46 protein-coding genes, 1 tRNA gene and 1 pseudogene (1 of these 48 only partly in view) are annotated in these 50,220 nt (G+C 37.4%); 16 read left to right on the top strand and 32 right to left on the bottom strand.

The window, feature by feature from the left end:
* Positions 1–127: pseudogene (locus RFX69_RS16705) on the top strand (pyridine nucleotide-disulfide oxidoreductase); the annotation flags it as partial.
* 53 nt (positions 128–180) lie between these two features.
* On the opposite strand, the gene RFX69_RS16700 reads toward RFX69_RS16705, so the two are convergent.
* The 8 genes from RFX69_RS16700 to RFX69_RS16665 form a co-directional block, all read right to left on the bottom strand.
* Positions 181–2,187, bottom strand: a complete 2,007-nt coding sequence (locus RFX69_RS16700) for a triacylglycerol lipase (RefSeq protein ID WP_000498044.1) — start codon at positions 2,185–2,187, stop codon at positions 181–183.
* Between the two features lie 116 nt (positions 2,188–2,303).
* On the bottom strand, positions 2,304–3,245 hold the full coding sequence (locus RFX69_RS16695; RefSeq protein WP_001009742.1) for an ABUW_2363 family tetratricopeptide repeat lipoprotein: 942 nt from the start codon (positions 3,243–3,245) through the stop codon (positions 2,304–2,306).
* A 103-nt stretch (positions 3,246–3,348) separates the two neighbouring features.
* Positions 3,349–4,164, bottom strand: coding sequence for a serine O-acetyltransferase (gene cysE, locus RFX69_RS16690; RefSeq protein ID WP_000917698.1), 816 nt, complete (start codon positions 4,162–4,164; stop codon positions 3,349–3,351).
* The gene (locus RFX69_RS16685) at positions 4,157–4,996 is read right to left on the bottom strand and encodes an RNA methyltransferase (protein ID WP_000051401.1); all 840 of its coding nucleotides are present in this window, start codon (positions 4,994–4,996) and stop codon (positions 4,157–4,159) included. Before RFX69_RS16685 ends, cysE begins: the two co-directional genes overlap by 8 nt.
* 14 nt (positions 4,997–5,010) lie before the next feature.
* Positions 5,011–8,574, bottom strand: coding sequence for a DNA polymerase III subunit alpha (gene dnaE, locus RFX69_RS16680; protein WP_001160984.1), 3,564 nt, complete (start codon positions 8,572–8,574; stop codon positions 5,011–5,013).
* A gap of 215 nt (positions 8,575–8,789) precedes the next feature.
* A complete protein-coding gene (locus tag RFX69_RS16675; protein ID WP_000956445.1) occupies positions 8,790–9,857 on the bottom strand; it encodes a type II asparaginase in 1,068 nt (355 codons plus the stop codon).
* Between the two features lie 683 nt (positions 9,858–10,540).
* Positions 10,541–11,848, bottom strand: coding sequence for a dicarboxylate/amino acid:cation symporter (locus RFX69_RS16670; protein WP_045544229.1), 1,308 nt, complete (start codon positions 11,846–11,848; stop codon positions 10,541–10,543).
* Positions 11,849–12,313: 465 nt separating this feature from the next.
* Entirely contained in the window at positions 12,314–13,744 is a 1,431-nt protein-coding gene (locus RFX69_RS16665) for a pyridoxal phosphate-dependent aminotransferase (protein ID WP_000078703.1), read from the bottom strand.
* Positions 13,745–13,984: 240 nt separating this feature from the next.
* Here RFX69_RS16665 and msrB point away from each other — a divergent pair, with 240 nt between their 5' ends.
* The 4 genes from msrB to RFX69_RS16645 all read left to right on the top strand — a co-directional run bounded on the left by msrB (position 13,985) and on the right by RFX69_RS16645 (position 16,428).
* The gene (msrB, locus tag RFX69_RS16660; protein WP_000521160.1) at positions 13,985–14,404 is read left to right on the top strand and encodes a peptide-methionine (R)-S-oxide reductase MsrB; all 420 of its coding nucleotides are present in this window, start codon (positions 13,985–13,987) and stop codon (positions 14,402–14,404) included.
* Complete coding sequence (locus RFX69_RS16655) at positions 14,401–14,886, top strand: glutathione peroxidase (RefSeq protein WP_000066032.1); 486 nt, start codon at positions 14,401–14,403, stop codon at positions 14,884–14,886. The genes msrB and RFX69_RS16655 overlap by 4 nt, the downstream gene beginning before the upstream one ends.
* Positions 14,886–15,731 (top strand): AraC family transcriptional regulator, encoded by an 846-nt coding sequence (locus tag RFX69_RS16650; RefSeq protein ID WP_000535310.1) that lies wholly within the window; start codon positions 14,886–14,888, stop codon positions 15,729–15,731. Before RFX69_RS16655 ends, RFX69_RS16650 begins: the two co-directional genes overlap by 1 nt.
* A 64-nt stretch (positions 15,732–15,795) precedes the next feature.
* Positions 15,796–16,428, top strand: coding sequence for a LysE family translocator (locus RFX69_RS16645; protein ID WP_272317564.1), 633 nt, complete (start codon positions 15,796–15,798; stop codon positions 16,426–16,428).
* A 57-nt stretch (positions 16,429–16,485) separates the two neighbouring features.
* On the opposite strand, the gene dapC is transcribed toward RFX69_RS16645, so the two are convergent.
* The 6 genes from dapC to RFX69_RS16615 form a co-directional block, all read right to left on the bottom strand.
* Positions 16,486–17,655: a succinyldiaminopimelate transaminase gene (dapC, locus tag RFX69_RS16640; protein WP_289332459.1), complete on the bottom strand. Its 1,170-nt coding sequence runs from the start codon at positions 17,653–17,655 to the stop codon at positions 16,486–16,488.
* A 25-nt stretch (positions 17,656–17,680) separates the two neighbouring features.
* Positions 17,681–20,344: a [protein-PII] uridylyltransferase gene (glnD, locus tag RFX69_RS16635; protein WP_289332439.1), complete on the bottom strand. Its 2,664-nt coding sequence runs from the start codon at positions 20,342–20,344 to the stop codon at positions 17,681–17,683.
* Positions 20,345–20,371: 27 nt separating this feature from the next.
* Positions 20,372–21,589, bottom strand: a complete 1,218-nt coding sequence (gene purT, locus RFX69_RS16630) for a formate-dependent phosphoribosylglycinamide formyltransferase (RefSeq protein WP_002000338.1) — start codon at positions 21,587–21,589, stop codon at positions 20,372–20,374.
* A gap of 102 nt (positions 21,590–21,691) precedes the next feature.
* Entirely contained in the window at positions 21,692–22,081 is a 390-nt protein-coding gene (locus RFX69_RS16625; RefSeq protein WP_000084512.1) for a tautomerase family protein, read from the bottom strand.
* A 128-nt stretch (positions 22,082–22,209) separates the two neighbouring features.
* Positions 22,210–22,551 carry an L-valine transporter subunit YgaH gene (gene ygaH / locus RFX69_RS16620; protein ID WP_001047279.1) on the bottom strand — a complete coding sequence of 114 codons (342 nt, stop codon included), beginning with the start codon at positions 22,549–22,551 and terminating at the stop codon, positions 22,210–22,212.
* Between the two features lies 1 nt (position 22,552).
* A complete protein-coding gene (locus RFX69_RS16615) occupies positions 22,553–23,275 on the bottom strand; it encodes an AzlC family ABC transporter permease (RefSeq protein ID WP_085940569.1) in 723 nt (240 codons plus the stop codon).
* Between the two features lie 119 nt (positions 23,276–23,394).
* Here RFX69_RS16615 and RFX69_RS16610 point away from each other — a divergent pair, with 119 nt between their 5' ends.
* Entirely contained in the window at positions 23,395–23,865 is a 471-nt protein-coding gene (locus tag RFX69_RS16610) for a hypothetical protein (protein ID WP_000477056.1), read from the top strand.
* Between the two features lie 72 nt (positions 23,866–23,937).
* Here the strand turns inward: RFX69_RS16610 and RFX69_RS16605 are convergent, their stop codons facing one another.
* Positions 23,938–24,273, bottom strand: coding sequence for a hypothetical protein (locus RFX69_RS16605; protein ID WP_140952281.1), 336 nt, complete (start codon positions 24,271–24,273; stop codon positions 23,938–23,940).
* Positions 24,274–24,445: 172 nt separating this feature from the next.
* Positions 24,446–25,153, bottom strand: a complete 708-nt coding sequence (locus RFX69_RS16600) for a Crp/Fnr family transcriptional regulator (protein ID WP_140952284.1) — start codon at positions 25,151–25,153, stop codon at positions 24,446–24,448.
* Between the two features lie 92 nt (positions 25,154–25,245).
* Between RFX69_RS16600 and RFX69_RS16595 the strand changes: the two genes are divergently transcribed.
* The gene (locus RFX69_RS16595; protein WP_000067179.1) at positions 25,246–25,767 is read left to right on the top strand and encodes a DUF962 domain-containing protein; all 522 of its coding nucleotides are present in this window, start codon (positions 25,246–25,248) and stop codon (positions 25,765–25,767) included.
* Positions 25,768–25,813: 46 nt separating this feature from the next.
* On the opposite strand, the gene ychF is transcribed toward RFX69_RS16595, so the two are convergent.
* From ychF to RFX69_RS16555, 8 genes are all read right to left on the bottom strand, one after another.
* Positions 25,814–26,905 (bottom strand): redox-regulated ATPase YchF, encoded by a 1,092-nt coding sequence (gene ychF / locus RFX69_RS16590; protein ID WP_000506572.1) that lies wholly within the window; start codon positions 26,903–26,905, stop codon positions 25,814–25,816.
* A 93-nt stretch (positions 26,906–26,998) separates the two neighbouring features.
* Positions 26,999–27,658, bottom strand: coding sequence for a methionine ABC transporter permease (locus RFX69_RS16585; RefSeq protein WP_001153959.1), 660 nt, complete (start codon positions 27,656–27,658; stop codon positions 26,999–27,001).
* Entirely contained in the window at positions 27,639–28,715 is a 1,077-nt protein-coding gene (locus tag RFX69_RS16580; RefSeq protein WP_085941321.1) for a methionine ABC transporter ATP-binding protein, read from the bottom strand. The genes RFX69_RS16585 and RFX69_RS16580 overlap by 20 nt, the downstream gene beginning before the upstream one ends.
* A gap of 5 nt (positions 28,716–28,720) precedes the next feature.
* A complete protein-coding gene (locus RFX69_RS16575) occupies positions 28,721–29,554 on the bottom strand; it encodes a MetQ/NlpA family ABC transporter substrate-binding protein (RefSeq protein WP_031987013.1) in 834 nt (277 codons plus the stop codon).
* Between the two features lie 13 nt (positions 29,555–29,567).
* Entirely contained in the window at positions 29,568–30,398 is an 831-nt protein-coding gene (locus RFX69_RS16570; RefSeq protein ID WP_272234264.1) for a MetQ/NlpA family ABC transporter substrate-binding protein, read from the bottom strand.
* Positions 30,399–30,412: 14 nt separating this feature from the next.
* Entirely contained in the window at positions 30,413–31,825 is a 1,413-nt protein-coding gene (locus tag RFX69_RS16565; RefSeq protein ID WP_289332440.1) for an LLM class flavin-dependent oxidoreductase, read from the bottom strand.
* Entirely contained in the window at positions 31,825–33,048 is a 1,224-nt protein-coding gene (locus RFX69_RS16560) for an SfnB family sulfur acquisition oxidoreductase (protein ID WP_000205190.1), read from the bottom strand. The genes RFX69_RS16565 and RFX69_RS16560 overlap by 1 nt, the downstream gene beginning before the upstream one ends.
* Positions 33,049–33,060: 12 nt before the next feature.
* On the bottom strand, positions 33,061–34,296 hold the full coding sequence (locus RFX69_RS16555; protein WP_289332441.1) for an SfnB family sulfur acquisition oxidoreductase: 1,236 nt from the start codon (positions 34,294–34,296) through the stop codon (positions 33,061–33,063).
* A 345-nt stretch (positions 34,297–34,641) separates the two neighbouring features.
* Between RFX69_RS16555 and RFX69_RS16550 the strand changes: the two genes are divergently transcribed.
* The 5 genes from RFX69_RS16550 (at position 34,642) to RFX69_RS16530 (ending at position 39,210) form a co-directional block, all read left to right on the top strand.
* Positions 34,642–35,406, top strand: a complete 765-nt coding sequence (locus RFX69_RS16550) for a glutathione S-transferase family protein (protein WP_001265503.1) — start codon at positions 34,642–34,644, stop codon at positions 35,404–35,406.
* A gap of 536 nt (positions 35,407–35,942) precedes the next feature.
* Positions 35,943–36,836, top strand: coding sequence for an amino acid ABC transporter substrate-binding protein (locus RFX69_RS16545; RefSeq protein ID WP_000830366.1), 894 nt, complete (start codon positions 35,943–35,945; stop codon positions 36,834–36,836).
* 94 nt (positions 36,837–36,930) lie between these two features.
* Positions 36,931–37,773 (top strand): amino acid ABC transporter permease, encoded by an 843-nt coding sequence (locus RFX69_RS16540; protein ID WP_000110648.1) that lies wholly within the window; start codon positions 36,931–36,933, stop codon positions 37,771–37,773.
* A 2-nt stretch (positions 37,774–37,775) separates the two neighbouring features.
* Positions 37,776–38,453, top strand: a complete 678-nt coding sequence (locus RFX69_RS16535; protein ID WP_000347804.1) for an amino acid ABC transporter permease — start codon at positions 37,776–37,778, stop codon at positions 38,451–38,453.
* A 13-nt stretch (positions 38,454–38,466) separates the two neighbouring features.
* The gene (locus RFX69_RS16530) at positions 38,467–39,210 is read left to right on the top strand and encodes an amino acid ABC transporter ATP-binding protein (protein WP_001132006.1); all 744 of its coding nucleotides are present in this window, start codon (positions 38,467–38,469) and stop codon (positions 39,208–39,210) included.
* 49 nt (positions 39,211–39,259) lie between these two features.
* Here RFX69_RS16530 and RFX69_RS16525 read toward each other — a convergent pair whose 3' ends face one another.
* A complete protein-coding gene (locus RFX69_RS16525) occupies positions 39,260–40,576 on the bottom strand; it encodes a DcaP family trimeric outer membrane transporter (protein ID WP_289332442.1) in 1,317 nt (438 codons plus the stop codon).
* Positions 40,577–40,922: 346 nt separating this feature from the next.
* Between RFX69_RS16525 and RFX69_RS16520 the strand changes: the two genes are divergently transcribed.
* Positions 40,923–41,393 carry an Lrp/AsnC family transcriptional regulator gene (locus tag RFX69_RS16520; RefSeq protein ID WP_000418050.1) on the top strand — a complete coding sequence of 157 codons (471 nt, stop codon included), beginning with the start codon at positions 40,923–40,925 and terminating at the stop codon, positions 41,391–41,393.
* A 30-nt stretch (positions 41,394–41,423) separates the two neighbouring features.
* On the opposite strand, the gene RFX69_RS16515 is transcribed toward RFX69_RS16520, so the two are convergent.
* The 3 genes from RFX69_RS16515 to RFX69_RS16505 all read right to left on the bottom strand — a co-directional run bounded on the left by RFX69_RS16515 (position 41,424) and on the right by RFX69_RS16505 (position 43,627).
* On the bottom strand, positions 41,424–42,173 hold the full coding sequence (locus tag RFX69_RS16515; RefSeq protein WP_000907230.1) for a YebC/PmpR family DNA-binding transcriptional regulator: 750 nt from the start codon (positions 42,171–42,173) through the stop codon (positions 41,424–41,426).
* A 162-nt stretch (positions 42,174–42,335) separates the two neighbouring features.
* Positions 42,336–42,881: a 1-acyl-sn-glycerol-3-phosphate acyltransferase gene (locus RFX69_RS16510; protein ID WP_000713973.1), complete on the bottom strand. Its 546-nt coding sequence runs from the start codon at positions 42,879–42,881 to the stop codon at positions 42,336–42,338.
* A gap of 185 nt (positions 42,882–43,066) precedes the next feature.
* Positions 43,067–43,627, bottom strand: a complete 561-nt coding sequence (locus tag RFX69_RS16505; RefSeq protein ID WP_000037170.1) for a TetR/AcrR family transcriptional regulator — start codon at positions 43,625–43,627, stop codon at positions 43,067–43,069.
* A gap of 274 nt (positions 43,628–43,901) precedes the next feature.
* Here RFX69_RS16505 and RFX69_RS16500 point away from each other — a divergent pair, with 274 nt between their 5' ends.
* On the top strand, positions 43,902–44,765 hold the full coding sequence (locus RFX69_RS16500) for a hypothetical protein (RefSeq protein ID WP_038348299.1): 864 nt from the start codon (positions 43,902–43,904) through the stop codon (positions 44,763–44,765).
* Between the two features lie 197 nt (positions 44,766–44,962).
* Here the strand turns inward: RFX69_RS16500 and RFX69_RS16495 are convergent.
* A tRNA-Ile gene (locus tag RFX69_RS16495) sits at positions 44,963–45,039 on the bottom strand.
* A gap of 157 nt (positions 45,040–45,196) precedes the next feature.
* Here RFX69_RS16495 and RFX69_RS16490 point away from each other — a divergent pair.
* The gene (locus RFX69_RS16490; protein ID WP_038348297.1) at positions 45,197–46,429 is read left to right on the top strand and encodes an integrase family protein; all 1,233 of its coding nucleotides are present in this window, start codon (positions 45,197–45,199) and stop codon (positions 46,427–46,429) included.
* A 584-nt stretch (positions 46,430–47,013) separates the two neighbouring features.
* On the opposite strand, the gene RFX69_RS16485 is transcribed toward RFX69_RS16490, so the two are convergent.
* The gene (locus RFX69_RS16485) at positions 47,014–47,913 is read right to left on the bottom strand and encodes a LysR family transcriptional regulator (protein ID WP_109267735.1); all 900 of its coding nucleotides are present in this window, start codon (positions 47,911–47,913) and stop codon (positions 47,014–47,016) included.
* 89 nt (positions 47,914–48,002) lie between these two features.
* Between RFX69_RS16485 and RFX69_RS16480 the strand changes: the two genes are divergently transcribed.
* On the top strand, positions 48,003–48,440 hold the full coding sequence (locus RFX69_RS16480; protein WP_001161759.1) for a PACE efflux transporter: 438 nt from the start codon (positions 48,003–48,005) through the stop codon (positions 48,438–48,440).
* 56 nt (positions 48,441–48,496) lie between these two features.
* Here the strand turns inward: RFX69_RS16480 and RFX69_RS16475 are convergent, their stop codons facing one another.
* Together RFX69_RS16475 and RFX69_RS16470 are read right to left on the bottom strand one after the other, a co-directional pair.
* Entirely contained in the window at positions 48,497–49,912 is a 1,416-nt protein-coding gene (locus RFX69_RS16475; protein ID WP_004747423.1) for a cytosine permease, read from the bottom strand.
* A gap of 252 nt (positions 49,913–50,164) precedes the next feature.
* Positions 50,165–50,220, bottom strand: partial view of a hypothetical protein gene (locus RFX69_RS16470; protein WP_001046931.1) — the end only. The gene runs 409 nt beyond the window's last position; only the last 56 of its 465 coding nucleotides appear in the window; the start codon falls outside the window, past its right edge — the gene reads right to left on this strand; the stop codon is at positions 50,165–50,167.

Genomic DNA, 50,220 nt, shown 5'->3' with positions numbered 1-50,220 from the left:
TGTAAAAGGTGTATTTGCTGCGGGTGACTGTACGACTGTACCGTACAAGCAGATCATTATTGCTACAGGTGAAGGCGCTAAAGCATCACTCTCTGCGTTTGATTACATTATTCGTTCTGGGCAGTAAAATCTAACCTAAAACAAAAGAGCCAAAGGATATCCTTTGGCTCTTTTTATTTTTTATGGTTTATACAAACCATGTTCAACTAAATGCTCTCGTAAAATACGACGTAGTTCTAATACGGCTTGTGGTGTTAACTGAATAGAGTGTCCACCCGGTAGAACTTTCTCAGATTTAGCACCTTCTAAGTGAGCACTTTTATAAGGAACAATACCATCGGTAATTACATTTGGATCATCACTTTTGGTAATGTTGCCCATAATTGAGTGGAAGATTAACCCTTGATGTGGATTAATATTCTCAGTGAGTTCCATAAATTTAGATTGATGGCTTAAGTCGCTTGGTCCATTTTGAATCAGGCCATTATCAATATTATTCAAGAAATCTTTAATATCTAAATTTTCTGTGGTGAGTGAAGTTGCAACAGCTGATAAAAAAGCACCCGGTAAGCGGATAATTTTACGCGCAGCTAATGTGAACCAACGATCGGCATAATCTGTACCTCGGTGTGGCGATGCCAAGAAAATTGCACGATCAAAGTTACTAATTGAATGCATTTGCAACCGTTCCGTCACCATAGGGTGTTTCTTAAAACGGTTTTGCTGACGGATCGTCATCATCTCCAAGGCAGGTTTAGTAATATCAGCATCACTTACAAGTAAACGGCTAATAATTCCTCCCATACTATGACCCACAAGCACAGCATCATGCGCAGCAGGATCACTTGGGTTTAACGAACCGAACGCTTGTTTTAAGAGTGCATAAATCTGGAACCGGCTTTCCAGAATTGGCATATTGGTCGAGTAGAAAACTTGCCAAACTTGATAGTTATCTCTTAAAACAGTATCGCCCATGACATCGTTAGTGAGTGCAATCCATGCCTCAGGACTACTTGCCAAACCATGGACCAACACAATAATTTTTTTGTTTGGATTATAAGGTTCAAGCATATATAAATGCGGCATGGTTAAGTGCTGATCACGATCAATCAAGCTTAAATAAGCCGCTACACCTAGGTTGTTTTCAGCTAACCACAGACCATAAGGAGCTGAGAAGTTTGCAGCTAAAGGATATTGCTTACCAGCGACATTAATATTATCGGTTCGATAAGGATCATAAACCCGAATTACAAATTCTGGGTCATTAATAATTTCTTGAACGGTTTTGGCATGTTTAGGCTCTGCAACAATAGTTGCCGCTAAATAACGTGCATGGTGAATATTAGGATTTACACCATTTTTATAGCTGTAATTAAGTGGATCTAAAATGTATTCATTAATGTCTTCTTTGCCTGAACTTGGGAAGACAGCTACAAATTCGGAACCGAAACCATCACGACGGTTGATTGTTCTTAAACCTGAGAAATTTAAGTTATAACTTGAAATTAATTTTTCTAATTTTTGGCCAGATAATTGTCTATGAAACTCAAAATCAATTGAATATACACTCTTACCAATATGGATTTGTGGCTCTACCACATTTTTTTGTGGATACCTTAAATCATACACACTGACCATTTTGGCAATCGCTTGATTATAGAAGTCGCGTATCTGAACTTGTCTATTATCAAAAATACGATCAGTTGGCTGACGTTTTGTAGAAAACAGATAAGCATAGCTATAACGGATACTCTTATCGAGTAGACTTAACTGTTGATCTAAGCATTCATCATATTTATTTTGAATAACTTTTTGTTCTTCAGTTGGCTTATGTTTAGTGAAACGACTAATTTTACATTCAGAAGAATCTGACAAAGCCATTGCTTTCGCCAGATACATTTCACTTGCAGCCGATAACAGCTGTTCATCTAAAATTTGGGGCAGATTTTTAAGTTGATTAACACAAGTATCTGGGGAGTCTGTACAGGCCTTAGCTTCTTGCCCTGACATGGACAAAACATTAAGACTTGCTTCACTTAGTTTATCTTGGGTAAGAATACTATTACGCTCATTTGCAATAGTAACGTTGAGAGCTTGTTGCTTAACATTGACGACCTGACATCCACTCAGGATTGAACCGAGGAGTATGACCGTGAAGAGCGCTGAGTTTCTTTTTCTAACAAACATTATGGTCAAATATGTGGATCAGTAATATGCTGATCATACAAATTTTAAAGTATTTTTCAATTGATCAAACATAAAAAAAGGGCTGTCAAATCAGCCCTTTTTTAAAGTTTAAGTGCTTACTTTTTTGTAGCTGCGCTTGGGGTAGCAGAAGACATAGCAGGGTTTGTTAAAACTTGCCATACATTCCAGCGACCTTGTTTTTCAATTTCTTGAATTAAACGGTCTGCTACTTCAGCTTCATCAGGGTATTTAACCTTGTAATTTTTTAGAGTCTGGATCGCATTTTTCTTTTGTTCCATTGCAATATAGTTATTTGCAGCGGCTAAATATGCTTCCTGAACATTACCTTTAATAGCTTTATCTAAATACGGAATAGCCTCACGTTGACCACCACCTTCAGACAAACCAAAACCAAACCAGAAATTCGCTTCAGCATCATCTGGATTAATTTTTAAAAGTCTTTGTGCATATTCTAAAGACTTAGTGGTATGAGCAGTACCTAGATCAAGGTTACGGGCAAGTACACTTGCTTTAAAAGCACGAATAAGAATATCAAATGAAGCATCTGGATTAGCAGCTAAAGTATCTAAGCGCTGAGTGACTTCCTTAAGTTTGCTTTCAAAGCCTTTACGTTCTTGACGGTCAGTAAAACGAGGCGGATAGTGACGCGCTTTACCTTCAACAAGTTGTAAGAAGTCATCAATTTCAGTTACATCAATTTCATTATTGCCCGCTAAAACTGCGTACTTCATTGAACGTTGTGAGTTGTTGACTGTAGGTACAATCAGTTTATTCGTATCTAATGTAAGTGTTTTGGTTGGATCATCCTGACGAGTTACAACCATTTTGGTTACAGGCTGTGCAGCAGCTTCTTTTAAAGCAACTTCAAATGCAGGCGGAGCATCATAATTAAATGGGTTTAATGCATAAAATGGAGGTGTAAGCTCTGGTTCCTTAAAAACAAACGGCTCAATTTTTTGTTCTTTTACAGGTGCCATGGTACACGCTGTTAAACTTGAGGTCGCAAGAAGGATATATGCCAAAGGCTTAAAATTCATAGGATCTTCCGTTCATTTTATAAAGTTAAATAAGGTACAACAAGTCTAGGAAAACCTAAACCGACATGCAAGGGTAAGCGTGTTACATTATGAATCAAGAATATTACGTTTTTGATGTCTTATTCTGTGCACCGCATTCACGACGAACTTCTTCAAGAATTTTTAGCTCTTCATCACTAAAAGGCTGTTCATCTTGACTTTCTTTTTTGAAAGTTGGGTCAAGTTCGGACAAACGCTGGCACAAATTATTCATACGCGTTTCATTGTGCTGAATACGGTCAAGTAAAACTCGCATTCCTTCTAAAATTGGGTCAGATTGATCAGCAGTAGTCGCATACGGAGCAAAACCAATACTTTGTGCATAATCACGGCGACGTTCTTCATCTTTATCTTTAGTTTTGTCGGCATCTTTATAGATATAACGTGCAGGGTTACCAACAGCTGTTACACCAGCAGGAACTGCTTTTGTGACTACCGCATTTGAACCAACTTTGGCACCTTTACCTACCGTAAATGGACCTAAGATTTTCGCACCAGCACCGACAACCACGCCATCTTCTAAAGTTGGGTGACGTTTACCTTTATTCCAAGTCGTACCACCTAAGGTAACACCGTGGTATAGCGTTACATCATCACCAATTTCAGCAGTTTCACCAATTACAACGCCCATGCCATGATCGATAAAGAAGCGTTTGCCGATTTTAGCACCAGGGTGAATTTCAATACCCGTTGCAAAACGACTAAATGACGAAACAAAACGGGCGGTACCTTTGCAATCTTTTTTCCACAATTCATGTGCAAGTCTATGCAAAAGTAAAGCGTGTATACCCGGGTAAGTGGTAAGTACTTCGAGTGTATTTCGTGCAGCAGGATCTCGCGCGAATACAGCCTGTATATCTTCTTTAAGCTGTTTAAGCATTGGATTGATCCTCCTTGTCCGATGATGCTTTTTTCCATTTGCCGCTTGTGAGGGCTTGGACTCGACTAAAAATACCGCGAAGTAAATGATATTCCATACGATCTAATTGTATACGACCAAATAAACGACGCAAGCGTAAAGGTAGTAAACGTGGATTTTCTGGATCTAAAAATTCAATTTCGGTGAGCATTTTTTCCAAATGAGGGTAGAACTCTTCCATTTGCTGCTGAGTCACTAACGGCTCATCCCATTGCATGCTTTGACCTTGAGCAAGCGGCATTTGCCCAGCATCAGAAGCAACTTCTTTTTGCTCTAATACCGACATACGAAGTTCATAACAAACCACTTGAATCGCTTGAGCAACGTTAAGTACACCATAGTCCGAGTTTACAGGAATAGTAAGGTGATAGTTTGCCAAAGCCAATTCTTCATTGGTTAAACCGCGGTCTTCACGTCCAAAAACGATCGCAATTTGTTGTCCTTGTGCAGCCGCCTTGATTGCTTCTTTGGAAGCAGGGCGAACATCTAACAAAGGCCATGGAATAGTACGGCTTCTTGCACTTGTTCCGAAAACTAAATGGCAATCTTTAATTGCTTCTTCGAGTGTTTCAACAATTTCAACCTGTTCTAATAAATCTTGTGCACCAGCAGCAAGCGCCTGAATATCTGGATGTGGGTAGGTTTTTGGTGAAACCAGAACCAACTTACTCAAGCCCATCGTTTTCATTGCGCGTAAAGCACTGCCAATATTAGCCGGTAAAGTGGTATTGACCATGACAATACGCACTTGTGCTAATTGTTTTGACACGGCGGTGTCGTCAAACAAACTCATAAGATTTCCAGAAATTACGAATATTGAGAAACTTCGCTTTGGTATGAATCCAATGCATCATCAATAGTCATGTCCACAGGAGGTGAGGCAACAGGTTGTGGACGAACAGGTTCTGCTGCTTTAGCTGCCTTAGATTTTACCTGATATTCAATATGAATATTATCCTTACCAAAGTAATCTCTTAGTTTGGCAAGAAGTTCATCTAAAGGAGCGACTTTCCATTGTGGGCCAAGCTGAAGCTCAGCCTGAGCATATGGTTGGTCAATCTGTAACTGTATTGCAATATGCTGATGCATATCGACATTACAATACGGCAATAATATATTTTGTAGATCTTTTGCCAAACTTGGTTGCAATAGATCATGGGTTAATTTGATTTGAATACTATTGGCACGTTTTTGTCTGATTTCATTTAAGCTAAACGCTTTGTTCAAGCGTCCCATTGGACGATCAAAACCTTCACGCTCATAGATTTCGCCTTCAAAGACGACTACGCGCTCAACTTGAATAATATCTTTAAAGCGTTGGAAACGTTCGTGGTTACAGCTGACTTCAATACGCGCTGTTCCGTCGTCAAGTACAATAACAACACGGTTTGGGAAATTCGCTACATCAAGGACAAGTCCTGCATAAACAGTCGTTACACCGCGACGAGTTGCGGTAATTTCATTAAGTTTTGCAGGAATAAACGCTTTGAGTTCTTGACGATAAACATCAATTGGGTGACCTGTTAAATATAGTCCAAGTGTATCTTTTTCGCCTTTGAGACGAACTTCATCACTCCATGGCTTAACAGGTTTAGCTGGTTTACGTTGAACTTCTTCAACTTCACCAAATAAGTCCATAATACCGCTTTCACGGTTACTACGTGCTTGTTCGGCAGCTTGTACAGCTTCTGGCAATTGAGCCATTAGACTTGAACGTTCAATACCTAAACAATCAAGCGCACCAGCACGGATAAGTGCTTCTAAGGTTCGTTTATTGATTTTTTTCAAATCAATACGATGGCAGAAATCAAATAGGTCAGTATAAGGCCCTTGTTGGCGACGTGAGTCAATAACAGACTGCATTGCCTGTTCACCAACACCTTTAATTGCCCCTAAACCATAAACAATGGTTTTATCATCACTCGCATGGAAATGATAAGTCGACATATTGACTGATGGCGGTAAGACCTCGAGTCCGTTATTTCGGCAGTCATCAATCAAAAATACGACACTGTCAGTGTTCTGCATTTCCGATGACATTACTGCTGCCATAAATTCGGCAGGATAGTGGGCTTTTAACCATGCTGTATGGTATGCAACAAGCGCATAGGCTGCGGCATGTGATTTGTTAAAACCATAGCCTGCGAACTTTTCCATATAGTCGAAGATATGGTTAGCTGTGCTTTCATCAATACCTTTTTGTCCAGCACCCTCAAGGAAGATTTGGCGCTGTTTCACCATTTCTTCAGGTTTCTTTTTACCCATTGCACGGCGGAGCAAGTCAGCGCCACCGAGTGTGTAACCTGCACAAATCTGTGCAGTTTGCATTACCTGTTCTTGGTAAACCATAATCCCGTAGGTTGGTTCTAATACACCTTCTAGCAATGGATGAAGATACTCAAATTCTCCACCATGCATACGGTGAATAAAGTCTGGGATCAGATCCATCGGACCCGGACGATATAAAGATACGAACGCAATAATTTCTTCGAATTTACTTGGACGCGCTTCTTTAAGCATTCGTTTCATACCGACGGATTCAAACTGGAATACCGCGGTTGTATTTGCATCAGCAAAGACAGAATAAGCTTTAGGGTCGTCAAGAGGGACGTGCGAAATGTTTAAAGGGTCATTGCTATCGCGGTTTTTATTAATATTTTGGATAGCATCTTCAATAACGGTTAAGTTACGTAAACCCAAGAAGTCGAACTTTACGAGACCTGCAGCTTCTACATCATCTTTATCGTACTGTGCTACGCGGTTAGTACCGTCTGCGTCACAAAGCACAGCAGAGAAGTCGGTAATTTTACCGGGTGCAATAACAACACCACCGGCATGTTTACCTGTATTTCTGGTAATACCTTCTAACTTTAATGCCATTTCCCAAATTTCGCTGGCATCATCATTATCTGGGTTGGAAGGGTTGGTAACAATATCTTTAAGCTGAGGTTCCATTTCAATCGCAGTTGCCAAATCCACACCAAGTGGCTTAGTTGGAACCATTTTTGAAATACGGTCAGCTAGACCATAAGACTTCCCTAAAACGCGGGCAACGTCACGAATCGCACCTTTTGCAGCCATCGTACCGAACGTTGCAATCTGAGAAACCGCTTCACGGCCATAAGTACGTGATACATAATCGATCACACGGTCACGACCTGCGATACAGAAATCGACGTCAAAGTCGGGCATCGATACACGTTCCGGGTTTAAGAAACGTTCGAAGAGGAGGTCATAACGAAGTGGATCAAGATCTGTAATTTTTAAGCTATAAGCTACTAATGAACCTGCACCTGAACCACGGCCCGGTCCAACAGGGACACCATTGTTTTTCGCCCATTGAATGAAGTCCATGACAATCAGGAAGTAACCAGGGAATCCCATTTTCAGGATGATTCCGACTTCATAATCTATTCGTTCATCATATGGTTTACGAATTTCGGGCCAGTCTTCACCACGCTTTTCGACAGGGTAAAGGTAATTTAAGCGCTCTTCCAAACCTTCCTTTGATAAGTGCTCAAAATAGGTATCGATGGTAAAACCATCAGGAATTGGATACTCAGGTAAAAAGTAAGTACCGAGCTTTAAAGTGACATTACAGCGTTTAGCGATTTGATAGGTGTTTTCAATAGCACTAGGAATATCTGAGAACAGCTCAATCATTTCATCAGAAGTTTTGAAATACTGCTCTGGACTATATAAGCGCGGACGTCGATCATCTGCTAAAACATAACCATCTGCAATACATACACGAGCTTCGTGCGCTTCGAAATCTTCTTTTTCAATAAAGTGCACATCGTTGTGTGCAACAACACCAATATTATATTTGGCTGCAAGTTTGGCAGCTTCTTGAATAAAGTCTTCTTCGCCAGGACGATCAGTACGTGTTAAGGCTAGATAAACACGATTACCAAACTTTTCGATCCACTCTTCAAGTAAAGGTTCTGCTTTTTGCGGGTTAGATGAGCAAAGCATTTGCCCAACATCACTATGCTGGCCAAGTAAAACAATAATATCTTGATGCTGCTCTAGAACCCATTCTTTTTGTACACAAGGGATACTGAGTTGTTGACCTTCAATAAAGCCACGCGAAACAATTTCAGTCAGCCCTTTCCATCCAATATCGCTCATTGCAAGCAAAGTTGCACGATGTTGGGCATCATTAAGACGGATTGTACTACCCAAAATAGGCTTAATGCCTTTCTTAAGGCAAGAGTTATAAAATTTTACAGCAGCATGAAGGTTAGATAAGTCGGTAAGTGCCAGCGCAGGCATTTCATCCTTTACCGCAGTCTTGACCAAGTCGGGTATGCGAACAATCGACTCTGTAATCGAAAATTCTGTGTAAATACCGAGATGAACAAACTGCATAAACCAATCCTTAATGCGACCGCAGCATAGTTTAACACGCAAAGTTCAAACGAAATGCTTAATATTTTGGCAACTGTTATGGATTTTAGTATTTAAACAGAAGGTTGAGAACACGAAAGTGAAGGATTGATCAAAGTTGTTCTTTTATTTTTTAAAGAGAAAATTAAAGCGAGTAAAGAGAACCAGCCCAAATTGATTTGGGCTGGCTAGAAATTTTAGTACTGCCAGAACATGCGTTGAATTTCTTTTGCATCGTTGGTTTTTGTAAGTGCCAACGCTGCAAGAAGACGCGCTTTTTGAGGATTCAAATCATGAGCTGCTACCCAACCATATTTAGAGTCAGGTTGTTCTGCATCACGTAACACAAAACCTTGTGGAACGCGTGATGAGCGGATAATTTGAATACCGTTTTTGTCATGAAGGTTTTGTAATGTTGGAACGATATATTTCGCTACAGAACCATTACCTGTACCTGCATGAATAATCGCTTTAGCGCCAGCTTTTGCATATGCTTCATAAGCATCAGGAAGCATAGAGTCAGAACCATAAACGATTTGTACTGTTGGAAGAGCATCACCTTTAATATTTTCAATATTAAATTCTGAAGCATTGGTATGACGTTTAACAGATTGTCTAAACCAATATGGTTTGCCTTCAACAAGTGTACCCAAAGCACCCCATTGGCTTACAAAAGCATTTGTATGAATGTTGATGCCTTTAGTTACATCACGAGCAGCAAAAATAGAGTCGTTCATGAGAACCATAACGCCTTTATTTTTTGCATCATCAGAAGCGGCCAATGCAACAGCACTATAAAGGTTAAGTGGACCATCTGCTGAAAGAGCAGTTGATGGGCGCATTGAGCCAACAAGTACGATTGGTTTATCAGTATGAACAACAAGATTTAAGAAAAATGCTGTTTCTTCTAAAGTATCTGTACCGTGTGTAATCACAACGCCATTTACAGTTGGCTTTTTAACAAGTTCATTTACTTGACGAGCAATTTGTAATAATTCCTTGTCAGTAATACTTTCAGAAGCTACTTGTAATGCTTGGATACCAGATACATTCGCCAAATCTTGAATTTGAGGAACTGCATTGATTAAAGCATCAACTGGAACTTTTGCCGCCGTATAAGTTGCACTATTTGCTGAGCTTGCACCAGCACCAGCAATGGTACCGCCAGTAGCGACCACAACAACATTGTTTTTTGCGTAAAGTGGGAGAGAGCAGGCTAATAAGCCCATCGCTAAACCGAAAGATTTAACAGTTTTAGTCAACATCGAAAATATCCTTATGAAGTGACGAAGTATAAAGTTTGCCGAATACGCCTGCTTTTCCTAAGCAAAATACATACCATATAAAACATATCCGTAACTTGTTTGAATAAAAGCATCCTTGAATATCATTTTGTTTCGACAACAATCATTTAATCATTGCTTTTATTCAGCGCTAATAAATATCATGAAAAAAATAAAAAATCTATTAAGTTTTTCTAATTTATCTGAATTTATTTACTTTTTAATATAATTCACGCAAATGATTTTTTAGTCTTTATAAAATTAAAAAATAATAGATTGGGTTGGGTCTTTATTTAACATTTGGTGGATTTATTGAATTGATTTTTAAAACTATATTTATTAAGAATATAAAATAAAATTTTTCATGTTCAAATTAAATAATAATCTTAATTGTTTAATATAATGAATCAATCATAAATTGAATTAAAAAATAATCAGTTAGTGCATATTTCTGAGTATATAAATTTTTGAATGATTGTTTTTTATTCTGTTTTTAAGGTTTACTTTTAAGAAATTTAATAGGAATTAAAATCCGTAATTTGGCCTATTATTTAATATAGAAATACTGATAACTTTTTATTGTTTAGTTTTGAGGAAAAAAAGAGCAATTTTATAAGGTCGTATAAAATTGCTCTTAAGTTGGGAGAGTGGGAGAAAAAGGAAACTTAAGCGATTGTTTGTTCTTGAGTTGATTTAATTAATACAGGCTCTGGTAATTCTTCAGTATCAGCCACTTTATCGCCTTCAAGTTTGGCAACAACTGCAGTCGCAATACTATTACCTACTACGTTTGTTGCAGTACGGCCCATATCAAGGAACTGATCAATACCAAGCAATAATAGAATGCCGGCTTCAGGCAAATGGAACATTGTGAGTGTTGCCGAGATAACCACAATAGAAGCTCTTGAAACACCAGCAATACCTTTGCTTGTCACCATAAGCGTTAACAAAATCAAGATTTGTTGGGTGAAGCTCAGATCAATATTGTAAGCTTGAGCGATAAAGAGTACTGCAAAGGTGGTGTACATCATCGAACCATCAAGGTTAAATGAATAACCTAAAGGTAAAACGAAGCTAGTTACTTTTTTAGGCACGCCGAACTTATTTAAAGCATCCATAACTTTAGGATAGGCTGATTCACTTGAAGCTGTAGCAAAAGCAAGTGTTACAGGTTCACGAATCAATTTACCTAAACGGAAGATATCTTTTTTAAGTACGATTGCGCCAACAGAGAACAAAATGACCCAAAGTAATAGCAGACCGAAGTAGAATTCTGCGATTAAAATGCCATAATCAACAATTAAGCCTAAGCCTTGTACTGTAATTGCTGAAGCGATTGCAGCAAATACTGCAAAAGGTGCGAACATCATTACGTAGTCAGTAATGCGGAACATGATTTTACTGAGTTCATCAGTTAAGCGAATGATAACTGAGTCTTTTTCTCTGCCCTGATTTACAAAAGCAAGAGCTGAACCAAAGAAAATAGAGAAAACAAGGACTTGTAAAATATCATTGTTCGCCATTGCTTCTGCAATGCTGCGTGGGAACACGTGACTCAAGAATGATTGCAGGGTAAAACCAGTAGTTGTTGGGAGAGAAGAACTACTAAGTTGTTGAGCTGTTGGTAATGCTAGGTCTAGCGCCGCGCCAGGTTGGAAAAAGTTTGCTAAACCCATACCGATGGCAAGTGAGACAAACGAAGCGGTAATAAACCAAGTCATCGACTTGAGTGTGATGCTACCAATTGAAGTTGATTTGCCCATTGAAACAATGCCGCACACAATTGTAGCAAATACCAATGGGGCAATAATCATTTTGATGAGACGTAAAAAGATATCTGTGACGATGTTGAAATAAGAAGCGATTTGCTTCAGTTGCTCGCCTTCATTAAAGAAGTGATGACAGATCCAACCCGTCAATACTCCTAGTAAAATAGCAACCACAATATACTTGAGCAATTTCTTTTGCTTCATAGGAACCTCTATCCTTTGGGTTCAATCATCTTTTAGATGGGATAACGATGATTGAAAGCTTTCCTTGTAGTTCAGTTCGGTCCTGTAACTGATTTCATCTTCCTAAATTTGCATCAGTATTAACCGAATCGAATATGGTGATGTTGTTATGGGAAGGGATTGTTGCTCGATTTTGAAGCAGTGTGAAATGCAAAAAAATATCAACTTATGCATTTTTTGCATAATAACGAAAGGAGGAATAGGGGATAAATATAGTAATTTAAACGTTTGGTAAAAAATATGGATGAGATTTTTTGAGAAAATAAGTCTTATATATTATTTTTAAAAGTTTATATTATTCAGTATATTAATTTGGTTTATTGATCTGATTAAAATAGGTGATATTAGTTATTAAATAATTATTTAAATGATATAAAAATAAAAAAAGGCACCTAATTTAAGATACCTTTTCTATTATACATTTTTTTAACGGCGATTGGCTAAGAAACGGCCTAAACGACCAATTGCTTCACGTAATTCGTTTTCTGCTGGTAAGAAAACAACACGGAAATGGTCTGGTGTTGGCCAGTTAAAACCTGTTCCTTGAACTAATAGTACTTTTTCAGCACGAAGTAAATCTAACATTAACTTTTCATCATCTTCGATTGGGTAAATGTTAGGATCAAGACGCGGGAAACAATACATTGCGCCTTCTGGTTTAACACAGCTTACACCAGGAATTTCATTTAACATTTCCCATGCGATATTACGCTGTTCATATAAACGTCCACCTGGTCGGATCAAATCATTAATAGACTGATAGCCACCAAGCGCCGTTTGAATTGCATACTGAGCTTGTACGTTTGCACATAAACGCATTGAAGCTAACATATCCAGACCTTCGATATAGTCTGCTGCACGGCTCTTATCGCCTGTGATTGCCATCCAGCCTGAACGGAAACCAGCAATACGATATGCTTTTGATAGCCCATTGAAAGAAATACATAATTGGTCGCCTGCTAAAGAAGCAACAGCAACATGTTCAATGCCGTCGTAAACGATTTTGTCGTAAATTTCGTCAGCAAATAAAATCAGGTCATGTTTCTTTGCAAGTGCCACAATTTGCTCAAGCACATGACGTGGATATACCGAACCAGTTGGGTTGTTCGGATTGATAATGACAATACCACGTGTGTTTGAAGTAATTTTACTTTCAATATCGGCAATATCAGGATACCAACTGTTTTCTTCATCACACTTATAGTGAATGGCTGTACCACCCGACAGGTTAACGGCAGCTGTCCAAAGCGGATAGTCAGGCATCGGAATGAGCATTTCATCACCATCATCGAGTAGGCCTTGCATAGCCATGACAATGAGTTCAGATACACCATTACCGATATACACGTCATTAACGTGCATATTTAAGATGCCTTTTTGCTGGTAGTACTGGCAGATTGCTTTACGTGCCGGAAAGATACCTTTTGAATCTACATAACCAATTGCATTTGGTAGGTTTAAAGCAACGTCATTAATAATTTCTTGTGGTGCTTCAAAACCAAATGGGGCAGGGTTGCCGATATTCAGCTTAATGATTTTATGTCCTTGCTCTTCCATTTCATTGGCGGCTCGTAATACTGGTCCGCGAATGTCATAACAAACATGCTCAAGCTTCGATGATTTTTTAATTTCTCGGGAAGTTGGCATGGATTGGAGAGTAGCAGTATTTTTAGACATAGCTGGATTCACTTTTGCATATCGGTATAAATAACTTTTAAATGTTTTGACTGTTACCAAATTCAGATCATGTTGATCTTTAAGTAATTCAACAATTTTTTCATGGGTAAAGCCCGATTGCTGATACTGTTTGATAACTGGTAATAGTTGCTGGAAAAGCACACTTTTTTTCTGAGACATGTTTTGTCCTATACAACCGTGCCACACAAGAATAGCACCATCTTTGCTTCCTTAAAAGAAAATAAAATAAAAAATTGCTTTCTTTTGTTTTTGTATTTTGCTTACTTTTTGCTTTCTGTTACTTAGATGTTTAAAATCCAACAAATTTTACGTTCAGAGACTAGTGTTTTTTTGATGAATGGCGTAAATATAAAATACGATTATCAATTTATGTTTACATCAGAATAAAAGGTGCAGGTCATGGGAAAAGTTAATAAAACAGACCGAGAATGGCAAAGAGAGTTATCACCTGAAGAATATCGGATAACGCGACAAAAGGGCACTGAACCAGCATTTACGGGGCAATACTGGAATACTAAGCAACATGGCACATATGTTTGTCGTTGTTGTGGCGCGGAATTGTTTTCGTCAGATGCAAAATACGATAGCGGTTGTGGTTGGCCAAGTTTCTTTCGCCCTCTGAATGGAAGCGTTATTGATGAACATGAAGATTTAACGCATGGTATGGTCAGAACGGAAATTGTTTGTCATGATTGCGAAGCTCATCTTGGGCATGTTTTTGAAGATGGACCACAGCCGACAGGTTTGCGCTACTGTGTGAACTCGGCATCATTACAACTGAAAACACAAGAAAAAAATGATGAGGAAACCTATCCATGAGTAACATTTATCAGTTTGAAGCTGAATTGTTAGAGGGAGATATTAAACAATTCGCTGATTACAAAGGTAAAGTTTTATTAATTGTAAATACTGCAAGTAAATGTGGTTTTACTCCACAGTTTGCGGGCCTCGAAAAACTTTATGAAAAATATAAAGACCAAGGTTTAGAAGTTTTAGGTTTTCCCTGCAATCAGTTTGGTGGGCAAGATCCCGGAAGCAATAAAGAGATAGGTACATTTTGCCAGCGTAACTATGGTGTGAAATTCCCTATGTTTGCCAAAGTAGATGTAAAAGGTCCTGAAGCTCATGTGATCTTTAGATATTTAACCCGTGAAGCAAAAGGAATTTTAGGAAGCAGTACTATTAAATGGAACTTTACCAAGTTTTTAGTTGGTAAAGATGGTTCGGTTTTAAATCGTTATGCGCCAACAACCAAGCCTGAAGCATTGGAAGCTGATATTGAAAAAGCATTAGCGAGTTAATGGGTTCAATGAACGCTATTCCTCAAACTTTCGAGTTTTGGCAAGATCGGCGAATGCCTTATGTGGAAACCCGAAGGTCATGTTTTGGCAGAACATGTTATAAGTCTCATAGCCATCCAACATTTTCAATTGGTGCTATAGATGAGGGGAATAGTGTTTTTCAAAGTTCTTTTGGCACGGCACAAAAGATCTCGGCGGGTACATTAGTCATTGTGCCCGCACATGTTGAGCATTCATGTAATCCTATGCCAAATCAGGCATGGAGTTACCAGATGCTTCATTTAGATCTAGCATGGTTAAATCAACTGTATTCAGAATTTCAAGAGCAAGGTCTTGATTTACATATACCTCAGCATAAGCCGCTCATTATAAAAGACGAATCTTTATATGAAGCTTTTACTGAAATGAATGAGACATTATTTGATGCGCAAAAATTAATTTTTGAAAAAGAGCAGTCTCTTCTCCATTGCCTGATTCATTTGTTATTACCTCATTTTATTTTAGAAGAAATACAAAAGCCTCAATATTTATATAAAGACTTTTTAAACTTGATCGATGTGATTTCATCCTCAGAGGGTTTTATTTCTTTAGAAGAACTTGCTCAACGAGTAGGTTTAAGCAGATATGCAATCATACGTCTATTCAAAGCAAATGTAGGTTTAACTCCACATGCATTTCAAATTAATTTAAAAATTAATCAGGCTCGAGAGCAGCTCAAACAAGGCGTGCCACTTGCCGAATTGGCTGTAAATTTAGGTTTTAGTGATCAAAGTCATTTCCATAAAGCTTTTAAAGCACATACAGGGGTAACTCCTCGGCAGTTCCAGCTCGCAGCCGCGCAATAATTTACAAGAAATTGTTTAGCTCTATTTCTAAGATTTTCCAGACTGTTTTACAGATGAAGCTGTTATGGAAGTTTTTTTAGTTATTGCATTTACTCATTTTTTAGCACTCTTATCACCGGGTCCAGATTTCTTTCTTATTCTCACTAGTCTTCTACAAAAAGGACGCCGTTATACATATGGTATTGTTCTAGGAATCACTTTAGGAAATGCTTTAATTCTGGCTGGATGCCTGTTTGGTTTTATGTTGCTTGGAAATCTAAGTAGTATCTTACTTTTAATATTTAAATGGCTTGGCGCTTTATATTTGGCTTATTTGAGTTTTCTTTGTTTTAATGCAGCTCGATCTACAGTTCTAAATTTCTCAACCGACGTAAATAATTTAAGTGACCAAGCAGAAGATAAGCACAACAAAATTAAAAGCTTGGTATTAGGTTTGCAATCGAGTCTTCTAAATCCAAAAAATATTATGTTTTATAGTAGCTTAATGCTGCTTATACAACATAAATTTAGTTTATTTCAAAAACTGCTTATGAGTGTATGGATGGTCGGTGTGGTGTTAATCTGGAATATCTTATTGGTTAAACTGCTGGCCTATGAACGAATCTTAGTCAAAATTAAGCGCTCTGCAACAGGTTTATATTATTGTTCTGCGGTAGCTTTTATTCTTTTTGCTGTGCTTTTGATTACATATAAATAGTGTTATAGCCCAGTTGTACAACCTGAGTAAAAGGCTGTACAACTGCTAAGAAGAGGCTTAAAGAATCGCTTTTAAACGCTTAACCACTTCTTCACATTGAGCTAAATCTGCCACTAACGCCATACGTACATGGTTGGCTCCAGGGTTACCTTGTTCGGTATCACGAGATAAATAACGGCCCGGTAAGACTTTAATATGTGCTTTTTCCATCAGCATTTTGGAAAAAGTTTCATCATTATCCACTTTTAACCAATAGTAAAAACCAGCATCTGGTTTTTGTAATGGAAGTAAATGACCTAGCTCAGATTGAAATAAGTCAAATTTTGCACGATATTGCTTACGGTTTTCTTCAACATGGCTTTCATCATTCCATGCTGCAATTGAGGCAAGCTGATGTTGTACTGGCATTGCTGCGCCGTGATAGGTACGGTATTGCAAATATGGCTTTAATAAAGCAGCATCACCCGCTACAAAACCTGAACGCATACCCGGTAAGTTTGAGCGTTTTGAAAGTGAATGAAAAACGATACAGTTTTTGTAGTCATCACGGCCAAGCTCAGCACATACTTCTAATAAACCCGTAGGGGCTTGGTCAAACCAAAGTTCTGAATAGCATTCATCAGACGCAATAACGAAATTATATTGATCAGATAAGGCAATCAGCTTTTTAAATTGTTCTTTAGAAAGCACAGTACCTGTTGGATTACCCGGTGTACATACAAAAAGAAGGGCTGTCTTTTCCCAAACTTCTGCTGGCACAGCATCAAAGTCACCTAAATAGCCATTTTCTTCTGTGCAATTAATGAAGTATGGCTTTGCACCTGCAAGTAAAGCCGCACCTTCGTAAATTTGATAAAACGGATTTGGCATTACCACATAAGGTGCATCTTCACGATTAATTAATGCCTGTACAAAAGAGAAAATGCCTTCACGTGTACCAGAGACAGGCAAGATGTGGTTTTCAGCACTAATACTGTTAAGTTTAAAGCGCTTAGTTAACCAATCTGCAATGCTTTGGCGAAGCTCTGGTAAGCCTTTGCTGTTTGGATAAGTTGATAAATGGTTAAAGTTATCAATAATAGCCTGTTTAACAAACTCTGGTGCTGGATGCTTAGGTTCGCCAATTGATAGAGGAATCAAGGGAAGGTTAGCAGGAGTAGTATCCTTAAAAAGTTGGTTTAACTTTTCAAATGGATACGGATGTAATAACGACAAGCTAGAGTTCATTAAACAGTTACCAAGTAGTTGAGTTTCAGTGCTGACAAATTTGATTAGATGCTTCATCTAATGCAGCTTTCAGTTTTTCCGAGAAGAGTTTGACCTCTTCGTGATTCAGCGGTTTCCCATCTTTTTTGGTGACAAAGAAAATATCTTCGGCACGTTCACCTAAAGTTGCAATTCGGGCTGAATGGATGTCTAAGCCTTGCATCATAAATAAACCACCCACGCGTGCAAGTAGGCCAGGGTGATCGAGTGTTGAAATTTCGACCATATTTTGCTGTAAGGCTTCATTCAATGTTACATCGACTGTATTTTCGATATCGAAGTGACGTAATTGACGCGGAATACGGCGTTGCATGAGTCCCGGGTATTGGTCTGGTTGGCTAAGCGCCTTCACTAATGCATTTTTAACGGTTTCTTCACGTTCTGGGTCGGTAAGCAATGTACCGAAACGATCGAGTACAACATAAGTGTCTAAGCTAAATGCTGTACTGGCCGTGATAATTTTTGCATCCTGAACGTCTAGGTTCATGCGGTCTAAAACAGCAACAGTAGTAGCAAAAAGGTTGGGTTGGTCACGTGTATAAATAAAGATTTGCACCGCATCTTGAGCTGCTTTACGGTGAGCACGCAAGAGGACTAATGGCTCTGGATTATCACCATGTTTTAAAATTGCTTGTGTATGCCATGCAATTTCATCTGCCGACTCTTTAATGAAGTATTCATCACCAAGTTCTTGCCATACTTTTTCGACATCAGCCAATGCAAAGTTATTTACCAGTAATTCACTTGCTGCAAATTTGGTGTCTTCAATTAACATTTGGTAGTCAACAGGACGACCTAAACCTGTACGGATTACATCACGGGCATGCGTATAAAGTTGACGCATAAGCGATGCGCGCCATGTGTTCCAAAGTTTTGGATTTGTGGCGTTAATATCTGCAACTGTTAAAGTATAGAGATAATCAAGATGCTCCATGTCGCCAAGTTTTTCTGCAAAATCTTTCACGACATCTGGATCAGAAATATCTTTTTTCTGAGCTGTAAGTGACATGAGCAAATGGTTTTGAATAAGCCATGCAATTAATTTGCATTCACGCTCAGTAAAGCCATGTGCACGTCCAAACTCAATCGCGTCTTCTGCGCCAAGTTCACTATGGTCACCACCACGGCCTTTTGCAATGTCGTGGAATAAAGCAGCAATAAAGACAATATCTTGACGAGCAAGACGTTGGAAAACCGAACTTACCACAGGGAATTCTTTGGCAAATTCAGGTTCTCTAAAACGATTTAAATTACGCAGCAATAATAAGGTGTGGGCATCAACCGTATAGATATGAAATAGGTCATATTGCATAAGGCCCATAATTTGGCCAAAAGCAGGAATATAGTTTCCTAAAACCCCATAACGTTTCATCGCAACCAAGGTATCGTATAAACGATATGGTGAGCGAATAATCGACATAAACAGTGCTTGATGCTCTGGATTATCGCGATAACTTTGGTTGATTCGTTTCGCTGCAAGAATAAGTAAGCGTAAAGTCCGAGCGCGAATACCTTCAATATCTGGTCGATTGGCTAAAATATAAAATAGCTCTAAGATCGCGCTCGGATGCTCTGCAAAAATTTTATGATGCTGTACTGCAAGTTTATTGTCGACAATCTTAAAGTGATCGTTCACAACTTCAATTTTGCGTTCATAGTTGGGGAGTCGAGGAGTAATGACAGACTCACTAAAATACGCCAGCAACATTTCATTGAGTGTTGAAACCTGCTGCGCCGTACGGTAGTAGCGTTTCATGAATTGCTCAACGCCATAATTTACAGGTTGGCCTTCTTGACGAACGTAACCAAATTTAGCAGCAATTTCTCTTTGGTGGTCAAAGAGTAAACGGTTTTCATCACGTTTGGATAAACGGTGTAAATGATGTCGAATTTCCCAAAGAAAGCTTTCAGCTTCTTCTAAAACAGCCAATTCAAACTCTGAAATGAAACCTAAATGCACTAAGTCATAAATACGGTTCACTCGGAAGTGGCGTTTGGCAATCCAACCAATTTGATTAATGTCACGAATACCGCCCGGTGCATTTTTAATGTCAGGTTCTAAATTACTTTCGGTATTATTGTGTTGGTGGTAACGCTTGGCTTGTTCGGCCATTTTTGCGTCATAAAATGTTTTGTCTGTCCATGTCTGTGAAACAATACGGCGAGGCCATTTCGCAAGTTGTGTATTGCCCGTGATTAAACGCGCTTCAATTAAGGTGGTGGCAACAGTTAAATCGGTAGCGGCTTGTTCAACACAGCTTTGAATGGTACGAACACTAATACCTGGTTTGAAATTTCCTACATCCCATAAAGAGGAAATAAATGTAGAGATGCGCTTTTCATTTTCTTCACTGATTTCATCTTCAGACAAAATCATGATATCTACATCAGAATAGGGCAGCATTTCACGGCGCCCGTAACCACCTACTGCAAAAAGACCTAGTTTTGACTGGTCAAGTTCTGCATGTTTCCATAAAAAGACGAGCGCTTCATCTACTAAATCTGAACGAGCTTTAATGATTTCTCGAATAGATTGCCCATTTTCATATGAATCTTGCAATTGCTTTTCTACATCCGTTCGCCACTGATTAATGGCTTTAATATCATGATGACTTGAGACATAGTTCAGCAATGGCGATGTATTGATCATGAAAATGGGTCTACCAATAAGTAAAAATTAAAAGTTAGTTTGAACGCTTACTTGATCAGCGGTTTCTTTCGCTAAAGTACGGGCAAGATCAGTATTTTCAGCGCGAGCAGTTGCCACACCCATACGACGACGTTTGAAACCTTCTGGTTTACCAAACAAACGTAAGTCGGTATCTGGATGAGCTAAAGCCACATTCAGATTGCTATAACTTAAATTGTTAGCATCAACTCCAGCATAAATTACCGCACTTGCGGCAACACTGTGACGTGCTGTATTTACAGGTAAGCCTAAAATTGCACGTGCATGTAATTCAAATTCACTTTGAAATTGAGATGCTAAAGTTACAAGTCCTGTGTCGTGTGGACGAGGTGAAACCTCACTAAACCAAACCTTGTCGCCTTTAATAAACAGTTCTACACCAAAAATACCACAGCCACCAAGTGCTGTAGTCACTTTATTTGCAATGCGTTTGGCTTCCTCGAGTGCTGCAGGAGTCATGGGTTGTGGTTGCCAGCTTTCGACATAGTCGCCTGCATCTTGGCGATGACCAATTGGGTCACAGTAATGAGTTTCAATTTCACCTGTTTCAGGGTTTTTAGCGCGAACGGTAAGGAGTGTAATTTCAAAGTCAAAATCAATTTGAGACTCGATAATAACAGTGCCTTGGTTAACACGGCCACCTTGCATTGCATATTCCCATGCAGCATCGACTTCATCGAAACTTTTTACACGAGACTGTCCTTTACCAGAAGAAGACATGACCGGTTTTACAAAGTTTGGATAACCAATATCATCACAAGCAGCGCGGAAGCTTTCGAGCGTATCAGCAAAACGATAAGCAGATGTAGGTAAACCAAGTTCTTCAGCCGCAAGACGGCGAATACCTTCACGGTTCATGGTCAGGTTTACAGCTTTAGCAGATGGGATGACTGTTGCAGTTTTATTTGCTTCAATTTCTAGTAAAACTTCGGTCGCAATCGCTTCAATTTCTGGAACAATTAAATTTGGTTTAACTTTTTCAATGAGTTGTTTTAATTGGGCTGGATCTGCCATGTTTAACACATAAGAAAAATGTGCTACTTGCATAGCTGGAGCATGATCATAACGGTCGGCTGCATGTACTTCTACACCAAGGCGTTGTAGGGAAATTACAACTTCTTTGCCAAGCTCTCCTGAACCTAACAATAAAACTTTAAATGCAGAAGATTGAAGTGGGGTACCGAGTGTCACGCTCATGCGAATCATCCTGACAAAATTATTTTTTTAAGCATAGCAGAACTTAGGGTGGAGTTAAGCCTTATCATGCATAAAAAAAGTAATTTTGTCGGACAATTAAAAATGTAGTTTTTAGATATTAACCTGATAGTTTAAAAGCAATTCATCTGCATTTTTACCACGGATACCCCAATTTTCCTTAGGTGTTTCAAAAATAGTAATTTCAATGTCCTGAGGTGCAATTTTGCATTGCTCTTCAATATTGCGAAATAAGGTTTGAATAAGTTGCTTTTTAGTGGCTGGACTGCGGCCTGAAAACATTGAAAGTTCGATGATAATGTAATGTTGGCTTCTGTCAGATGGATAAATAAAATTCTCGGGTTTAAGGCTAATGAAGCGTTGAAATCTTTTCTCGACGGGATACTTCAATTCTTCAATAAGTGCTTGATGGATCGCATGAGAGAGCAGTTCGCGATACTGAATAATGGTTCGTTCATTTGCATAAATTTTAACTTGTGACATTTTTATCTCTAATCGCTAGATGGATTTATCTTTTAATAAATTTCAAAAATGAGTTTTTATGCTAGAAGTTATTATTCTTAATCACTTCTAGCATTTATATATTATATAAGGTTGATCAGTTTATCTATTTATAAAGGTAAATAAGTATAGATAAGGCCATAAACGATTGCGGCTGTTAAGGTGGCAGGAACAATTTTCTTAAATTTAAAATAAAGACCAGCTAGAACCAAAAATCCGATAAGCATTGCTAAACTCTTATTTGGAGTTTCAAGTAAAGGTGGAAGGGTTGCAACCACAAGCATGGCGCTAATCGCAGATATACCAATACTTCCCAAAGCGATTTTTAACCAGATTGAGCCGCGTCTTTGTTGGTTGCCCTGTAGTTTTTGTATTACGAAAAATGGTCCGAAGCGTGAAGCAAAATTAGCAATACCCACAATAATGCCGACCAAAATAATTTCTAGGTTCATATTAAGCTTCAACCTCATCAAATTGTTTCAGCACATAATATTTAAATAGACCTGCTAAAATGCCTGAAAGAATGCCAATAAAGATAGCCGCTGATAAGTTAATCCAATAACATGCCAAAGCTGACACCACTAACGATACAGCAACTACAAGGCTATGCTTTCGTTCAAATGCCGCTAATAAAAAACTTAAAAATAAAGCAGGTAATAAGAAGTCTAAAGCTGCTTGTAAAAACTTTGGAAGGTGTGCGACTTGATCTGCAAATAACCCGCCTAATAATGAACCACTTGCCCAAGACATCCAGCTAAATAGACTTAAGCCCAACATCCAAGACTCGGACCATTGTTGTCTGCGCTGTGAAAGTTGGATCATACCACTGGCAAAAACTTCGTCCGTTAAACCCCAAGCCCAAACGGCTGTCTTCTTTAAATTTAATTTAGTGGGAATTAAATTATAAAGAGCAGGCCCATAAAGTACATGTCGTATATCAAGTGCAATGACTGTTAAGGCGGTTAACCATATAGAAGAACCACTTGCTAAAAGTGCGACCACTAAAAATTGGCTTGCACCTGCATACATGGAACAAGAAAGAAAAAATGCTTCCCATGGGCTAAAACCAAATTGAGATGCAGAAACGCCGAAGGCAAAAGAAACTGGTAAGTAGGTGAGAACGATGGCTTGACTATCTTTGGCACCTTGCCAAAAAGTTGCTGTTTGAGCAGCCATCTGTTGTTGATTTGACACAATACACCTTGGCAGTAAACCAATTATAAAAACTTGAAAGATTGAGTATTGTAGCCGAATTTAATAGCATAGTGCCGAAATGTTTAATTCGGCAGTTTGATATGTTCAAATCAAAGACTCGTTTAGTTTATATCGCCATCCTGAGTGCGAGCGTATTTATATTGCAAGGTTGTGATAATGGCAATCAGAGCTCAGATAAAAAAGTAGAAATTAAACCAGCGCCGAAACTAACGAATGATGCGACAGTTTATGCAAAAAAGGCATGGACATTAATCAATACTGTTGATCATTTAGTCTATGAAAAACAGCTCAGTCAAATTAATGATAATGTTCGTAAACCACTACGTCAGCTCAGTACAGACTGGCGTATCAATGTAAAAATGACAGATTCAGTCACTGAAGGAAAATATGCGCTTTGTCGTAAAGCTTTAACAAGTCTAGATGTATGGGCGCGCGAAACGCTTGAAAATAATAGTTCGGTTGCTCAAAAACAGGCAGATTATGAGCGCGATAAACAACAGTGTAAGGAAGCGATTGAAAATCCGAATTTAGGAAACACATCTCCTAAATAAAGCCTATACATATAAAAAAGCGAGATGATCAATCTCGCTTTTTTGCTTTAAACGATAATGGGTGAATGATAATTAAGGTTTTGTCGCAGCTTTAACTGTGTTGGCAGTTTTTACAGCATCTTGCTTCATTTGGTGAGTCATTTGATGTGATTCATGTTGTGCATGAGTCGCACTGGTCATTGCATCATGCTTTTGCATGGTTAAGTCTTTTTTAACTTCCTGTTTAGTTTTAGTTGCCTCTTTCTTTGCTTTTTGAGCTGTAGCTTTTCCATGTACCGCTACACATTTTCCACCTTTGTGATTTGGTCCAGTACCGCCTTGTAGTTGAGTTCCTTTTGGACATGCAAATGCCGAAACACTTAACATAGCCAATACGCCTGCTGTAAGAATTGTTGATAATTTTTTCATGTTAATCAGCGCCTTGTTGAGTATTATTGCTCAGCTTGAGTGTAAGGTGAAAAATTCTGCTTTAAAACATTTATTTTGTGGAAATAGAGTTTGAACAATGTTTTGATTTGCAGTGTTATCTAATTTTTTAATTTAATTTTAAGTTTTTATTATATAGCGGCGTTTCGTACAATTATGAATGAACTTGAGCAATTACTTTTAGTTTTTCAATATCTAAAATCTCAATTTTTCTAAAAGCAATTTTAATAATATTCTGTTTTTCAAGTAGGCTCAATTCATGGTTGATCGTCTGCCTAGATGTAGTCAGCATGTTGGCTAATTGCTCTTGAGAAATCTGAATTTGATGATCTTGAATAAGAATATGGTTACCGTATCCTTCTAAAATGAACAGAAGACGTTGTGCCAGCCTTTGAGAAATACTGCGTGTTTGTATCGCAATTTGTTCTAAGAAAACGTACCTGAGTTTTTGGCTGGTTAAACGTGCAAAATAATACCAATAATATGGATGTTCTTTTAGTAGCTCATTTAATGGTTTTGCGGGAATATGCAGAACTATACTTTTTTTCAAAGCAATCGCGTCGTGTGACCGTGGCTCATGATCAATTAAAGATATTTCACCGAACCACATAATCGGCTCAGCAATTGCAGAAAGTGCTTCATTACCATTTACATCGACATAACCTAAGCTAATTGAGCCTTCAAGGACGGTATAAATACCATCAAACTCATCTTGAGCGTGGAAAACGTAGCTATTTTTCTCAAAGGTGATTTGCTTGCCATGTTCTAAAATAAACTTTTGGAATGCTTCCGGAAGCACACTAAACCATGTGTTTTCTTTTAATCGGGTAATATAAATTAGGTCCAATATTCGGTCATCCATGAAAAAATTCATTACTTTGTCAATTAGCTGACAACTTTAAATTTTCCTTATTTGTACAGTATGACTATAGTTAAGTGAATAGGGAATAACTCATGTCAAATCTGGAGCAGAAACTGAGCCAATATGCGGCTTATCATTTAAATCATCAAAATATTTTGACGCATTTTATAGGCATTCCACTCATCGTGTTTTCAATTTTATGTTTAACAGCGAGGGCAGGAATCGATATTGGTAATTTTAAAGTTACTTTAGCTATGGTACTGATTGCAGCTAGTACGATCTATTATTTATTTCTAGATAAAGTTTTTGGTTTACTCATGCTCATGATATTGGTTGCTGTGTATCCACTAGCGAGCCAAATTGCCGAACTTTCTTTAGGACAATGGTTGGCTGCAAGTATTGGTTTCTTTGTTGTGGGATGGGCTTTTCAGTTTGTGGGGCATTATTTTGAAAAGAAAAAACCTGCTTTTGTTGATGATGTAATAGGACTTGCAATTGGACCACTATTTGTATTGGCAGAATTTATATTTATGTTAGGCTTTAGAAAGCCTTTGCATGAGCGAATTTTACACGAGGCGCGCAGTAAACGAGAGATGATGGATTTAAGCCATTAAATATAAAAAAGCCCCAATCTAGTGGGGCTTTTTTTTAAGCTTTAACTTAAACGTTAAAACGGAAATGCATTACATCACCATCTTGAACAACGTAAGTTTTACCTTCTAAACGCCATTTACCTGCTTCTTTAGCGCCGTTTTCACCGTTGTATTGCACGAAGTCATCATATGCAACAACTTCAGCACGGATAAAGCCTTTTTCGAAATCAGTATGGATAACACCAGCTGCTTGAGGAGCCGTTGCACCAACTTTTACTGTCCATGCACGAACTTCTTGTACACCAGCAGTGAAATAAGTTTGTAAACCTAAAAGTTTATAGCCTGCACGAATAACTACGTTTAAGCCCGGTTCTTCCATACCCATTGCTTCTAGGAACTCAGCACGATCTTCATCTTCTAATAATGAAATTTCAGCTTCGATTTGGTTGCAAAGCGGCACAACAATTGCGTTTTCTTCGGCAGCAAGTTTTTTAACAGCTTCTAAATGTGGGTTGTTTTCAAAACCGTCTTCTGCAACGTTTGCAATGTACATGGTTGGTTTCAAAGTCATTAAACCAAAACCACGGATTAATTTGCGTTCGTCATCAGACAAATCAGCCGCGCGAGCTGGTTTACCTTCGTCAAGTAACGGTTGGATTTTTTCTAAAACTGCTTTAGTTGCTACAGCTTCTTTGTCACCGCCTTTAGCAACTTTAGTTAAACGTAAAATTGCTTTAGCAACAGTCTCAAGGTCTGCAAGTGCAAGTTCAGTATTGATAGTTGCAATGTCATCTAATGGATCAATTTTACCATTTACGTGGATGACGTTTTCGTCTTCGAAACAACGTACAACGTGTGCAATTGCATCAGTTTCACGAATGTTAGCAAGAAACTGGTTACCCAAACCTTCGCCTTTTGATGCACCAGCAACAAGACCTGCAATGTCCACAAATTCCATAGTGGTCGGCAAAACACGCTGAGGGTTAACAATTGCAGCAAGTTTATCTAAACGTGGATCTGGAACAGGAACAATACCTGTGTTTGGCTCAATGGTACAGAACGGGAAGTTTTCCGCTGCAATCGCTGCTTTAGTTAATGCATTGAAAAGGGTAGATTTCCCTACATTTGGCAGACCAACAATACCGCAATTAAAACCCATGAAAACCACTCACAAATGTGTAAATTAAAAATTGTGGCTGATTTTACATGAAAGCCATGACAAAGTCATGGCTAGAGCAGGGTTCTGTTGTGTTTAAACTTTACGTTTATCGAGTTGCTGGGCTAATGCATCACCAGTCGCTTGTACTAACATGACTAAAACAATCAATACTAAAATAACAGCCAACATAATTTGCATATCAAAACGTTGATAACCATATCGATAAGCAATGTCTCCTAAGCCACCTGCACCAATAGCACCAGCAATCGCAGATGAGTTAATCATTGTCACAATAGTCACTGTAAAGCCTGCCACAATACCTGGCAAAGCCTCTGGTAAAAGTACGTGCCAGATAATTTGTTTGCGGTTACAACCCATGGCTTGTGCAGCTTCAATTAAGCCTTGATCGACTTCACGTAAGCTGACTTCTGCAATACGGGCAAAAAACGGAATGGCCGCAATCGTTAAGGGAACAACCGCTGCCCATACGCCATAACTTGTACCCACAATCCAGCGAGTAAGCGGAATAAGTGCAACCATTAAAATTAGAAAGGGTATTGAGCGAGTGATATTGATGACCCAACCCAAAGCCTGATTAATCTTTTGCGACGGATGAATGCCATGTTCAGAAGTGCTGACTAAAATAACAGCGATAGGTAAGCCAATTAAAAAGGCAATGAACGCAGATGCGCCTACCATGAGCAAGGTATCTACAGTTCCAGTAATTAATAAATCAATGAGCTGGTCTTGCATAGCCAAGTACCTCAAATTGTGCGATTGCTGTTAATGCATCTTGTTGTATAGATGAAAGATCAATTTCTACGTTAGGAATACCGACTAAAAGTGAGCCAATAATGTGCCCTTGAATGGTATCGACCTGACTTTGGTATAAATTGACGGGTGCTTTGAATTTGGCAAGTAGTTCTTGAATATCTGGAACCTGATGTGCTTCAGCCTCATATTTCAGTTTTACAATAATATGAGTCGAATCTTCATCGGGTAGACGGCTGATTTTAAAAGGCAGAGTGATCTGCTCAAGGTTTAATAGTTCTTGAGTAATTTGTTGCTCTGGTCGTGAAAATACCGACCAAACTTGCCCAGCCTCTACAATCTCACCTTGGTCAATCACCACGACTTGATCACAAATTTCTCGAATCACTTGCATTTCATGAGTAATTAATACAATGGTGAGACCAAGTTCCTGATTAATCTTTTTAAGTAAAGCCAAAATAGTGGCAGTACTTTCAGGATCAAGTGCCGAGGTTGCCTCGTCACACAGTAAAATTTCTGGGTGGTGAACAAGTGCGCGTGCAATACCAACACGTTGCTTTTGTCCGCCAGAAAGTTGTGATGGATAATAGTTAGATTTATCTGCAAGACCTACGAGAGCTAGAACCTCATTTACGCGTTGGTCAATATCTGCTTTGTTGTAATTGGAAACTTTTAAGGGCAATGCCACATTTTCCCAAACTGTTTTTGCAGACATTAAATTGAAATGTTGAAAAATCATTCCAATTCGTTGACGGGTTTGAATAAGCTCAGAATGGCTCAATTCAGCAATGTTTTGTTGATGAATATGAATGCTGCCAGTATTTACTTGTTCTAAACCATTTAATGTACGAAGTAAGGAAGATTTTCCTGCACCACTTTTACCAATAATGCCTAAAATCTTACCTTGAGGAATATCAAGGTTAATCTCTTTTAAAGCGTGCAGTTTTTGACCTTGAGATTGGTAAAACTTATTTAAACCACGAATTTTGATATGGGGTAGAGAAAAATCAACTTGTGATCCAAAACTCACCATCGTCATTCTCCTTATTTCCAGCCTTGAAACCACATACCTTTACCAAAGTCTTTATCCAGAATGTCTTGTGCTTGTTTTGAGTTCTGGAATGCTTTAACAAAGGTTGCAAGTTTTTGGTTTTTGTCTTGGTAATCGCGACGGGTCACAAACAAAATTGCATATTTTTTATCGATTGGGTCTAAAAATAATGCGCTATGTGGGTCGGTTACCTTTGCCATTTTTAAGTAGTGAGGGAAGCCGAAAATTAAATCGACATCATTATATGCATGTGCGGTTTGAGGGCCTTCAACTTCAACGAAGCTCAGCTGTTTCGGATTAGCAATAATGTCTTGAGTAGTTGAAAGCTCATTATTAATATCTTTAAGCTGAATTAAGCCAGCACGATGCAATAAAATTAAAGCACGGGCTAAATTAACCGGATCATTTGGAATGGCAACACGTGCATTTAAAGGTAAATCTTCAAATGATTTATATTTTTTTGAATATAAACCCACATGACTTCCTGAACCCACACCAAATGCATGTAAGTCATAACCCGTTTCTTTAACAGCATTACGTAGAAATACGCTTTGCTGGAAAAAGTTTGCATCAATATCGCCGTTTTGTACGGCAACATTGGGTGCTCGCCAATCAGAAAATTCAACGAGTTTGACATGAACGCCTTGCTTTTCTACTTCATTGGCAACGCTTTGTAATAGCTCTGCATAAGGCGGGCTAATGCCAATCGTTAAAACATCATCGGCTTTTTTATTTTTAATATAACGGTAACCGACAAGGCCCAGAACTACGATTAAAATCGTAATTCCGAGTAACCAAGGCTTATGCTGTTTGAACTGAATCGCCATAATCTTTCCGTTATTACTTCCAGCCAGGGAACCAAAGTTTTGGCCCAATTTCAGCATCTAACACAGCTTTAACTTTTGGCGAGTTTTGATAGATCTCAACAAATTTCTTTAATTTATCGCCCTTATCCTCATAGTCATTACGCACTACAAACAAAATGGCATAACGTTTATTGGTATTGTCATCCAGTAAAAGCGCACTATTAGGGTCTGCTGTTTTTGCTAAGCGCAAGTAATGTGGATAGCCAAAAGCCAAGTCAACATCATCAATTGCACGAGCAGTCTGTGGTCCTTCAACCTCAATAAATTGCAAATTTTTAGGGTTTGAAACAACATCTTTGAGTGCAGATAAGTGATTATTTGAATCTTTAAGCGTAATTAACTTAGCTTGTTGTAAAAGAAGTAGGGCACGACCTTGGTTCACCGGATCATTTGGAATGACCACACGTGCGTTTTGTGGCAATTCATCAAGACTTTTATATTTCTTTGAATATAGCCCCACATGTGACGCTGCACCCACTGCAAATGCCTTTAATTTAAAGCCAGTTTCTTTAATTGCATTATCTAAGAAGGGTTGATGCTGGAAAAAGTTCGCATCAATATCCCCATGATTTAAAGTAATGTTTGGGGTATTCCAGTCAGAAAATTCGACAAGTTTTACATTTAAACCTTGTTTCTTTGCTTCATCGGCAGCAGCTTGTAAAGGTTTTGCAAATGGTGGACTAATGCCAATCACAAGTTCATTTGAGCCACTTTGTCGATGTTTATTCCATAAGAACAAAGCAACAAAAAGAACTACAACGACTAAGCCTATGCCTAGCCATTTTTTAGAGGCTGTTTGAGCCATGTCTATCTCCAAATTTAAGCGGTTATTTCTTCAATTTTTGTTAAGTTTTTGCTGTTGTTATAGGGACTACATCGGAACGCTTGAACAGGGTGCTGTTCTGGTAATTGATCACCCCGATTAAAAATTTTGTTCCGTAGTGAACCCGTTTTATATGCAGTTTTATAGCGACCACGTTGTTGTAGCTCTGGAATGACCAAGCGAATAAAGTCATGGTGAGACTCAGGTGCAACAGTACGTGTCAAATTAAAGCCATCAATATCAGTCTCATCTAAAAGATGAATTAAGTATTCAGCAACTTCTTCGCCACTACCCACGATAAGGGGATAGCGACCGCCTAAAACATGTTGAGCTTTTAAGTCATTTTTTGTGATTTGCTGTTCTTTAAACTTTTCGGTAATCGAAACAATACTGTTACTTTTTTGGTAAGGAATTGCTTCATCATCGGCAAACTTACTTAAGTCAATGCCTGTTGAACTCGCATAATGCGCTAAGCCTGCTTCAGGACTTGCATACTGACGATATTCATTAAGTTTTTGTACAGCCAGATCATGTGTTTCGGCCACAACAACAGTTATGCCGACAAACACTTTAATATCGTTCGCTGAGCGTCCTTGCTGTTCGGCAAGAGTACGAATCTTTTTCACTTGTTCGCGAATTTTTTCGGGTTTGTCACCGCCAATAAATACACATTCAGCATGACGTGTTGCAAACTGCATACCTTTAGGTGAAGCACCTGCTTGAAATAGGGTTGGAGTGCGTTGCACAGAAGGAGATACCTGAAACACACCTTCACTCTGGTAATACTTTCCATGGTGGTGAATGGTATGCACCTTAGATGGATCTGTAAAAACACGCCGTACTTTATCTTTTTTAACTGCGTCGTTTTCCCAAGAACCTTCCCAATATTTGTAGCAAAGTTCTAAAAACTCTTCGGCTTGTTCATAGCGGGCATCGTGGTCTTTTAAACCCTTTTGACCAATTAAGCGTTCGGCACTATCTAGATAACCCGTCACGATATTCCAGCCAATACGACCTTGAGTTAAATGGTCAAGACTCGCAAAGCGGCGAGCAAATTGATATGGATGCTCATAGCTTAAGTTCACAGTGACCCCAAAACTTAAGTTTTGAGTGACTGCCGCCATTGCTGAAATGAGTGTATACGGGTCATGGCTCGGAAGCTGAATGGACTCTTTTAAAGTGAGATCTATACCGTTTTGATAGACGTCATACACACCTGTAATATCAGCGATAAACAAACCATCAAATAAACCATTTTCTAAAGTTTTGGCCTGTTCTGTCCAATAGCTCAATTCGTTAAAACGATGTGATTCATCACGTGGATGTGTCCATAAGCCATGATTAATATGACCAACGCAGTTCATATCAAAGGCGTTTAATAAAATCTCTTTCGCTTTGAAATCTGCCATTACAATGTCCCCCGACGAGGTGGTAGAACACCGTTAAGAACGTAGTTCCCAATAAAGTAATATTTCCATCGTGCGGCATCATGTAAGGTATGTACTCGCGCATTACGCCAGAAACGGTCTAGGCCATCTTGAGACTGACTACCACGGCTACCAGCAAGTTCAATCAGCTTAGACGATGCTTTGAGTGCGATATCGGTACTATGAGCACGTACTTTGGCAACATCGATGGATGCTTTAGCAATGTTCTCAGGTGTGGTTTCAATTTTTGCGGCATCAATTGATTGAGCGGCCTGTTTTAATAGGACTTCACTAGCTCGTACATCTACCGCAATGCGTCCTAATTCATAAATCGTTAAAGGATCTTGGTTTGCAGTTTCTACATTTGAATCAATCCATGGGCGAGCTTGATGTACTCTTTGCAAGCTTTCTTCAAAGGCTGCACGTGCAATGCCTACCTCAATCGATGCATGCATGATTTGAGCAAAAGGACCGACTAAGGTTGGTTGTAAAAATGCAGTATCAAAAGGAATAACATCATCTGCATCGACAAAAACTTGATCAAATTTAACTGTACCGCTGCCTGTGGTTTTTTGCCCAAAACCAGACCAGTCATCTACAAGTTTTAATCCTTGTGAACCACTTTTTACAAATGCCAGATACTCACGTCCTGCATCGTCTAAAACTAAGGTAGGAATACGGTGAGCAAATAGACTTCCTGTGCAGTAAAACTTTTCACCCTGAATAAGATAGCCATTTTCATGTGGACGAATGTTAGTTTGTTTATGGGTTGAAGTTTTAGTTTTAAACTCAGCAAGTGCATTACCAAAGCGGGTGCCATTTAACACTTCGCCGTATAAACGTTGTTTCTGAGTTTCTGTACCTGTATTGCGTAACACTTCTAATGCATAGAAGTGGTTTTGTGGAATTTGCCCGATTGAACCATCTGCACCGCTTAAAAGCGCAATTACTTTGGCAACTGTATGGCTTGAAACTTCGGCACCACCATATTGCTTTGGTACTGTAATTGCCCAAAGCCCAGACTGGCTTAATGCATCAATTTCGGTATACGGTAAAATTCGCTTAGCGTCTCGCTCAACTGCGGTTTTTTTAAATTGTTCGGCAAATTGTTCGGCAATTTCTAATGCTTCAGCATCATTTTGAATAATGTGGGCTTGGCCAGATGCCGATGTTTGTTTGGTTTGAACCGATTGATATGAAGTCATGACAATTTCTCCTTAAATCCAGGCATGGCGGGCAGGGAAATGACCATTAAGGTAATAATTGCCAATGGCATGTAATTTCCAGCGAACAGGGTCGTGTAAGGTATGTACACGGGCATTTCGCCAATGTTGATCTAAATTATGTTGGCTTAAGCTTGAGCGGCTACCGCCTAGCTCTAGTAGTTTTTCAGAGATTTGTAGGGCAGCATCATTGGCATAGACTTTTGCTTCTGCGACCAAAATTGAAGCTTTTGCTACTTGTTCGTCAGTCACTGTTTGAAGTTGATCAAGTTCATCTAAATATTCAGCAGCTTCATCAAGCAGTAAAATTGCTGCGTCGAGTAAAATATTTAACTTACCCCCCTCTTGTAGGGTGTAATGTTCAAAGCTGGCTTTTTCAACATTTGCATCAATAATTGGGCGCGCTTTGTGTATAGTCGATAAAGTATCTTCAAAAGCAGCTTCCGCAATACCGACATCAATTGCCACTTGTAATAACTGCGAATACGCACCGCGATAGGTTGGAACTTGTGTTAATAAACGCTCATCAAAAATAAGTTCAGGATTAATTTCAACATGATTTAATTTAACTGTACCGCTCGCTGTAGTACGTTGACCAAACCCATTCCAGTCATTAATAATTTCAATGCCTTGAGCATCTCGATTCACAATGACTAAAACCACATGACCTTCAGGATGAACCGCTTTAATTGCGAGCCAATGCGCAAAACTTGTTCCCGTCGAATAAAACTTTTCGCCGTTTAAAAAATATTTGCCGTTTTCAATAGTAAGCGTGGTTTTTAAGGTTTTTGAGTCATGGGTATTTCGTTCGGGACCACCGTTGGCAAGACGTTTACCGGCTAATATTTCTGAAAAGATAAATTGTTTTTGTTGTTCTGTACCCATGATTTCAATCAGGTTTAACAGGCTAATCTGATTTTGTGGAATCTGACCAACATTTGCATCACCTTTACTTAAAATACGGAAAACTTGTGCCAGTGTTTTATTGGAAACGAAAGCACCGCCGTATTTTTTTGCAATACGAATTCCGCCTAAGCCTTTTTGGCTAAAGCTTTCGATTTGCTCATGCGGTAATAAGCGTTGTTGATCACGTGTATTACGACCCTCTAAAGCAAAATCAGCCACTTGATAAGCAGCATTAATTGCTTGTTGATCATTTTGAATGACTTGGACGTATGCCGTCGTTTTAGATAGAGAATTAGACATAATGACACCTTGTATTGCTGTCATTACCTTACAAAAGAAATATTTTTCCACTAAACGAGGACTTATGCTCAGCTTATGAATAAAAATGCAAAGCACTTTTTTTGATTTTTAATAGATAAATATAGATATAGAAATATATTAAAAATCAATAAATTATATTTTTTATTTGTAAAATGAATAACTAAAAGGACTTTAATATGAAAAACAGCTATAAGTACGGTAAAAAAAGATATAAAAAATATAGACCTAACTGTCAGTGAAAAATGAGCACAATATCCATTGTTTTCATTAAAAATAGCTTCTAAAGTATCTACTTACCGAAGACGATTTTTGTACGAATAGTCAAATAAAAATAAACGTGGAGATTTTATGCGGGTTTTGTATCAGTTTCCTTTGTCTCATTATTGTGAAAAAGCTCGCTGGTTGTTAGACCATAAAGAACTTGATTACGTTGCACATAATTTGATTCCTGGATTTCACCGTGCTTTTGCACAACTTAAAACAGGTCAAAATTTGTTGCCAATTTTAAAAGATGACCATCGCTGGATTGCTGAGTCGACTAAAATTGCGCTTTATCTGGATGATACTTATCCGGAACATGCACTTTTACGCCGTGATGAACAACTTAGACAGCAAACTCTTAAAATTGATAGTTTGGCAGATGAACTTGGGGTGCATGTACGTCGTTGGGCACTTGCTCATACTTTAGCTCAAGGAGATCATGCTCTAGAGATTATGATGGGCGAACAAGGCTACTTACGACAGTTTGAGAAAATATCAAAACCGTTTCTCAAGACTCTAGTCAAGAAGAATTATAAGCTTGAAGAAGAGCTCGTAAGTCAGTCAAAAGGACGCATGGATGAACTCATTAATGAGTTAAACCACTATTTAATTGAAAACCAAGCACGTTATATGGTTGGTGACCGCTTAAGCCTTGCTGATATTTCAGTATGTTCTATGCTTGCACCTTTATTAGAAATAAAAGGTACACCATGGGAAAGGGAAGAAGATGGGGAAGTATCGCCCGATTGGAGTAATTATCAGAAATATTTACTTGATTTGCCGCTTGGACAGTACGTTTTAAGAATATATCAAACTGAACGTAATGCACGGGTTGACTGGCGAGGAATTTAAATTTTATTTTTTAAAAAGCTCCGATAAAATCGGGGCTTTTTTATTTTTTAACCTTAAAGATACTTAAAAAATATTACTATCAATTTTATAAATGATTTTTAATAAAACATTTATGTACATTATTTTGATGCTTAATTTAATATTTATTACTGTTTATTCAACTTAAGTATAAGCTACTAATAAATTTGATCTTTTATTTTGGGGATAAAAGTTACTTTTGCTAAAAACAGTTTTTAGAAAAATTTAAGCCACTTTATTGTGCATGTGTTTACATTGTAATCAATAATTGCCACATTTAAGTGTAAATAGATGAGCTTAATAATAGACAGAAGATTAAAACATAGATTAAAGTAGAAACATGTGAGCAGTTTTAAAGGTATTAATTCTGCGAAACAGATAAATAATAAGTGAAGCAAATGGACGTGTCCTACTTGGAAAAGTTGGCTCGATAATTGCAATTTAATAATAAATCACTCTATTTCTCTATATGAATGATTCTGTAGACAAATAGAGGGAATGATCATCAAGGAGTTCTTATGAAACGTTCTGCAACCTCTCTCATTGTTTCAACAGTTATGCTTTGTACGGTTGGTGCTACTTCTCAAATTCAGGCAGCAGATACATTAGCTAAAATTAAAAGTACTGGGAAAATCGTTATTGGCCACCGAGAATCGTCTGACCCGATTTCATATGTTGTTGCAGGTAAACCAGTAGGTTATGCAGTCGACATTTGTAACCAGTTTGCAAATGATATTAAAAAAGAATTGAAAATGCCTAGTTTAAAAGTTGAATACAAGGCAGTAACTTCATCAACACGTATTCCTGAGCTTTTAGCGGGCAATATTGATATGGAATGTGGTACCACCACAAATTCTAAACAGCGTCAGCAACAAGTGGGTTTCTCAACTAACTACTATGCAACAGAAGTACGCATGGCTGTTAAAGCAAACTCTGGTATTAAAAGTTTGGCAGACTTAAATGGTAAAGCAGTTGTTACTACTCAAGGTACTACATCTGACAAGTACATTAAGATGAATGAAAAAGGCCAAGCAATTAATGTACAAAATATTTATGGTAAAGACCATGCTGACTCTTTTGCCATGATGGCATCTGGACGCGCTGCTGCATTTGTAATGGATGATAATATTTTAGCAGGCTTAATTGCTAAGTCTTCTACACCTAAAGCATTTGCAATTGTTGGTCCAGTACTTTCATCAGAACCTTATGGCATTATGATTGCAAAAGATGATCCAAAATTTAAAGCAATTGCTGACCGTACTGTAAATAACTTATGGAAAACTGGTCAAATGGATGCTTTATATAAAAAATGGTTCTTATCGCCAATTCCACCGAAAAATACTAATTTGAACATGCAACAAAGTTCATCTTATAAAAAACTCAAAGCTCACCCAACAGATGCAGGAATCTAACTGGATCTTTTTGTCCTAAATTTACTTGTGCAGGTGTAAAAATTCATTTGCACAAGTGGTCTATTTTCTAAAGATATTAATTTAAGGGGCAAACATGTCAGTCGGCTCACTAAACTGGACTATATTCTGTGCGGAGTCTAATGAATATGGTGTCGATAAAGCCGCATGGGCAGAATCAGTTTGTAAGGTTATTGGTAGTTCTAGCTACAATGCCTATGCTGAGGCGCCCACATGGTTACAAATGTTAGGTTCTGGTGTCTTTACTATGGTTTGGACTGCCATTGTAGCCTTTCTTATCGCATTTTTATTAGGTTCTCTCCTCGGGGTAATTCGTACTTTACCCAATAAACCACTTGCTTTTATCGGCAACTGCTATGTCGAAATATTCCGTAATATTCCATTAATTGTACAGTTATTCTTCTGGGCTTTTGTTTTTCCGGAGTTCTTACCGGACAGTTTAAGTGCAGGAAGTGGAGATGTTGTAGCAGGGGGATGGTGGAAAAACATTTTAAATCAACAACCTGCTATTATCGGTGTTTTTGCTTTAGGTCTTTATACTGCGGCGCGTGTTTCGGAGCATGTCAGAGCCGGAATTAACACGGTATCTCGTGGTCAAAAGTTTGCGGCATCGGCTATGGGATTTACCACCGCTCAAAGTTATCGTTATGTGATTTTGCCAGTGGCATACCGTACGGTATGGCCAACGATTACGTCAGAAGCAATGAACGTCTTTAAAAACTCGGCAGTTTTATATGCCTTAAGTGTTTTAAATTTCTTTGCTTATACCAAAACCATGCGTGAAGAGACTTCACAGGACATTATCATTCTTATTCTGTCTACACCTGTCTATTTAATCATTACATACACCATTAAATTTATAATGGCATGGATTGAAAAACGCATGGCTGTACCAGGTTTAGGCTCGGGAGGAAAATAATTATGGATTTTTCTCTATTGCATAATCCTGATGTTATTGCGGCATTAAAAGAAGGATTTATTTTTACACTTACCGTAACCGTGCTTGCAATGATGGGGGGTATCCTCATCGGAACTCCTTTGGCAATGATGCGTTTATCCAACAACGCCCTTGCAAGTAACTTTGCCAAGTTCTATGTAGATTTATTCCGTGGTATCCCATTAATTCAGGTTATTTTTATTTTTTATTTCTTGTTGCCAAAGATATTTGAGTTTCAATCAGATACGTATTGGGGGCCATTATTTTCCAGCGTTGTGACTTTTGCCATTTTTGAAGCTGCGTTTTTCTCGGAAATTGTACGTTCGGGTATTCAGTCTATTTCAAAAGGGCAAGTCAATGCAGGCTACGCTTTAGGATTTACCTACGGACAATCCATGCGTTATGTGGTGTTACCGCAGGCCTTTCGCAATATGCTTCCGGTATTACTTACTCAAACCATCATTCTATTTCAGGATGTGTCATTAGTTTATGTTATTAGTGCACCAGACTTCTTGGGGCGTGCAGATACTTTGGCTAATACCTATGGTCCTGAAACGAAAGCAACATTCTATTTAATCGTCGCTGTGGTGTATTTCTGTAGCTCGTTTGTGCTATCGCAATTAGTCAAACGTTTGCAGAAAAAAATTGCCATCATTCGCTAATTGGAGATTTTAAATGCCAATGATAGACATCCAACATATCTCTAAATGGTATGGTGATTTTCAGGTTTTAACAGATTGCACGACGAGTATTGAAAAAGGTGATGTCGTTGTTGTTTGTGGGCCATCTGGTTCAGGCAAATCAACGCTCATTAAAACTGTAAATGCTTTAGAGCCGTTTCAGCAGGGCGACATTATTGTTGATGGGGTTTCACTAAAAGATCCGAAAACTGATCTTGCAAAGTTCCGTTCTCGGGTAGGGATGGTATTCCAGCATTTTGAACTTTTTCCTCACATGACTGTTTTGGAAAATTTAACCATTGCCCAAGTAAAAGTTTTAAAACGTTCAGTTGCTGAAGCGCGTGAAAAAGGTCTTAAATATTTAGAACGTGTAGGTCTGCTTGCCCATAAGGATAAATTTCCAGGGCAACTTTCTGGTGGTCAGCAACAGCGTGTTGCTATTGCCCGTGGCTTATCAATGGACCCAATCTGTATGTTGTTTGATGAACCTACTTCGGCACTCGACCCAGAAATGGTAGGCGAGGTTCTTGAAGTGATGGTGCAACTTGCTCATGAAGGTATGACCATGATGTGTGTGACACATGAAATGGGCTTTGCAAAACGCGTATCTAACCGTTTAATTTTTATGGATGAAGGTAAAATTCTTGAAGATTGCCCAACCCATGAATTCTTTGATAATTTAGAGGCACGTCATGAGCGCGCTAAAATTTTCTTGGAAAAAATTCAGGCAATGCACTAATTGTGACAATAAAAAAGAGCCAAGAGTGGCTCTTTTTTACATCTAAATTTTAGAAATTATATTTTGCTAATAAATTTATGCGTGAGTAATCACCTTTATCACCTGCAAAAGTTTCACGCTGGCCGTAAGTATATTCTGCACCTAAATCAATATTTTTAACCGGATTCCAGATTAAGTTGACCAAAGCGTTATAAATTTCTTTGTTATAGCTAGTATTGGTTAAATTGCTATTTGCATAGACGTTATCATCTTTATATTGAATACCACCTATTGCGAAAGTAGAGCGGAGAATAGGGCTCCATTTCCGTTGGTAGCCGATCACCGCACTATCAAATTCACCTAAGTTGATATCTTGAGTAGTTGTATCGTAAGCATATGCAGAGTTGCTATAAGATAAATAGCGGCCATCACCTTTAACATGATAATAGTTGGCAACGACACTATCCTGAGGCGTGATATCGTACTTGCCACCGATGCCTACACCCCAGCCAAATTTTTCTTCAGATGAACTATCTTTAGGCGCTACTCGATTTTCATGGGCAAGACCATGAAGCTGTAATAAGCCTTTATTATCTGCGGTTTTGAAATCATAACGAGTTGTTAGAGCAGGGAAACGGCTTCCTCCAGCAGCATTACTCACTTTTTCAACATCACCACCTTCTAAGGCAACTAATATTTTTTGTTGAGCATTAATTGGTTGAGTATAGCGAACCTGTACAGTACGTGTGGTTCCTGTACCTACTGCACCAGTAAAGTCTAGTGTTTCCGGAGAAGTATCTGTATTGACGAAAGGTGAAGTGGTTTGACCAACTAACCATTTACCTAAAGACATATAGGCATGGCGTACACGGAAAGTTCCACTGCCATTATCGCCATTGCCACCCATAAAATCGGCTTCAATTTTGCCTGTTAAATCGCCATATTGTGTAGGTCGAGTAAGATCTAACCCAATGCGTGTAGTCGCTGCAGATACATTTAAGGAGTCCTGTCTTGGGTCATCTTTATTTAAAGGGTAGTTAGCACCATTTGAAATGCTGCCATTTGACCCCTTAAAGTCATAGGTTGCATCTACACGTACATTCCCATAAAGCTTGACTTGCGTTTGACCATCAGGCATTTGCATCCAACCCAGTTTGCTCTGAGGAACGGGTGAGCTTGCCGCAATTGTAGTTGGCGGAACTGTTGGAGTATTTACTACAGTTACCGCTTTTTGCTGATTTGATAATTGCTGGACCAGTTGCTTTAACTCACTAACTTCTTTGCGTAAAGCATCTACTTCTGCATCAGTAGCAGCATGAGCTGGCATAACTACAGCGGTTAAGCTGATAGTGCTCATTGCAAGAATTAATGTTTTGATATTTTTCACAGGCATTCCCCACATTGGATATAAAAGATTTCCAATATGTGCATAACAAAAAGAGTGCCAACTTTTTAAAATTATTTAAACTCATTGATTTTAATTAAGAAATTATAAAATTTTAAAAATTAAATTATGCTTTTATTCATATACTAATTAAATCGTTGAAGAGTTATAGACTATAAGTAATTGAAAATGCGCTATGAACGTTATACTACTGCACAGTTAACAAGCAAAAGTTTAGATTAAGAGGGTGGTAAAGCTTAATTCTCTCTTTTAATGGTATTTGATTTCCAAAGTAGGCTTAGCTTTAGGATATACTGTAATTTATAAAGCGTGTTAATTGGAGCAAAGAATGGAGTTAGACCGTTTTGATAAACAAATTCTGGAAATTTTGTCTCATGAAGACCTGAATTTGAATGAGCTTTCAGAACGGATTAATCTTTCAGTTAGTTCTGTTCATCGCCGAATTAAACACTTGATTGAAGCTAATATCATGGGGCAACTCAAAAGAGAAATTAACTTTAGCAAATTGGGTTTTACTTTGCATATTTTGCTACAAGTCTCTTTAAGCAAGCATGATAGTGAGACATTTGATAAATTTCTTTCTGAAATTGAAGCCATTCCTGAAGTAACAAATGCTTTTTTGGTGACTGGTCAAAGCGCCGATTTTATTCTTGAATTAGTTGCACGTAATATGGACGACTACAGCGAAATTTTATTAAGACGGATTGGTAAAATTGATAATGTCGTTGCTCTGCATTCGAGCTTTGTCATTAAAGAATACAATGTATTTAACTGTTATAACTTATTAAATAAAGTATAAAAAACGCACCATTTGGTGCGTTTTTTCGTCTTAGGCATCAAGTTGCGCTAAAACTTCATCACTAAACTCAACGTTTGTATAAACGTTTTGTACATCGTCTAGATCTTCAAGCATATCAATGAGTTTCATCACTTGTTTAGCTTGATCAATATCAGTGATTTCTGCTTTAGTAGAAGGGCTCATCACTACTTCAGCATTGTCTGATTTTAAACCAGCAGCTGCAAGAGCATCTTGAACCTCACCAAAAGTCTCTGGAGAAGTGATTACTAAAATTTCATCTTCTGAAACTTCAATATCTTCTGCACCAGCTTCTAAAGCAACGTCCATGATCTTATCTTCTAAAGAAACATCGTCAAAAGTAATCTCACCACGTTTGGTAAATAGGTAAGCAACAGAACCTGCGGTACCTAAGTTACCATTAGTTTTGCTGAAACAATGGCGAACATCTGGAACTGTACGGTTCAGGTTGTCTGTCATTGTCTCAACAAGAACAGCAACACCACCTACACCGTAACCTTCGTAGGTTACTTCTTTTAAATCATCATTATCTTCACCACCCACACCGCGTTGAATTGCACGGTTAATGGTATCTCGTGTCATGTTGACAGAAAGCGCTTTTTCGACAACGGCACGAAGGCGAGGGTTACTGGCAGGATCTGCACCACCAAGTTTTGCAGCAGTGACAATTTCACGAATATATTTAGTAAAAACTTTACCGCGACTGGCATCTTGTTTCGCTTTACGATGCTTAATATTGGCCCATTTAGAATGACCCGCCATGGAAGTGAACTCCAAAAATTAAAAAATGCAAAAGTGACAGAATATTAGCATAGGCATGGTTTTCTTGAAAACTGTTGCCTTACGTTTTGTTAGCCAATTAAATAAGCTTAGAGAGCCTAAATTTACATAAAAATATAGGCTCAAACTTCATGAGAAAGTTAGCTAGTTAATTTTCACATCAATATCATATTGCGCATAAAGTTCTTTAATCGTTTCAAGATCTTTTTGTAAGTCGGTAGGATAAATCTTACCTAAAATACCGCCTTTTTTGGTTCTTGCATTTGCATACATCAGCACAATCGGAACATTTGCTGCCTTAGCAATATGCCAAAAACCGGTTCGAATAGGTTTGCGTTCCGATCCATCTTTGGCACGCGTTGCTTCAGGTGCAATCACTAGGTTAAATGTATCACTACTTTGGAATTTTTCGACCATTTGAGAGACGATATCTTTGCTTGCTTTTCGGTCAACGGGAATGCCACCTAGCTTTTCAAGGATAGGCTTCATTGGACCTTTGAAAAGTTCTTTTTTTATTAGTGTATGAATTTTTAAATCTAATATTTGAAACAAAGCAATTGATAAGATCGCATCAAGGTTAGAAGTATGTTCAAAACCGATAATAACTTGTTTTTTCTCAAGAATTGTAGGATCTGCATCATAGGTCCAACCAACTGCTTTGAAGATAGAATTGCCTAAAAACTTTTTCATAGAGATGTGGGAGACAATAAGGTTGCAGAATTCTAATATGAGTTTGTCTAAAAAGGTAGAAAATTATCTTCCAAACAAATTTTATTTATTTTAATTTAAAAATATTTTTAAATATTATATTCTAATTTAATAATAGAAAAATATATAATTGAATTTTTAAAGTATTATTTTATACATAAAAAATATTAAGGATTTTCAGTTTTAATTAAATACTCAATATATTGCCATTTCTTAGAAGGATCAATCAGATCTTTATCAATTGTCCCATCAATAATAATACCATCAATAATTGAAATGATGATATGAGTAAGTGGAGTAGGGTCTTTAATATCTAGCTCTACTAATAAACTATTTAATAAATTTATAAGCCAATTTGTATATTCTTGAAATGGTTCACGAATTGAGGTGTATTGTTTAGACACTTCAATAAAAGCCTTTTTAAATAGGCAACCATTAAAATTCTCACTATTAACCCAGTCAATATACCAATTAAAAATTAGATGTATTTTCTCAATTGGACTCACATCTGGATGTAAGCTTAATTTTTCATAAATTGAATTTTGTATATTAATATTTCGATGATGTAGGCACTCCATGATTAAACTTTCTTTAGAGGGAAAATATTTGTAGAAAGTCATCTTGGCTACATTTGATTCAGCAATAATTTTGTCTACCCCTGTAGCATTGTAACCAATTTGGTTAAAAAGTTCTAAAGCAGTATTTATAATATCTTCTTTTTTTGACATTACATTTCCATATAATTGAAACTAATTATTACTTGATATAGATTTTAAAATTTTAATCAAATTAATCATAATCAAAAACATAATTTTATTCAAGCTAATATTATAAAAGCTACTCAAGATTATTTATAAATTTTTTAAATATTCTATTTGATTTAGTAGAATTTTAATTCTAATATGAATTTTCAACAAAAGAGTCTTGTTTTTATCTTAACTATTTGTTTTTAAAATAGAATATGGAAATTTAAAAAATTAATAAGTTTAATGAGAGTGGATTATGCCTAAAAAATTTGAGGACTTTAATAATCCTAGAAAAAAAGCACTTGCAGGGATGAAACAAAGCATTTTAGCTGAAATTTGGGACAAAAATCTTAATTTTTTAACTCAATTAAGAGCCAAGATCGCGAAACACCCAGTATCTCATCATCCTGCAATAGAAACTTTAAATAACGGTGAAATTAATAAAGAAAACTTAAAGCGTATTCATTTAGAGTATCGACATGCAATCGTACAAACATTTACAGACGCTTTATTAATGGCTCAATACCAGACAAAGCAGTTAGAACCTAGGTTGCATGCAGGTGCAAAGATGTTTCCGCGCTGTCTTTTGAGTCTTAACATATTTGATGAGTTTGGGTTTCGGCCTGGGACCGACAAAGACGGTTATTATCAAGGTAACCCAGAATATGCACATTATCCTTTATTTGAAGATGTCCTTGATGATTTTGGAGTGACGGAGGAAGAGCGCCGGAGTTATCAACCAACAGAAATTGCACATCAGGTGAGAGAGTTTCTAGAAAATTCCTATAAAGACTATAAAGCCGTTTCTGCTTTATTAGCTGTAGCTGAAGAAGAAGTTATTTTGTACAGTCCACCTTTACGAAAAGCAACCAGTGCTGTAGGTATAGCGGTCGAGGGTGGTGGCTATTACCATGTGCATGGAGTATCTGAAGATGAAACTGCTGAGGCAGCAGATGACGACCATGAAGAAGATCTATGGTTTATTTTAATGCAAGCTTGTACAGAAGAAGACTACACTTATTTAGAAAACCTATGCCTCGAATATTGTGATTTATGGGAAAAGTTTTGGGATGTTCAAATGGAAAACTCGAAATCAATCCTGAAACAAAATTTAGCTTAAGAACAGGTCAAATAATCAACTCAAACATTTATAACAGTCCTAAAGGTTGAAAAGGAATGCTCAACAATATGGAAATTGGAAAAGACTTTTAATGTTTAATTGAACAATTTTTGAATAATGAAGTGATATTTGGCTATATTTTAAAAATATCTAAAGTTAAAAAACCCCAAAAACTTAAAGTTTTTGGGGTTTGTATTTGGTGGGCCCACACAGACTCGAACTGTGGACCAACGGATTATGAGTCCGCTGCTCTAACCGACTGAGCTATAGGCCCTATAATCAGAAAAGCTTTTAATCTCAAGGCTTTTCAGTGCCTGCAATACTAATCAATTTTTTTATTAAACACAAGTATTTTTCAAAAGTAGCAGCAGTAGACCTGAAAAATATTTTGCTATATTGTTAATTATCACAAGCGATAGGGATTCTAGCTTATGAGCACTTCACGAGTAAAGCTAACGAAGTCATTTATCGATCAACTTGAACTCACACCGGCTATTTATCGTGATAGCGAGATTATTGGCTTTGCTATTCGTGTAAATAACTCTTATAAAACTTACATTGTGGAGAAGAAAGTAAAAGGGAAATCAATACGTTGTAAATTAGGGGATTATGAAAAAATTACTCTTGAAGACGCCCGTATACTTGCACAGCAGAAGTTAAAAGAGTTAACTGACTCAAACCCTTTAAGCATTAAAAATAGTAAAATATTAAAAAATAGTTTAAATGAGAAAATTGACCAGCCTTATCTCAAAGAAGCTTTCCAAGTATATATAAATCACCACGAGTTAAAAGAAAGGACATTAGCCGACTATAAAGAAGTTATAGAAAAATATTTAATAGACTTAAGTGAACTTAAACTGATTGATATTACTGAACAGATGATTGAAGAAAAGTATATTCAGCTATCTCAGTATAGTTATGCAAAAGCTAATTTATCTATGCGTGTACTTAGAGCGGTCTATCGTTTTTCAATTAAGTATTATCAAACTAAAAATCGTGAAGTAATTATACCAAGGATAAATCCGGTTAATTTGTTAAAGAAGAAACAGCTCTGGGAAGAAATTCCACCTCGAAGAAACTATATCGATGTGGATAATTTAACCAAGTGGGTGCAAGCAATTATTGAATATAAAGGTAGGGGACAGGAAAATGAAACAAATAAGGATTTTTTATTAACACTTATATTAACAGGGCTTTTTAGGAATGAGTGTGAATCTTTACATTGGAAAAATATAGATTTAGTGGAAGGAACTCTGTCTTTTATAAATCCATACAATAATGTGTACTATAAAATTTATATGGGAAACTTTCTTTGGTATCTGATGAAAAAACGAAGAATACAAAATAAAGGAGAGTGGGTTTTTCCATCTGTAAAATCTGAATCTGGTCATATTATTAATATTTCGAAATTTAGAAAAAAAATTAATGAGCAATGTAATCTTTCTTTTACTTTTCAAGATCTACGTAGAACATTTTATTTTGTGTTAAATCATTTAACTAATAAACCATTAGTTAGCAAAAGAACAGAGGGGTATGAAGAAAAGCTAGACGTTAAGAATATTGCTCATGCTCAGGATATGCGTAATAGAATGAACAAGGTTGAGCAAATTATTCTTGGTCCCTATCGAGATGAACTTATTAAATCTATCAATATTAACCTATAAAATTTTGTCCTTTCAAAGCTAGAAATAGAAGCTGTACGGGTTCAAAAATAGTATAAATTTAAAGTAAGTTTTATGGATAAAACCTAGAATGAAGATTGTTTCTCATTTTCTACAACCTTTTGTAATTGATCAATTTTATACTTGACTAAAACACTTGGAATTTATACAGTAGTAGAGTATTTTTGATAATTATTATTATTGCTTAGTCCTGAAATACAGTAAGAAGCCTATTCATCATGAATAGGCTTTTTGCTTTCTTTAATTTAATCATAGAGTTCTCGTTTTTTATAAAAATTAATATAATAAAATCAATAAAATAAGTGTTTTTAATAAATTGAAAAAGATTGTCACGTAATTTTTCATTATGAACAAAACTGATTTAAATATTATTCAAAGTGAAACATGGCTAAATGCTAAGTTTAACTTTCAATCAATAAGGCATAGGAGTGTCATCATGTTTAAAGCAATGTTTTTCTTCAGTGCAGGTGCGATGTTTGGCTATTGTTATAAGCATTATGATGAAAAAGTTATAGAGTCTAATAAATCTAAATAGCTCCTAAAAAAACCGTCTAAATGGCGGTTTTTTAACGACAATTTTGAGATAAGTTTGCTTGAACAATCTGGACAAGCTCTCTGGCTGCTTTCGATAACGGTTTATCTTGAAGCCAAATAAGATAAATAGATAAAGGCAAATGATTTTTCGTATTTTTAAAATCTAATTGAACTAAGTGGCCTTGTTCAATCTTTTCTTTTACCAAAGATAAGGGAAAATTTCCCCATCCTAAGCCAGCTTCGACCATATTAATTGCTGTTTGTAAGCTATTCGTTTTCCAGTACATTGCTCCAATGATTGAACGTGAGTCTTCCATATCCAGCTCACTACTTGCGACCACAATTTGCCGAATATTAATTAACTCTTCAATCGTGTTTAACTTATTCTGTTCTTTTAAAAACGGATGATGAGCAGAGATAGTAGCAACAACTGTTTCTGTCATTACTAATTGTAAGCTTTCACGCATTTTTATATTGAGGTTTGAACCTGCAAGGCAAAGGCTAATATTTTCTGTATAAAGTAAATTTAGAATATCATCTTGAGGAGCTGTAATAATTTCTAGGTTAAGAAGAGGAAACTTCTCTGCTAGTTGCTTTATGGCTTTAAAAAGTAATCCAGTATTCGCATCTGAAACCACACCTATTTTTAATTTACTTTCAAGACCAAGTGAAAGTTCATAAGCATGCGTAGCTAATAGCCTAAGCTGTTCAGCAATAATACGGGCTTGAGGTTCCAATGCTAAAGCCGCCGCGGTAGGAATAACTTTGCGGTGTGTACGTTCAAATAAGTGATAACCAAGTTCTGCTTCAATATTGGCAATTGCCATACTCACTGCTGATGGCACTCGATTTAACTTTCGTGCCGCGGCCGAGAAAGATCCAGTATCTAATACGGTTAAGAAAAGTTCGATATTTTCACTATTAAAATTCATTTTGATATCAGTAGAACTGAAAGCTGTTAACTTTATATGTGATTTTAACTGAAACTAAAATAAAAAGAAGTGATAAAAGTTGAAAGATTATGCAAGGTTTAAAACGTCGTATTGTTTATGTTTCTTCATATGAAATTATTGGAATGGTGATTTCATCAGTAGGTTTGGCTCTTTTGGCCGGAGATAGTGTAGAGCACACTGGGCCACTTTCAGTGATGATTACTACTATTGCGGTAACGTGGAACTTTATCTACAACATTCTTTATGAAAAATGGGAGGCTCGCCAAGAAAGTAAGTCGCGTACGGTTAAACGAAGAATTGCGCATGCGATCGGATTTCAAATTACTTTAGTAATGTTCTTAATTCCGCTTATTGCGTGGTGGATGAATATTTCTCTTGTTGCTGCATTTTGGTTAGATGTTGCATTTATTATTATCATTCCAATTTATACATTCATATTTAATTGGACATTCGACAAGTTATTTGGATTACCTGCCTCTGCACAACCAAGTACTGCTCAACAGTAGAAAATATTAATGAGATATCAAAGTGTTATTTTAGACTTTGATATCTCGTCTTAACATTATTTTATTCGTTCAAGTTGAAGAGCTTTTGAAATTTTTATTTGAGCTCTTTTGGCAAGTACATAATATAAAACTGCAGTGGATAACAATCCCACTAACCAAGATAAATCGACTCCACCCAACATTTCTGCAATTTGTCCTTTATAGAATTTACTATCAATAAAGGGCAACTGAAGTAAGATACCAATACAATAACAAGCGATTCCAATCGTGTTCCAGCGGCCATATTTACCATTTGGGTCATATAAGGCATCTACATCGCATTCTTCTTTAGAAATAAAATAGTAATCAACTAAATTAATTGCACTCCAAGGAATGAAAAATGTAAGAAGAAACAAAATAAAAGATTTGAATGCGCTTAAAAAAGTATGTTCACCTACAACTGCAATAAATGTTGAGATAATTACCATTGCAAGAACAATTGTAAGTCGCGTTAATTTTGAAATTTGAGCACTTGGCTTAAAACTGTTCCAAATGGTCGCAATACACATAAAACTGCCATAAGCATTGAGTGTAGATAACGTGACCTTTCCGAATGCAATACTAAAATATAAAAAAGTAATCACAAGAGCGATTGGATTCATGCCTACAACGTACTGAACTTCATTGCCAACAAAACCACCATTCGAGACTTGAGCAATGAATACACCGAGCATCATTGAAATTTGGGAGCCTATTAAAGACCCAAGCCCAACTGCCCAAAATACGCGTGTTGAAGATGTTTTTGTAGGAAGATAACGAGAATAATCTGCTACATAAGGTCCAAATGAAATTTGCCAAGAAGCAGAAAGAGAAACTGCTAATAAAAATGATGACCAGCTAAAATGCCGTACAGCAAGCAATTCTGAAATATTAGAGAGAGCTAAAATTTGAGTTAAAATAATAACAAAAGCAATTAAACCAATAACACTTGCAACTTTGCCTACCCAATGAATTAAACGATAGCCAATTGTCGCAAATATAATAATAAAACAAGCATAGATTAAAATACCTGTTGTATTACTCACCTGTGCTAGATGAGCAATTGCTTTACCAGCGAGTACCTCACCAGTGGCCGTAAAGCCAATATACATAAGACAAACAAGAATGATGGGAATACATGCGCCATATACCCCAAATTGGACTCGACTCGAAATCATTTGTGGGAGGCCGAGTTTTGGACCTTGAGCTGCGTGTAAAGCCATAACGGCAGCACCAAAGCATTGTCCAATAAAGAGGCCAATGATTGACCAAAATACATCACCACCTAATACGACGGCTAATGCACCTGTAACAATAGCTGTAATCTGTAAATTGGCCCCGAACCAAAGCGTAAATTGGGCAAATATACTGCCATGCCTTTCATTTTCAGGAATAAAGTCAATACTTCGGTTTTCAACAAATCCGCTTTTCGATTTCCCAGCTGATGAGTCCATAACACTCTCCTTATCCTTTAAGAGCTTTTCTATTATTAGATCCATTTTTGTATAAACAAATACAAACATGTATATACAAGTTATTTGAAAAAGAAGCAAATGGTTTTTTAAGCCGATACCTTAAAATTTTTTTGTTTGTAAATTAAAACGAGTTGAGAAAACGAAACTGATGTTATGACTATTTTTATAAAGATGAGTCTGTTTGATCCGTAAATTCAGTTTATAAAAAAGCCCTCCATTGAGGGCAGATAATCAGACTTCTGCATCAAGGATTGCTTGAAAAAATACAGGTAACTCCGAAAATTGAA

The sequence above is a fragment of the Acinetobacter sp. 148 genome, from assembly GCF_031196675.1.
In the GTDB taxonomy this organism is placed as follows: domain Bacteria; phylum Pseudomonadota; class Gammaproteobacteria; order Pseudomonadales; family Moraxellaceae; genus Acinetobacter; species Acinetobacter baumannii.
Note: the sequence above shows the minus strand (reverse complement) of the source record. Positions and strands in the feature narration are given on the sequence as shown.

What these genes read in the sequence shown, in the direction of transcription:
- RFX69_RS16700 (WP_000498044.1), bottom strand. Translation starts at nt 2,187, where the DNA reads ATGTTTGTTAGAAAAAGAAACTCAGCGCTCTTCACGGTCATACTCCTC.
- RFX69_RS16695 (WP_001009742.1), bottom strand. Translation starts at nt 3,245, where the DNA reads ATGAATTTTAAGCCTTTGGCATATATCCTTCTTGCGACCTCAAGTTTA.
- cysE (WP_000917698.1), bottom strand. Translation starts at nt 4,164, where the DNA reads ATGCTTAAACAGCTTAAAGAAGATATACAGGCTGTATTCGCGCGAGAT.
- RFX69_RS16685 (WP_000051401.1), bottom strand. Translation starts at nt 4,996, where the DNA reads ATGAGTTTGTTTGACGACACCGCCGTGTCAAAACAATTAGCACAAGTG.
- dnaE (WP_001160984.1), bottom strand. Translation starts at nt 8,574, where the DNA reads ATGCAGTTTGTTCATCTCGGTATTTACACAGAATTTTCGATTACAGAG.
- RFX69_RS16675 (WP_000956445.1), bottom strand. Translation starts at nt 9,857, where the DNA reads ATGTTGACTAAAACTGTTAAATCTTTCGGTTTAGCGATGGGCTTATTA.
- RFX69_RS16670 (WP_045544229.1), bottom strand. Translation starts at nt 11,848, where the DNA reads ATGAAGCAAAAGAAATTGCTCAAGTATATTGTGGTTGCTATTTTACTA.
- RFX69_RS16665 (WP_000078703.1), bottom strand. Translation starts at nt 13,744, where the DNA reads ATGTCTCAGAAAAAAAGTGTGCTTTTCCAGCAACTATTACCAGTTATC.
- msrB (WP_000521160.1), top strand. Translation starts at nt 13,985, where the DNA reads ATGGGAAAAGTTAATAAAACAGACCGAGAATGGCAAAGAGAGTTATCA.
- RFX69_RS16655 (WP_000066032.1), top strand. Translation starts at nt 14,401, where the DNA reads ATGAGTAACATTTATCAGTTTGAAGCTGAATTGTTAGAGGGAGATATT.
- RFX69_RS16650 (WP_000535310.1), top strand. Translation starts at nt 14,886, where the DNA reads ATGGGTTCAATGAACGCTATTCCTCAAACTTTCGAGTTTTGGCAAGAT.
- RFX69_RS16645 (WP_272317564.1), top strand. Translation starts at nt 15,796, where the DNA reads ATGGAAGTTTTTTTAGTTATTGCATTTACTCATTTTTTAGCACTCTTA.
- dapC (WP_289332459.1), bottom strand. Translation starts at nt 17,655, where the DNA reads ATGAACTCTAGCTTGTCGTTATTACATCCGTATCCATTTGAAAAGTTA.
- glnD (WP_289332439.1), bottom strand. Translation starts at nt 20,344, where the DNA reads ATGATCAATACATCGCCATTGCTGAACTATGTCTCAAGTCATCATGAT.
- purT (WP_002000338.1), bottom strand. Translation starts at nt 21,589, where the DNA reads ATGATTCGCATGAGCGTGACACTCGGTACCCCACTTCAATCTTCTGCA.
- RFX69_RS16625 (WP_000084512.1), bottom strand. Translation starts at nt 22,081, where the DNA reads ATGTCACAAGTTAAAATTTATGCAAATGAACGAACCATTATTCAGTAT.
- ygaH (WP_001047279.1), bottom strand. Translation starts at nt 22,551, where the DNA reads ATGAACCTAGAAATTATTTTGGTCGGCATTATTGTGGGTATTGCTAAT.
- RFX69_RS16615 (WP_085940569.1), bottom strand. Translation starts at nt 23,275, where the DNA reads ATGGCTGCTCAAACAGCAACTTTTTGGCAAGGTGCCAAAGATAGTCAA.
- RFX69_RS16610 (WP_000477056.1), top strand. Translation starts at nt 23,395, where the DNA reads ATGTTCAAATCAAAGACTCGTTTAGTTTATATCGCCATCCTGAGTGCG.
- RFX69_RS16605 (WP_140952281.1), bottom strand. Translation starts at nt 24,273, where the DNA reads ATGAAAAAATTATCAACAATTCTTACAGCAGGCGTATTGGCTATGTTA.
- RFX69_RS16600 (WP_140952284.1), bottom strand. Translation starts at nt 25,153, where the DNA reads ATGGATGACCGAATATTGGACCTAATTTATATTACCCGATTAAAAGAA.
- RFX69_RS16595 (WP_000067179.1), top strand. Translation starts at nt 25,246, where the DNA reads ATGTCAAATCTGGAGCAGAAACTGAGCCAATATGCGGCTTATCATTTA.
- ychF (WP_000506572.1), bottom strand. Translation starts at nt 26,905, where the DNA reads ATGGGTTTTAATTGCGGTATTGTTGGTCTGCCAAATGTAGGGAAATCT.
- RFX69_RS16585 (WP_001153959.1), bottom strand. Translation starts at nt 27,658, where the DNA reads ATGCAAGACCAGCTCATTGATTTATTAATTACTGGAACTGTAGATACC.
- RFX69_RS16580 (WP_085941321.1), bottom strand. Translation starts at nt 28,715, where the DNA reads ATGACGATGGTGAGTTTTGGATCACAAGTTGATTTTTCTCTACCCCAT.
- RFX69_RS16575 (WP_031987013.1), bottom strand. Translation starts at nt 29,554, where the DNA reads ATGGCGATTCAGTTCAAACAGCATAAGCCTTGGTTACTCGGAATTACG.
- RFX69_RS16570 (WP_272234264.1), bottom strand. Translation starts at nt 30,398, where the DNA reads ATGGCTCAAACAGCCTCTAAAAAATGGCTAGGCATAGGCTTAGTCGTT.
- RFX69_RS16565 (WP_289332440.1), bottom strand. Translation starts at nt 31,825, where the DNA reads ATGGCAGATTTCAAAGCGAAAGAGATTTTATTAAACGCCTTTGATATG.
- RFX69_RS16560 (WP_000205190.1), bottom strand. Translation starts at nt 33,048, where the DNA reads ATGACTTCATATCAATCGGTTCAAACCAAACAAACATCGGCATCTGGC.
- RFX69_RS16555 (WP_289332441.1), bottom strand. Translation starts at nt 34,296, where the DNA reads ATGACAGCAATACAAGGTGTCATTATGTCTAATTCTCTATCTAAAACG.
- RFX69_RS16550 (WP_001265503.1), top strand. Translation starts at nt 34,642, where the DNA reads ATGCGGGTTTTGTATCAGTTTCCTTTGTCTCATTATTGTGAAAAAGCT.
- RFX69_RS16545 (WP_000830366.1), top strand. Translation starts at nt 35,943, where the DNA reads ATGAAACGTTCTGCAACCTCTCTCATTGTTTCAACAGTTATGCTTTGT.
- RFX69_RS16540 (WP_000110648.1), top strand. Translation starts at nt 36,931, where the DNA reads ATGTCAGTCGGCTCACTAAACTGGACTATATTCTGTGCGGAGTCTAAT.
- RFX69_RS16535 (WP_000347804.1), top strand. Translation starts at nt 37,776, where the DNA reads ATGGATTTTTCTCTATTGCATAATCCTGATGTTATTGCGGCATTAAAA.
- RFX69_RS16530 (WP_001132006.1), top strand. Translation starts at nt 38,467, where the DNA reads ATGCCAATGATAGACATCCAACATATCTCTAAATGGTATGGTGATTTT.
- RFX69_RS16520 (WP_000418050.1), top strand. Translation starts at nt 40,923, where the DNA reads ATGGAGTTAGACCGTTTTGATAAACAAATTCTGGAAATTTTGTCTCAT.
- RFX69_RS16515 (WP_000907230.1), bottom strand. Translation starts at nt 42,173, where the DNA reads ATGGCGGGTCATTCTAAATGGGCCAATATTAAGCATCGTAAAGCGAAA.
- RFX69_RS16510 (WP_000713973.1), bottom strand. Translation starts at nt 42,881, where the DNA reads ATGAAAAAGTTTTTAGGCAATTCTATCTTCAAAGCAGTTGGTTGGACC.
- RFX69_RS16505 (WP_000037170.1), bottom strand. Translation starts at nt 43,627, where the DNA reads ATGTCAAAAAAAGAAGATATTATAAATACTGCTTTAGAACTTTTTAAC.
- RFX69_RS16500 (WP_038348299.1), top strand. Translation starts at nt 43,902, where the DNA reads ATGCCTAAAAAATTTGAGGACTTTAATAATCCTAGAAAAAAAGCACTT.
- RFX69_RS16490 (WP_038348297.1), top strand. Translation starts at nt 45,197, where the DNA reads ATGAGCACTTCACGAGTAAAGCTAACGAAGTCATTTATCGATCAACTT.
- RFX69_RS16485 (WP_109267735.1), bottom strand. Translation starts at nt 47,913, where the DNA reads ATGAATTTTAATAGTGAAAATATCGAACTTTTCTTAACCGTATTAGAT.
- RFX69_RS16480 (WP_001161759.1), top strand. Translation starts at nt 48,003, where the DNA reads ATGCAAGGTTTAAAACGTCGTATTGTTTATGTTTCTTCATATGAAATT.
- RFX69_RS16475 (WP_004747423.1), bottom strand. Translation starts at nt 49,912, where the DNA reads ATGGACTCATCAGCTGGGAAATCGAAAAGCGGATTTGTTGAAAACCGA.